Genomic DNA, 57671 nt, shown 5'->3' with positions numbered 1-57671 from the left:
ACAGAATTCGATGATGGATTTTGTAAAATCGGCTTTTGAAGACGCCGATGTGTTGGTGTATATGGTAGAAGTAGGGGAAAAGGAACTGAAAGACGAAGCCTTTTTCAATAAAATCATCCATTCCAAAATCCCAGTGCTTTTATTGTTGAATAAAATCGATAAGTCTAATCAGGAACAATTGGAAGAACAGGTGAATCTGTGGAAAGAAAAAGTACCTAATGCAGAACTTTACCCGATTTCGGCATTGGAAAATTTTAATGTGAAAGAGGTTTTTAACCGCATATTGGAATTACTTCCAGAATCACCGGCCTATTATCCGAAAGATGCATTAACGGACAAACCGGAACGTTTCTTCGTAAACGAAACCATCCGTGAAAAAATTCTTTTGCATTACGACAAAGAAATCCCATATGCAGTAGAAATCGAAACCGAAGAATTTATCGAAGATGAGGATATCATTCGAATTAAATCGGTAATTATGGTGGAGCGCGATACACAGAAAGGAATTATCATCGGGCACAAAGGATCAGCGATAAAAAGAGTAGGGATAGAAGCCCGTCAGGACCTGGAGAAATTCTTTGGAAAACAGATTCACATCGAAATGTTCGTGAAAGTCAACAAAGACTGGAGAAGTAATGCGTATCAATTGCGTCGTTTCGGATACAATCAGAAATAAATTTTAAAAATAAAATAAAGGTAAAGCTTTTATTTTCAGAATAATAAACGCTGCGATTTTACATTTTAGTGACTTTGCCACTTTTTATATGTACTTTTGCGCAAAATTTAATAGAAAATGAACAATATCGTAGCCATAGTAGGAAGGCCAAACGTTGGAAAATCAACCTTTTTCAACAGGTTAATTCAAAGAAGAGAAGCTATCGTTGACTCGGTGAGCGGAGTAACCCGTGACCGTAATTACGGAAAAAGCGAATGGAACGGAAAAGAGTTTTCGGTCATAGATACAGGTGGATATGTTAAGGGTTCCGATGATATTTTTGAAGGTGAAATCCGTCGTCAGGTAGAATTGGCCATCGATGAAGCCGATGCTATCATTTTTATGGTGGATGTGGAAGAAGGAATTACGCCAATGGATGCCGAAGTGGCGAAATTGCTTCGTAAAGTTACCAAGCCAATCCTTATCGCAGTTAATAAAGTGGATAATGCGATGCGTGAAAAAGACGCCATCGAATTTTATAATTTAGGTTTAGGTGAATATTATACTATAGCCGGAATGAATGGTAGCGGAACCGGAGAACTTTTAGATAAGTTGGTGGAAGTGTTGCCGGAATTACCGGAAGCTGTGGAAGAAGAAAATCCGCTGCCTCGTTTTTGTGTGGTAGGTCGTCCTAATGCAGGTAAATCATCTTTTATCAATGCTTTGATTGGTGAAGACCGATTTGTGGTTACCGATATTGCCGGAACAACCCGTGATGCCATCGATACCAAATACAACCGTTTCGGATTTGAATTCAACTTAGTGGATACTGCGGGAATCCGTAGAAAAGCCAAAGTAAAAGAGGATTTGGAATTTTACTCCGTAATGCGTTCGGTTCGTGCCATTGAGCATTCGGATGTTTGTATCCTTATGATTGACGCCACACGTGGTTTCGAAGGTCAGGATCAGAATATTTTCTGGCTGGCTGAGAAAAACCGTAAAGGAGTTGTAATTCTTGTGAATAAATGGGATTTGGTAGAAAAAGATACCATGTCGGCCCGTGACTATGAGGCGAGAATCCGTAAAGCGCTTGAGCCGTTTACCGATGTGCCGATTCTTTTCGTATCTGCACTGACAAAACAACGTTTGCTGAAAGCTTTAGAAACAGCTGTTGAAGTTTTTGAAAACAGAAAACAGCGTATCTCGACTTCCAAATTCAATGAAACGATGCTGCCGATTATCGAACGTACACCGCCACCGGCATTGAAAGGAAAATACGTGAAAATCAAATACTGCATGCAGTTGCCAACACCAACACCTCAGTTCGTGTTTTTCTGTAATCTGCCACAATATGTGAAAGATCCTTACAAACGTTTTATAGAAAATCAATTGCGTCAAATCTATAATTTTGAAGGAGTGCCAATTGATATTTATTTCAGACAGAAATAATTTGTTAAAAAATACTTAATGAGTAAAATTCCTACATAATAAAAACTTTAATTTGCGGTTTTAATGAGTAATCATTTTTAACCGCAATTTTTTTATTGATGCCAAAACAACTTTTAATTTTCGTTCTTACACTGTTTTCAGTGTGTGCCTTTTCGCAGAATTCCTTTTATATCAAAGGGAAAATTATTGAAGAAGCCACCAAACTTCCTATGGAATCGGCTACGGTTTATCTGTCACTAGCCAAAGATTCTTCACTTGTGGATTATACCATTACCGACAAAAACGGGAATTTCTCGCTGCCGGTTAAGAAGATCACACAGCCTGTCTTCCTGAAAGTGTCGATGGAAGGTTTTGAGGCACATAAGCAAAGCTTAAACGAACTTTTAAAAGCTGCAGATTTTGGAGTCATCTCTTTGAAAGAACAGGCAAAAATGCTGAACGAGGTGATTGTTAAAGCGGAAGCGCCTCCCATCCGTATTAAAAAAGATACTTTAGAGTTTAATGCGGCTTCTTTTAAAGTCAGGCCCGATACGAATGTTGAAACACTGTTGAAGCAATTGCCCGGCGTAGAGATAGATCCGGAAGGCAAAATCACCGTAAACGGAAAAGAAGTGACCCAGATTATGGTAAACGGAAAGCCTTTTTTCGACAAAGACGGAAAAGTAGCGTTGCAGAATCTTCCCTCAGATATCATTAATAAAATACAGGTATCGGATCTCAAAACCAAAAAGGAAGAGCTTTCCGGTCAGGCCGCCAGTTCCGATAAGGCCACTATAAACTTAACCATAGACGAAGATAAGAATAAAGGACTTTTCGGTAAATTTATGGGAGGATATGGGACGGATGATCGCTACGAAGCCAGTGGATTGTTAAACTATTTTAAGAATAAAAGAAAGTTCAGTGTTCTGGCTTCTTCCAACAATATTAATTCCATTGGTTTTTCGATGGATGAAATCTTTGATAATATGGGGGGCGGACGCAGCCGTTCCATGTATTATAATGATAATGGTTCCTTTGGGGTAAATGGGATGCTTTTCGGTAGTGGCGTCGGAATTACGCAATCCGATATGATTGGGGTTAATTATTCTGATGAATGGGTGAAAGGTTTTGATTCAAACGGCAATTACCTTTTTTCTGATCAGCATACTAAAAATAACCGGAAGGTAAAACAAGCCAATTTCCTTCCGACCGGAGGGATTATAACGGATGGAACTTCACAGACCAGTTCGGATCGTTTCGGACATAATTTGAATTTTGAATTTGAGTACAAGATTGATTCGACTACAACTATAGGTATTACTCCCAGATTTTCTAAATCACATGGGAAGGACAGGGATAAATCGTTTCAATCGTCTACAGATGAAAATAACAATCTGTTAAATGAAAGTAATTCTGATATTTATAATGAAAGTGACGGAAACAGTTTTAAGAATTCACTTTATTTCAACAAGGCATTTAAACGTAAAGGTCGTTATGTGCATTTTACATTTGATAACGAAAATAATAAAGACGAAATTAATTCTACCAACACCTCGACTACCATTTTCTATCAAGGAACCAACCCAGATGATATTCGGGACCAACTTAAGAAGAATAAAAATTTAAAAGATAATTATCATTTTGATATCAGTTATTCTGAACCGGTAACCGATTCTTTAAGTGTAAGTGTAGGAGTAGGACAGGAGTGGAAAAAAAGTTCTGAAGATCGTGATGCTTTCGATTTTGATCCGACAACGCAGTCGTATTCAAACCCGAACGCGTTCCTAACGAATTATATGTCCTCATTTATCAGTACAACCCGACCGAATGCAGGATTTTCTATTGATAAGAAGAAGTTTAGTTTGAATGCATCGGGAGGTACAGCTGTTTCTCAGTTTGATGCTCACTCTTTTTATCTTGGGGTTACTACTGATTTGAATAAGAATTATGTGATGCCTTTCGCTAATATGTATTTTAATTACAAATTGGATAAATCAAAACAGATCTATTTGAATTATGATTTTGAATTCGATTTTCCGACCGCTAGCCAGATATTACCGGTTTTGGATCTCTCAAATCCGTTGAATACGTTTGTGGGAAATGCTAATTTGAATCTGAATAAAACCCATAACGCATATTTAGGTTTCAATAATTATGATTATGCCAGCCGTTCCGGCTTTTATTTATACGCGGGAGGAAATTATTATGAAGATCAAATCGTTTCGTCATCATTGTATGATGAGAACGGAAAACGAACCACTACGTACAGGAATGTGTCTGATACCTATTCGTCTTGGTCTGGGGCGAGTTGGAGTAAAAGCATTAAAAAAGAAGAGCACAAGTATAGATTTGGGGCTGGAGTTAATGTTAGTTTCGGACTTTCAAAAGGATTTACGAATACAGAAATGTATGAAGCGCAGGCTGTACGATTGATGCCAAGAGTGTTTTTTAACTATGATTATGGCGAATTGCTGACCATTGCCCCATCGTATAATTTTTCATATAACGAAACGAATTATACAAATTATACGATTAGTTCGACTCTTAACAGAATCCATAGGTTTAATATTCAAACCACAAATTACTGGCCAAAGAACTGGGTTTTCGGTAATGATTTCGGTTATACCTACAATTCAAATATTTCAGATGATTTTAAAAATGCTTTTTATCTGTGGAATACCAGTTTGTCCTATAGTTTTTACGATAAGAAGTTTACGGCGAAGGTTAAGGTTTATGATATGCTGAATCAAAACCAAAGTGCTACAAGAACAATATCCGCAACTACTATCAGAGACGAGGAAAATACGGTGTTGAAACGCTATGCGATGTTTTCCTTGACTTATAAGATTGAAAAGTTTGCTGGCAAGGAAAAGCCTTCCAGAAATTGGAATCACTAAAAAAAAGAGGCTGCTTGCGCGGCCTCTTTTAAAATGATTTTGTGGAATTTTAGTGTTTTATTTTATGTAAATGCTTTTTTTGCAAATGATGCTTCTCGGGTTTGTCGCTATACCAGTCTTTAAATTTCTTATCGGTTTTATAATCATCTGTAAGAACGGTGTAAACCATGTAAGGTACAAGAAAACTGCCAATAATAAACAAACTGCTTATTAGTGGGAACGGAACGTTTGTCTGACATAGCCCCGCAAAAATAAAGGCAAATATTGTGGTAAACCATACCAGCTTAATCGCATAATTTTTCATGACCTTAAACTTTACTTAAAGGTACGCTGATTAGTTGTTGTGAGGTGTTAACGATTGTACAATGAGTTCTTAAAAGGATTTAGTACGGTAAGTAGGATGAAATAAAAAAGAGATTGCTTTTTTTGCAATCTCTTTTTTTATCTGCAATCTGCTGTATGAAGCTACCAACTTCCGCTGGCACCGCCGCCGGAGAATCCTCCACCGCCAAAACCGCCTCCGAAGCCACCTCCTCCAAAACCGCCGCCGGAAGAACTTCCTCCTCCAAAACCGCCAAAGCCACCACGGCCCAAGCTGCTCAGAATGATGATGTCGCCCAGATCTGGTCCGGCAAAACGTCCTGTGTTACCACCGCCACCGCCACGTTTGTTTCTGGAAAGAATCGCAATGATGATGATAAACAAGATTATGAAGAAAATGATTTTTCCACCGCCAGGTGATTTTCCTCCTTTTCGTTCGCCTTTGTATTTGCCTTTTAAAGCTTCGAATATAGTATCGGCTCCTTTATCTAAGCCATTGAAATAGCTTCCGGCTTTAAATTCGGGAGTTATAACGTTTCGGATAATTTCTCCACAGGTACCTGCTGTCAGACGGTCTTCAACACCATAGCCTGGTCGGATACTTATTTTTCGGTCGTTTTTTGCAACTAAGATGGTAATGCCATTATCCTCGTCTTTCTGTCCGATTCCCCATTTATGTCCCCAGTTGGTTGCCAATACGCCAATGTCTTCGCCTTTCAGGTCTTCAATGGTAATTACAACGATTTGAGTAGTTGTCGAATCGGAATAACGAACCAGTTTCTCTTCCAGTTGTTTCTTTTCGGTTGCACTTAATACATTCGCATAGTCGTAAACACTCGTTTGAAAACTAGGCTTTTCAGGAATGGTGAATTGCGAAAAAGCAAAACCGCTGTTAAACAATAAGGAGATAATAAGGATGAATTTAAAAATCCCTTTTAAATTTGAAATTTTCATGATTTGGATTTTTTATTAATTATCCTTTGGATATTTCGTTAGATAATTCGTTGGCATCATCGTCTTTATATGGGAAGTGTTTTTTCAAACGCTCACCGGCTCTCAGGATCCCTTCAACCAGTCCTGTTTTGAACTGTTTGTTTTTAAAATGTTCGATTACCACATCTTTTGTGCAATCCCAAAAATCGTCTTCCACCAAATCGTCTATCCCCTTGTCGCCAATAATGGCAAAGGAATGATCCATTACGCCAACGTAAAATAAAACGCCGTTTTTGGCTTCGGTTTTGTCCATGCCTAATGCGTGAAAAACCTCCTTAGCTCTTTCGACAGGAGGTTTTTCTGCATGTGCTTCTATGTGAACTCTAATTTCTCCGGAAGTGTTTTTTTCGGCCAAAGAAATCGCATGTACAACTTCTTTTTCGTCTTCCGGACTTAGAAAATCTTCAGTTAAAGACATCGCTTGGGTTATTTATCAAAGTTAAATTCTACATCTACCGGTTTTTCTGCACCAGCTACTGCATCGAAGAATGGTTTCTCCTTGTATTCACCCAAGAACCAGTTGTTAGGGATTTTTAGGATATAGTTGTTGTAGCTCTGTACCGATTCGTTAAAACGGGTTCTTGCTGTTAAAATCTGATTTTCCGTGCTGGCCAATTCGTCCTGTAATTTTAAGAAGTTCGCGTTGGCTTTCAACTCAGGATATCGTTCTACAGTTACCAATAATCTTGATAAAGCCGAAGAAACGCCACCTTGTGCCTGTTGGAACTGCGCCAATTGCTCCGGAGTCACGTTTGTTGGGTCTACAGTAACCTGAGTAGCTTTTGCTCTTGCTTCGATAACGGCTGTTAAAGTTCCTTTTTCGAAATCGGCAGCGCCTTTTACGGTTTTAACCAAATTCCCGATAAGGTCATTTCTTCTTTGGTATGCGGTTTCCACGTTACCCCATTCTTTTCCTACCGCCTGATTTTCACGGATAGCCCCGTTTTTGATTCCAACGTACCAAAATCCGATAACGGCCAGAATAGCTACAATAATTAATATTGGTGCAAATTTTCTCATTTTTTTTAAATTTAAAGTTGATTTTCTTTGATAGTATTAGTCGTTGTTTAAGTATATTGTTACTTATAATTCATTTTTAATATTTGTCAGCTGTACTTTAATAGCTTCCAGTTTGTTGATGATTTCAAACTTGTCCAGTGTTTTTTTTTGGCCTTCTTTCAAATGTACTTTCGCGCCGTCTAAAGTGAATCCGCGTTCTTTTACCAAATGGTAGATCAGCTGAAGGTTTTTTACGTCCTCGGGAGTGAACATACGATTGCCTTTCGCATTCTTTTTTGGTTTTAATATGTCGAATTCCTTGTCCCAAAACCGGATGAGGGAAGCGTTTACGTCAAAAGCCTTGGCCAATTCGCCAATGCTGTAATATCTTTTCTCAGGTAAGTCTAAATGCATTTTTTTGTTTTGAGTTATAAGTTGAAAGGGATAAGGGATAAGTTGGTGTTTGCCATACTTTTATTTTCCTTTTTCTCACTTTCGTCTTTTTTTTTCTTTTTCCTTTTCCCTTTTTCCTAATCTAACGATTGGTTTTCCTGATTAGCAATTTGTGAAATTAAAACATATTCTTTTGCCGAAATCGAGCCGTAATAAAAATTCAACGGATTCACTACTTTTCCGTTCTGATACACTTCATAGTGCAAATGCGGAGCCTCGCTTCGTCCGGTGCTGCCAACATAGCCGATTACATCTCCGCGTTTAACATGTTGCCCCGGTCGAACTTTGTATTTGCTCAAATGGGCATACAAAGTTTCGTACCCAAAACCATGACGTATTTCAATATGATTTCCGTAACCCGAAAGCGATGCGTCTGCTTTTTCGACGACTCCGTCACCAGTGGCATATATCGGGGTTCCGGTTCGTGCCGAAAAATCCATCCCTTTGTGAAATTTCCTGACTTTCGTAAACGGATCGCTTCGGTAACCAAAACCGGAAGCCATTTGTTTCAATGCTTCATTTTTTATCGGCTGTATCGCCGGAATCGCAGCCATCAGTTTTTCTTTTCCTTTGGCTAATTTAATGATTTCATCGAGTGATTTCGACTGAAAAACCATCTGATTCGAAATAATATCCAAACGTTTTGTTGTGTTGATTACCAAATCGGAATTGTCAAAGCCTTCCAGTTGTTTGTAACTAAGTGCGCCTTCGCTTTCGCCCTTGCGTTTTTTTTCATCCACCGGCGAACTGTTGAAATAAGCGCGGTACACATTATTGTCCCTGTCTTCCAGATTGTTCATCGTTTCATTCATCTGGTCGACCCTTTTATTGAGAAGCGCATAACTGATTCGCATATTTTCAATTTCACGGGCTAGGATTCGGTCTTTCGGAGTTTCGAAATATGTAGTGTTCAAAAGTATCACAAAACACAAAAAACCAAACAATGCCGACGCCAGCAAAAACAAGGCAAAATAGCCTAGCTTTCGCCCTTTCTTCGGTTTGATTTTTAGAAAGGCTAATTTTTCGGAATCATAAATATATTTTACCTTCGACATGTTCTAAAATATACTATTTTTGCAGCTTGTAAAATGGTGTTGGTTAACCGGTTGTAGGGGTTATACGAACAAATTTAAAAAATGTTTCAAAGCAATTGATTTTTTAGAGCGAAACATTTGCTTATTTGTAAACCTTTTACCTGCTATCGCTTCTAGTCGCGATTGTAATCGCGAGCTAACCGCTCTATCAGGGCTAGGAGAGCAGTCATTTTACCTTTTGTAATCGAAATAGAAAATTAGTGCGAATCACAATCGCGGAAATAAATAAAAAAATGAAATCACAAGACATTCGTAAGGCTTACCTTGATTTTTTTGAAAGCAAAGGACACTTAATCGTGCCTTCTGCACCGATTGTTTTAAAAGACGATCCGACTTTGATGTTTAACAATTCCGGGATGGCTCAGTTCAAAGAGTTTTTCCTAGGGAACGGAACACCAAAATCGCCAAGAATAGCCGATACGCAAAAATGTCTTCGTGTATCCGGAAAGCACAACGATTTGGAGGATGTAGGTTTTGATACCTATCACCACACCATGTTCGAAATGTTGGGGAACTGGTCGTTTGGTGATTATTTCAAAAAAGAGGCATTGGCTTGGGCTTGGGAATTCCTGACCGAAGTATTGAAACTTGAAAAAGACCGTTTGTATGTTTCTGTGTTTGAGGGAAATCCTTCAGAAAATGTGCCATTCGATCAGGATGCTTTCGATATCTGGAAGCAATACGTTTCGGAAGACCGCATCATCTTAGGAAACAAAAAAGATAATTTCTGGGAAATGGGCGATCAGGGGCCATGCGGACCATGTTCTGAAATCCATATCGATTTGCGTACAGATGCTGAAAGAGCTGCAGTTTCAGGTCGTGATTTGGTAAACGCCGATCATCCACAAGTGGTGGAAATCTGGAACAACGTATTCATGGAATTCAACCGAAAAGCTGATGGTTCTTTGGAAAAATTACCGGCACAACACGTAGACACCGGAATGGGCTTCGAGCGTTTGTGTATGGCGATGCAGAGCGTTACATCTAATTACGATACCGATGTGTTCACGCCGCTAATCGAAAAAGTAGAACAAATTACAGGTAAAAAATATACGAGTAACGGAATAAAAAACATCAGCGAAGAGCAAAATAAAACCAACATTGCCATTCGTGTAATTGTTGACCACGTTCGTGCTGTGGCGTTCGCTATTGCAGATGGTCAGTTGCCTTCTAACACCGGAGCCGGTTATGTAATCCGTCGTATTTTGCGTCGTGCCATCCGTTACGGATTTACGTTCTTAAACACTAAAGAACCCTTCATCTATCAATTGGTAGAGGTATTAAGCAACCAAATGGGGGCTTTCTTCCCGGAGATTATTGCTCAGAAAGGTTTAGTTGCGAACGTAATTAAAGAGGAAGAAGCGTCTTTCTTAAGAACGTTAGACCAAGGATTGCAGTTGTTGGAAAATGTGGTTGCGGAAACCAAAGGGAAAGAAGTTTCGGGTGCTAAAGCATTTGAATTGTATGATACTTTTGGATTCCCGATCGATTTAACTGCTTTGATTTTAAGAGAAAGAGGATATAGCTTGGACGAGGCTGGTTTTGATGCTGCGATGTTGGAACAGAAAACACGTTCCAGGGCCGCTTCAGAAGTATCCACAGAGGATTGGACCGTCTTGGTTCCCGGAAACGTGGAAACTTTTGTAGGTTACGATCAAACAGAAAACGAAGTGAAAATCACTCGTTACCGTAAAGTGGATTCTAAAAAAGACGGTAAACTATACCAGATCGTATTAAATAACACGCCGTTCTATCCGGAAGGAGGAGGACAAGTTGGTGACAAAGGAACTTTGGTATCGGCAAACGAAACTATCGAAATCATCGATACGAAAAAGGAAAACAACTTAATTCTGCATTTCGCGAAAAGTTTACCTGAAAATGTAAACGGTACGTTTGTGGCAAAAGTAAACGCCGATTTAAGAAGTCATACAGCTAGCAATCACTCGGCAACACACTTATTGCATCAGGCATTGCGTTCGGTTTTAGGAACGCATGTGGAGCAAAAAGGATCGTTAGTGGCACCGAATTACCTGCGTTTTGACTTCTCACATTTTGCAAAAGTGACAGATGAAGAATTGCAAAAGGTGGAAGATTTCGTAAATGCAAGAATTCGGGAGCAGTTACCTTTAATTGAAAGAAGAAGTATTCCGTTTGCACAGGCAATTGAAGAAGGAGCTATGGCGTTATTCGGAGAAAAATACGGAGATAATGTTCGTGCTATCAAATTCGGAGAAAGCATGGAATTGTGCGGAGGAATCCACGTGAATAATACGGCAGACATCTGGCACTTCAAAATTACAAGCGAAGGAGCGGTAGCTGCAGGAATTCGTCGAATTGAAGCGATTACTAATGATGCGGTGAAAGAATTCTACGCATCACAGGAAAATACCCTGAAAGAAATCAAGGAAACATTGAAAAATCCGCAGGATGTTATCAAGTCTGTAGTTTCTTTACAGGACGAAAATGCGAAACTGAAAAAACAGATCGAACAGTTACTAAAAGAGAAAGCGAAAAACCTGAAAGGGGAATTAGCTTCTCAATTACAAAATATCAACGGAGTAGATTTCTTGGCGGTACAAGTGGATTTGGATGCCAACGGAGCTAAAGACTTGGCTTATGAATTAGGTCAGAACAAAGACAACTTGTTTCTGGTTTTAGCAACTGCTGCTGATGATAAACCGATGCTGACTTCTTATATCTCCAAAGAATTGGTGGAAAGTAAGGGCTTAAATGCTGGACAAGTGGTTCGTGAGCTTGGAAAATACATCCAAGGCGGAGGTGGAGGTCAACCGTTCTTCGCAACAGCGGGAGGTAAAAATCCAGGTGGAATTAAAGAAGCTTTGGAAAAAGCGGTTGAGTTCGTGAAGTAAGATTTTATTCTATAGTTATTTAAAGCCCAAATCGTTATCGATTTGGGCTTTTTTTGTAAAAAAAATCTTCATAAATTTTGGTTTGGGGATTGTTTTTATTAATCTTTGTTAAAAATCTAACAAAAAATAAAAATGAAAAAATTTTTCTGTTTATTCAGTGTTTTAGTATTGTTAATAAGTTCTTGTTCAGACAGTGATGGAGTTTCATCCGATTCAGGATTTAATGTAAATGGAACTAAATTAAAAAGAACGATAGCAAATTTAAATGGAGCTGCCGATGATTTTACTTATGATTATTTCTATAATGGAAACAGGATAACCAGAATAGTTTCGTCTGATGGGAGCTTTTTTAAATATACTTATACAGGTGAATTAATAACTAAGATTGAATTTTTCAAGAATAATGTTCTGAAATATGTCAATTTTCTTGAGTATGATGACAATAAGTTAATTACTCGAAAACAAATAAGGGATAATACAGGATATAAAGTTGTATATACTTATAATAATGATGGAACAATTTCAATTTCTGGTTATACCGGTGATTCGGTTAATCAAAACACACCTACCGATTTGAATAAAAAAGTTTTTTTTGTAAACGGATTGGTGAGTAAAATTGAAACTTATACGATTATTGACGGGAATTTAGAAACCCTCTTTACAAATTATACTTATGATACGGCAAACGATCCTACCAGTCTAATCTTGGGGTATGATAAATTAACTTTTTATGATGATGGGAATTTTCAAAATGGTCATAATTTAACTTCAATCACATATAGTAGTTCTGTTAATGATATTGTAGATGTAGATGATATAGTAAATGTTTACAATGCGGATAATTTTTTGTCAAAAAAGACAGCTGTAGATCTTTTGGATAATAATGGACCTCCTTTGATTTTTGAATATTTCTATGAGTAAGATTTTAGAATATTTTTTAAAAACCCAAAATCATTTCGATTTTGGGTTTTTGCTTTTAAAAATGTTGATAATCAATTATTTATAAATTCATTGTGATTTTACCACCTTTATAAGGTTATCTTTGGAGCCTTTCGGGAAAACATTTGAAATGATTAAGGCTGTTTTTAATAAGATTTTTACATAACTTACTGTGAATTAATCGATTAAAGTCAAAAAAAACCGTTAAAAAACATTTTTGTATATTTTTTTTTTCTTCTTTTGCTAAAGTTTAATCAAAAACTAGAAGATTTATGAAAAGACTTAGTGTTGTTTTGGGGATGGCTGCTATTGCGCTACTGGCATCGTGTTCTAACGATGAATTTGCTGATACTATAGATGATTCAAGTTCGGAAATGGATGGGAAATTAAATCCAAATGCAGTTTTGGTAAAGAGAATAGTTGCTACGACCAATAATGGAGGAAGTGTTACTACCGATAATTATTTTTATAGTGGGAGCAAACTGACTAAAGTTGTATCATCAGATGGGAGACAGGTCAGCTATATATATACAGGGAACCTAATTACGGAAAGAGATTATTATAATAGTAATGTTTTGAATTCTAAGGAACTGTATGAGTATAATGCAAACAACCAGCTTACTACTTATAAAAGAATAAATTCGTCTAACACGGTAACGTATAAAGCGGTATTCAGTTATAACAGCGACGGAACGGTTACTGTAAATGGCTATCGTGGAGATGTTGTCAGTTCGTCCAATCTAAAGGTAAACAGAAAGATTTTCTTATCAAACGGAAAAGTTTCCCGAATGGAGACCTACAGAACTGTTAACGGAAGCCCGGTTACAGAAGCTCATGATTATTCTTATGACGCTAAAAACTCACCTTTTAGAGGGATACTAGGGTTTGATAAACTGACATACCATGATGCTGCATTAAACGGCAATTTAAATAACGTTACTTCGATTGCCATCTCAGGAGTTTCTGCGGCAAATTCAGTTAACGATCAGATTCAGTACGCATATAACTCAAGTAATTATCCGGTAAGCGCAAGCAGAGGATCAGTAGTATTCCAATATTACTATTAATATAATTACTAAGTTTGTATAAATTAAACAAACTTAGCATGCACTTCAGAACCCAAATACCTATTCCGCAAAGTAATTTTCCAATAGATTATACTTCAAGGATAGTGTCTTTGGGTTCTTGTTTTGCTGAAAATATCGGAGATAAATTCAGTTATTTCAAATTTCAGCATACCGTTAATCCATTCGGGATTATTTTTAATCCGGTTTCTATTGAGAAAATAATCCGGAAAACGATTTCAGGCGAACGATTTTCCGAAGCAGATATTTTTTTTCATAACGACTTATGGCACTCTTTTGATGTGCATTCCGAGTTAAGCTCTTCTGATAAAGAAGCATTCCTGGAGCGACTCAATGCAACGGCCGAAGCATTCCGCAATCAGCTAATGCAGGCTACCCATGTTTCTCTTACTTTAGGGACGGCTTGGGTGTATCGCAATAACGATAGTGGTGAAATTGTGGCTAATTGCCACAAAGTACCTCAAAAGCAATTTGCAAAAGAGATTCTCTCCGTGGCTCAAATCGATGTAAGCCTACAAAACATAATTTCGTTGATTACTTCTGTCAACCCTAATTGTAAATTCATTTTTACTGTTTCGCCGGTAAGGCATATTAAAGATGGTTTTGTGGAAAATCAGCAGAGCAAATCGCATCTGATAACGGCTTTGCACACTGTCTTGCAAAAGGTGCAAAATCCGCAAAAGACTATTTATTTTCCCAGCTATGAAATCCTGATGGATGAACTTCGCGATTATCGTTTTTATGCTGATGACATGCTGCATCCCAATCAGGTGGGCATTGATTATATCTGGGAACGTTTTGTTCAGTCGATGGTTGCTGACTCATGCCGCCCAACAATGGACCAGGTGGATTCTATTCAAAAAGCATTGCAGCACAAGCCATTTAATCCGAATTCGGAACAACATCAGATTTTTTTAGAAAAACTCAATCAAAAGATTAGTAAATTAGTGGTTGAAAATCCGCTAATCCAATTTTAAAATGGCCAGTAATTCGTCTGAAGAAAACACTTTAAAAAATATGCTTGTGCCTTTGGGACAGATCATTGGCCGTGCCGGAAAACTTATCTGGCTGCTTATTTTTATTATTGTAGGTGTCGTGTTGTATAAATATTTCACTTCTGAAAAACCCACAGAAACCACCGAATACAATACTGATCTGATCGAACAGCAAATTAAAAATGTCGGGAAATTGGTTGTAACCGAAGGGCATTATTCTCAGGTGATGACCTATAAAGACCAACAGAAATACATGATGAATCTGCTTACTTTTGAGAAAAAAGCGCTCATCATAATCAATGCAGATGTGACAGTTGCCTATGATTTGAGCAAGGTGAAATATGACATCGATGAAAAAAACAAAACCATTACGATAGTAAGTATTCCGAAGGAGGAAATAAAAATCAGTCCGGACATTCAGTTTTATGATATCGATCAGAGTACGATGAACCCGTTTACCGGTGCTGATTACAATAAAATCAATAAAAAAGTGAAAGCAGATCTGGTTCGGAAAGTTGAAAAGTCAAAGCTGAAAAGCAATGCTGAAAACCGATTGGTAAGCGAACTGGCTAAAATTTTGATTCTGACCAATACGATGGGCTGGAAACTAGAGTATAAAAATCAGGTTATTCAAACGGAAAGTCAGTTGGGTAAAACCCTTAACTTATAATAGAAAATCCCTCATTGAGGGATTTTTTATTAATCGGCTGAAAGATTACAGCTTTCGTTGTAAACTTTCCCAGCCGCCACCATTTACAGCTTCAATGCCATTTTGTTTTAGAATGGAAGTCGCCTGCGCACTTCGCATCCCGGAACGACAACAGGCAATTACCGGTTTATTTAATTTTTTGATTTCTTCTATTTTTGATGCAAGTGTGTCGAGTGGAATATTTTTGGAACTTTGAATGTGTCCCGAAGCAAATTCACCCACAGTCCTCACATCGATAATCACGGCTCCTTTGGCAACAAATTCCTGAATAGAATCCGATTTGCTTCCTAATCCTAAAAATTCTAATAATCCCATATTGTATTAATTTTAAACAAATGTACGACCGGAAGCCGAATTAATTTGTAGCAAATGTTACCAAAGCTGAAATAAATTCTAATTTTACACCCGATGAAATCACACGACCGAAAAACCGAAATAATTGCCATTGCGGCCAAGCTTTTTAAAGAAAAAGGTTATAGCGCTGTGACCATGCGTGATATAGCACAAGCAATGGATATTAAAGCGGCCAGTTTGTACAATCATATTAAGTCCAAACAGGAAATTTTGGTGCTGATTATTATTGAAATTGCTGAGGAGTTTACCAAGGTGATGAATGAAATCATGTTGTCGACCGACACTTGTATTCAGAAAATTGAAAAAGTAATTCAACTGCATATCGATATTACGGTTCGTGATACTGACGCTCTGGCTTCCCTGAATTCTGACTGGATGCATTTGGCCGATGATGAGCTGGCATACTTCATCAAGATGCGTGAAGAATATGAAGAAAATTTCCGCAAAATAATACTGAAAGGAATTGCTGACGGTGAGTTGAAAGACCTGAATACCGAAGTAATTATTTTTTCACTACACTCCACTTTACGAACACTTTACCTTTGGTATGGCAGAAAAAAGGGCTTCAACGCGGCTGTTTTAAAATCAAATATGACGCAGGTCTTACTGCACGGGATTGTTTAGATATGATCCGTTTGTCGGTTTTGAATCCTACTTCTGTTAATATTTCCCATTAAATTCATTTTTTTAAATCATCGATGCGATATGTATCGAAATAATATTTAATTTTGCACTACAAACTAACATTTGTTAGTTAGAATTAACAGCTATTGCAATGAGTAAATTTCACAGTATAAAGGTTTCGGATATTTACAAAGAAACCAAAGATTGTTCAGTTATTGAGTTTGAAATTCCGGAAGAATTAAAACATGATTTTGTATTCAAACAAGGGCAACATCTTAATATAAGAACTTTGATTGACGGTGCTGAAGTGCGTCGTTCGTATTCCTTATGTTCCAGTCCGATAGAAAATAAATGGCAGGTGGCGGTTAAGCAAATGGACGGTGGATTGTTTTCAGGTTTTGTGAATGGCACTTTAAAAAAAGGAGATTTTCTTGAAGTAATGACGCCGAGCGGTGTGTTTTTCAAAGATGTTAATCCGAAAGTAGCGAAGAACTATGTTGTTTTTGCAGCCGGAAGCGGGATTACACCTATCCTTTCTATTATCAAAACACATTTGGCATTAGAGCCGGAAAGCACTTTTCAATTGTTTTATTTGAACAAAACGGTAAAATCAATTATCTTTAAGGAGGAAATTGAAGCATTGAAAAACAAGTACTTAGGTCGTTTTGAGCCGTTTTTCTTCCTAACCAAAGAACACCGCAATGTTGAGTTGTTCAATGGTCGTTTTTCGACAGAGAAATTACAAGTTCTTACTTCTAAAATCATTGATGTTCCATCGGTTGATGAATGTTTCATCTGCGGTCCTGAAGAAATGATTTTCCTGATTCGCGATGAAATGGTAGCTGCAGGTTTGCCAAAAGAAAAGATTCATTTTGAATTGTTCCATTCAGGAGGTTCTGAAGCAGACAAACAACGTACCAATCAGATTTTAGAGAAGAAAGTGGAAGGAACTGAAGTTACCATTATTGATGGTGGAAAAGAATTCCACTTCACTATGGAAGATGATTTCGACAATATACTTGACGGGGCATTGGCCGCTGGTGCCGATTTGCCGTTTGCCTGTAAAGGTGGTGTTTGCAGCACATGCAAATGTAAAGTCCTTGAAGGTACAGTGGAGATGAAAATCAACTATGCTTTGGATGAAAGCGAAGTGGCTAAAAATTATGTGTTAAGCTGTCAGGCTGTACCTACTTCCAAAAATGTAGTTGTTGATTTTGGTGTCTAACAGTAACGGAACGATATCAGTTTTTAACGATAAATAAAAATCTACTCCCGTTAGTTTCGGGACAAAAAGAATAAATGTTATGTCAGAACAGGAAATAAAAAACTTAGAGGAAATCTTCGATTTGCGCATTGCAAATGATGAGAAAATCGAGCCGAAAGACTGGATGCCGGAAAAATACCGTCAGACGCATATTCGTCAGATTTCACAGCACGCTCACTCTGAAATTGTGGGGATGTTGCCGGAAGGAAACTGGATTACACGAGCTCCTTCTTTGAGAAGAAAAGTGGCTTTGCTGGCAAAAGTTCAGGATGAAGCCGGACACGGTTTGTATTTGTACAGCGCCTGCGAAACCCTTGGTGTTTCCCGTGAAGAGTTGTATGAGCAATTGCATTCCGGTGCAGCAAAATATTCAAGTATTTTCAACTACCCAACAATAACTTGGGCTGATATGGGAGCTATCGGCTGGTTAGTGGATGGCGCAGCGATTATTAATCAGGTGCCATTGACAGCGACTTCTTACGGGCCTTATGCTCGTGCGATGGTACGTGTGTGTAAGGAAGAAAGTTTTCACCAGCGTCAGGGATTCGAAATCATGATGACGTTAGCCAACGGAACGCCGGAGCAGAAAGAAATGGCTCAGGACGCTCTAAACCGTTGGTGGTGGCCATCTTTGATGATGTTAGGTCCAACAGATGCAGCATCCGTTCACACCGAGCAGTCGATGAAATGGAAATTAAAGCGTAAAACAAACGACGAATTACGCCAGCAGTTTGTAGACCAGACTGTGCCACAAGCTGAATTAATCGGACTGACAATTCCTGATCCGGATCTGAAATGGAATGAAGAAACCAAACGTTACGACTTCGGTCCATTGGATTGGGATGAATTCTGGCAAGTGGTAAAAGGACACGGACCTTGTAACAAAAAACGAATTTCCGACAGAGTGAATGCCTGGGAAAACGGGAAATGGGTGCGTGATGCTGCCATGGCTTATGCCGAAAAACAAGAAGCAAAGAAATTAGAACAAGCAATATAAATCAGTTATAAGTTATGAGTTTTGAATTATTCAGAAACTCATAACTCATAACTCATAACTCATAATTATGAAAAATTGGCCACTTTGGGAAGTATTTATAAGAAGTAAAAACGGATTGGAACATCGTCATTGCGGAAGTCTTCACGCCAGTGATGCTACAATGGCTCTGGAAAACGCACGTGATGTTTATACAAGAAGAAACGAGGGTGTAAGTATCTGGGTTGTTCCTTCAGCTCAAATTACAGCTTCAGATCCGGATGACAGTTCTGAATTATTCGAACCGGCAAAAGACAAAGCTTACCGTCACCCTACTTTTTACGAACTGCCAGACGAACTAAAACATATGTAGCATATTGCCCTGCAAGGTTTTCAAAACTTTGTAGGTCTTAATAAATATTCAAATGAATAACAATTTAATTCAATACATATACGGGATTGCAGACAATGCTCTGATTTTAGGTCAGCGCCTTGGTGAACTTTGCGGTCACGGTCCGAGTTTGGAAACCGATATCGCAATGACCAACATGGCTTTGGATTTGTTGGGACAAACCCGTAGTTACTATCAGTACGCTGCCAAATTAGTTGGTGAAAACGCGACTGAAGACACCATTGCTTTTTTACGCAGAGAAAGAGAGTACAAGAATGTATTGTTGGTAGAGCAGCCTAACACGGATTTTGCTTATTCTATCGCCAGACAATTTTTGTTTGATATTTTCCATCTTTCGCTTTTGGAAGAATTGAAAAACAGCAAAGACGAAACATTGGCGGCAATTGCTGAAAAAGGAATCAAAGAAGTGAGTTATCATACTCGTTTTTCTTCCGATTGGATTCGTCGTTTAGGTGACGGAACTGCGGAAAGTCATGATAGAATCCAAGCTGCCATTAACGATTTATGGGTGTACACCGATGAATTGTTCCATCAGACAGATCCCGATAAAGCTATGGTTGCCGAAAATATCGGTGTGGATACAACCAAACTGAAAGAGGCTTATTATAAAAAAGTAAGCGCTGTTTTGGAAGAATCGACCTTAAATACTCCTGTTATGGAATATTTCCAAAAAGGAGGAAAACAAGGTATCCACAGCGAACATATGGGATATTTGTTAGCCGATATGCAATACATGCAGCGCGCTTATCCTAATATGAACTGGTAAAAGGATTTCCTTTTTTAGCTTACATTATGACGGAACAACTTCAACATATCGATAAAAAACTACTGGATATTCTGGCTTCGGTTTCGGATCCTGAAATTCCTGTGCTTTCTATTATGGATATGGGAGTGGTACGTGCTGTAAATATTGAAAATGACATCATTGAAATAGCAATTACGCCTACTTACAGCGGCTGCCCTGCCATGGATGCGATCGGTGATGATATCAAAAAAGCATTCAGGGAAAAAGGGATGGAAGCGAAAGTGAGCTTAGTACTTTCACCTGCCTGGACTACCGACTGGATCACTCCGAAAGGAAGGGCCGAGCTGGAGAAATACGGTATCGCTGCTCCGTTAAGTGCGGAAGCGGATAAGGAAGCATTGCTGGGCAATAAGAAGTTGGTTAAATGTCCGCAGTGCGGTTCGTTTAACACAAAACTAATTAGCCAATTTGGTTCGACGGCCTGCAAGGCACTGTTTCAGTGTCAGGACTGTCTGGAGCCGTTTGACTATTTTAAATGTTTAAAATAAAAACAACCCGCAGGGTTTTCCCTGTGGGTTTTTAAATAAAATTAGGTATGAGCTCAAACTCAATTGAGGTAAAGATTGAAAATAATGTTGCGTGGATTGCACTCAACAGACCTGAGGTATTCAACAGTTTCAACAGAGAAATGGCTTTGTCGGTTCAGGATACACTTGAAAATTGCGCTGCCGACTCAAATGTCCGCGCCATCGTACTTACCGGAAACGGAAAAGCATTCTGCGCCGGACAGGACTTAAAAGAAGTAACAACACCGGAGATCAATCCGGGATTCAGAAGAATACTTGAGGAACACTACAATCCGATTATCCAAAAAATCCGAAACATCGAAAAACCAATTGTGGCTGCCGTAAACGGTGTTGCTGCCGGTGCGGGAGCCAATATTGCTTTGGCTTGTGATATCGTTGTGGCGGTAGAATCGGCGAGTTTTATTCAGGCTTTCAGTAAAATCGGTTTGGTTCCGGACAGTGCTGGGACTTTTTTCCTACCACGATTAATCGGTTTTCAAAAAGCATCGGCTTTAATGATGTTGGGTGATAAAGTTTCTGCCGAAGAAGCCATGAGCCTTGGAATGGTTTACAAAGTTTTTTCTGCCGATTCTTTCGAAGCCGAGGTGAAGAAAATAGCCGAAAATTTAGCGCAGATGCCAACTAAAGCATTAGGTCTGACAAAAAGACTGCTAAATCAATCGATGACGAATTCACTGGAAGAACAATTGGCATTGGAAAGCGATTTGCAGATTGAAGCCAGCTCTTCAGACGATTACAGTGAAGGCGTAACCGCATTCGTAGAAAAAAGAAAACCGGAATTTAAAGGAAATTAATTCAGAACGTTAGACTTCTTAGATTGTTAGAATATTAGACATTTCGAAAAGTCTAAGAAAGTCTAAGAAAGTCTAAGAAGGTCTAAGAAGGTCTAAGAAAGTCTAAAAATATAAATGAAGAAAGTAGCAGTTATAGGCTCAGGAACGATGGGAAGCGGTATTGCACAAGTGGCGGCCACAGCCGGATGTTCCGTAAAATTATATGATACCAATCAGGAGGCGCTTTCCAAAAGCAAAGCCAGCCTTAAAAATACCTTATCCAAATTAGTGGAAAAAGGAAAAATTGACGACGCAGAGAAATCAAGAATTCTAAACGCAACTTCGTATGTAACCACATTACAGGATTTATCGGATTCTGATTTGGTTATCGAAGCTATCGTCGAAAATCTGGACATTAAGCGAAAATTATTTTCAGAATTGGAAACTTTAGTTTCTGCGGAAACGGTTTTGGCTTCCAACACTTCGTCATTATCTATCGCATCCATCGCCGCTTCATGCCAAAAGCCGGAACGCGTTATCGGAATTCACTTTTTCAACCCCGCAGCATTAATGCAACTGGTTGAGGTAATTCCTGCGGTTCAGACAAGTGCTGAGGTACTTCAGAAAACAACACAAACGATTTCCGACTGGAAAAAAGTAGTGGCAGTAGCTAAAGATACACCTGGATTTATCGTGAACCGCGTGGCTCGTCCATTCTACAGCGAGGCTTTACGCGTTTATGAAGAAGGGTATGCTGATTTTGCCACTATCGACTGGAGCATGAAAACAATAGGAGGTTTCCGTATGGGGCCTTTCGAACTGATGGATTTCATCGGACATGACGTGAATTACACCGTTACAGAAACGGTTTTCACTTCGTTCTATTTTGACCCGAGATACAAACCGTCATTCACACAGAAAAGATTGACCGAAGCCGGATTCTTAGGAAGAAAATCGGGTAGAGGTTTTTATAATTACAGCGTGGAAATGCCGCAGCCAACAGAAGATACAACGTTGGCCAAAACCATTTTCGACCGCGTAATCGTAATGTTGATTAATGAAGCCGCCGATGCGTTCTTCTTAAACATCGCTTCAGCCAAAGATATTGACAACGCCATGACCAAAGGAGTGAATTATCCAAAAGGATTATTGGCTTGGGCAAACGAATTGGGAATCCAGTGGTGTGTTGAAAAATTAGACGAACTGTACGGCGAATACCACGAAGACCGTTACCGCTGCAGTCCGGTTTTACGCAAAATGAACAGAGAAAACAAAGTATTTGAAGTGTAATGAAAACGGAAGAAATAGTAAATTCCAACTCGAAAATGCAAGGAGAAAAAATACCTTTTAAAATGCTTTCCCTGGATCCGTTCAGTCAGTGGCTCGGAATCGAAATTCTGGAATGCGAAATCGGGAATTGTAAAGTAGGTATGACCGTCCGCAAAGAAATGCTCAACAGTATGGGCAAGGCACATGGCGGAATAGCCTACTCGTTAGCAGATACCGCTTTCGGGTTTACCGCGAATACCAACGGAAGGTTTGCCGTTTCCATCGAGACCTCGATTAACCACATCGAAGCCCTGGAAGAAGGCGATTACATCGTTGCCGAAGCCAGTCTGGAAAGCTTAAAGAATAAACTGGCCTTCTACATCGTGGAGGTGAAAAAAGGAGACATTTTGGTGGCGCTTTTTAAAGGGGTTGCCTACCGTACTCCGAAAGAATGGGAAGAATAAATTTTTTCGGGAGCGAATGTCACGATAGCTATCGGGACGGCATTTGGAAACGAATTGAATAGAAATTAGAGTTTTAAAAGAACATAAAATATAATAGACGGTGGTTTTATCTGCTGTCTGCAATCTGAAAATGGAAGCATATATCATAGACGGAGTACGTACTCCAATCGGAAGTTATCAGGGAACCCTAGCGTCGGTGCGCCCGGATGATTTAGGGGCTTTGGTAATCAAAGCGGTAACAGAAAAAAATCCAAACATTCCAACCGACGCCTATGACGACGTTATCATGGGATGTGCCAACCAGGCAGGAGAAGACAACCGTAACGTAGCACGCATGTCTTTATTGTTGGCGGGATTGCCCTACACTGTTCCGGGAGAAACCGTAAACCGTTTGTGCAGTTCAGGTCTTTCGGCGATTATCGGCGCGAACCGTGCGATCAAAGCCGGAGACGGACACGTTTTTATCGCAGGTGGAATTGAAAACATGACTCGCGGACCTTTAGTGGTGTCAAAACCGTCTGCCGCTTTTGGAACCGACAGTAAAATGTACGACAGCAGCTTCGGATGGCGTTTTATCAACCCGAAAATGCATGCTATGTTCGGTACGGATGCCATGGGAGAAACAGCCGAAAACCTTGTTGAGAAATATGCTATTTCCAGAGAAGATCAGGACGCTTTTGCATTAAATAGCCAACAAAAAGCCACTGCAGCTCAAAATTCAGGGCGATTGGCAAAAGAAATCGTAACTGTTGAAATTCCGCAGCGAAAAGGAGATCCTATCCAGTTCTCCAAGGATGAGTTTGTTAAACCTTCTACTTCGATGGATGGCTTAGCAAAATTACGTCCGGCTTTCAAAAAAGACGGAAGCGTAACAGCCGGAAATGCATCAGGATTGAACGATGGTGCGGCTGCGACAATCATTGCTTCAGAAGAAGCGGTTAAGAAATACAACTTAAAACCGTTAGCCCGAATCGTAAGTTCAGCCGTAGTAGGTGTAGAACCGAGAATCATGGGTATCGGACCGGTGGATGCGACCAAAAAAGCGCTTGAAAAAGCGGGCCTTACTTTGGATCAAATCGACATTATAGAATTAAATGAGGCTTTCGCTTCGCAAAGTATCGCTTGCATCCGTGAATTGGGATTAAAGGACGATGATCCGAGAATCAATCCTAATGGAGGTGCTATCGCTATCGGGCATCCTCTGGGTGTAACCGGAGCAAGAATCGCTTATTCCGCGGCATTGGAATTACAGCTTACAGGAAAACGTTATGCTTTAATTACCATGTGTATTGGAGTAGGACAAGGGTACGCAGTAATTATTGAAAGAGTTTAAAAAAACAAACTTAGCGTCCCGATAGCTATCGGGATTGCGGTTAAACAAAATAGGTATGAGCAAAATAGAAAATTACATTTTAGGAAATTGGGCAACCGGTTCCGGAGAAGGTGTTCCGTTATTTGACTCGGTAACCGGGGAAATCATCGGTAATGCTTCTACTCAAGGGATAGATTTTGCCGAAGTGCTTCATTACGGAAGAACCAAAGGAGGCGAAAAACTTCGTAAAATGACCTTCCAGGAACGTGGAAACATGATAAAAAGCCTGGCGATGTATTTAAACAAACGTAAGGAGTATTTTTACGAAATAAGTTACAGAACCGGTGCAACCCGTGTGGACAGCTGGATTGACATTGAAGGAGGTTTCGGAAACTTGTTTGCGAATGCTTCATTACGAAAATTATTTCCAAACCAACCCTACCATGTAGAGGGAGATCCAATCGATTTGTCACGCGGCGGCCGATTCATGGCGCATCACATCCTTGTTCCGAAAAGAGGGGTGGCGGTACACATCAACGCTTTCAACTTCCCGATTTGGGGAATGCTGGAAAAATGTGCTGTTAACTGGATGGCGGGAGTCCCTGCAGTGGTAAAACCTGCGACGTCAACTTCGTATTTAACGGAAGCTGTTGTTCGCGAAATCATTAAATCCAATATTTTGCCTGAAGGTGCACTGCAATTAATTTGCGGATCGGCTCATACATTAATCGATTCCATTGAAAGTCAGGATGTCGTTACCTTTACGGGTTCTGCAACTACCGGACGCATGTTGAAATCGCATCCGAGAATTATCAGCGAAGCGGTTCCGTTCAATATGGAAGCCGACTCGTTAAATGCTTCCATCTTGGGAGAAGATGCGGTTCCGGGTACTCCTGAATTCGATTTGTTCATCAGTCAGGCACGAAGCGAAATTACCGTGAAGTGCGGACAAAAATGTACGGCTATCCGTCGTATGATCGTTCCTGAAAACTTAGTGGAGGATGTTCAGATCGCGCTTGGAAAAGCATTGGATAAAGTAACCATCGGAGATCCGAGACTTAAAGAGGTTCGCATGGGATCCTTGGTAAGCAAAGACCAGGTGGAGGAAGTGAAAAACAGGGTGAAAGAAATTGCCAGAACGGCTTCGGTCGTTTATGGTGATTTAGATAAATTAGACCTTATTGGCGCCGATGCTAAGGGTGCTTTCATTAGCCCGATGTTGCTTCGTGAGGATAACCCGTTTGAAAATCTTACGGTTCACGAAACAGAGGCTTTCGGTCCGGTTTCAACCATAATGCCATATAAGAATTTAGACGAAGCTATTGAATTGGCCCAAATGGGTAAAGGTTCCTTGGTTTCTTCTATCGTAACGAACTCTGATGAAATTGCGAAAGATTATGTAATCAATGCGGCTACTCACCACGGAAGAATCTTAGTGTTGAACAGAGAGAATGCGAAACAAAGCACCGGACACGGTTCGCCGCTGCCTTTATTGGTTCACGGTGGTCCTGGACGTGCAGGAGGAGGAGAAGAAATGGGAGGCGTACGCGGAATCAAGCATTACATGCAGCGTTGTGCCGTTCAGGGTTCTCCAACCACACTTACTGAAATCACAGGCATTTATCAGCCAAATTCAAAATATAAAGAGACGCCACAACATCCGTTCCAATATCATTGGGAGGATATTCAGCCTGGTATGTCGCTTAAAACACATAAACGTACGGTTACCGATACCGATATCATCAATTTCGCAAACTTAACGTGGGATCATTTCTATGCGCACACCGATATCACTTCTTTGAAAGGAAGTATTTTCGAAAAACGTACGGCGCACGGGTACTTCATCTTGGCGGCTGCAGCGGGATTGTTCGTATATCCGAACAAAGGACCGGTAGCGGCAAATTACGGTTTGGAAGAGTGCCGTTTCGTTCGTCCGATTTACCACAACGATACCATTTACGTTCGTTTAACGTGTAAGCAGAAAATAGAGCGCGACAGCGTAGGAAAAGAATTGCCTTGCGGAATCGTGAAATGGTTCGTGGAAGTGTTCGACCAAAACGACGAATTAGTGGCTATTGCTACGATCCTGACGATGGTTCAGAAGAAATCACCGTTCGTACAGATAAACAGAAGCAACATCGAAAACTACTTGGCAAAATTAAACGAAAACGCTACGGCGAAGTGGGGAATGATGAAGCCTCAGCACATGGTGGAGCACCTGGAGAAATCCTTGCGAATTGCCTCAGGTGAAATTCAGGATTTCGAAATCGCCACGCCTGCAGAACATTTGGCAAAAGTGAACGAAATGGTTTTCAATCATAAGCCGATGCCGAAAGATTTCAAACATCCGTTGATGGAAAAAGAAAGCACCGATGTTTTGATTCATGCTGATTTGGCTACTGCAAAGCAAAAATTGATCGAAGCTTACGATGCTTTTGAATTGTATTTCAAGGAAAATCCGGAAGCAACAACCAAAAACGCCGTATTCGGAATCATGGACAAATTCGAGTGGGATTTACTGAACGTAAAACATTTTAACCATCATTTTGAACAATTCGGAATTTTGTAAAAGTTATTAGAAGCTATTCCCGCTATCCGTTGCAATCTTTTCTTTGTTAAAGGAAAAAAGAAAAGGATTTCCACTTTTATCGGGGCTAAAAAAATAAACATTAATGGACGCATACGTAAAACACGACATACAAAACGGAATCGCTAGAATAGAGTTTTTCCACCCGGAACAGAATTCCTTGCCGGGAACTATTTTAGCACAATTGGCTGAAACCATTACCACTGTTGGAAATAAAGATGAGGTAAAAGTAATTATTCTAAAAAGTGGTGGCGACAGAACGTTCTGTGCCGGAGCCAGTTTTAAAGAATTAATCACCATTAACGATGAGCAGACCGGGAAAGTGTTTTTCTCAGGTTTTGCCAACGTAATCAACGCAATGCGCAAGTGTCCGAAATTCATCATCGGAAGAATTCAGGGCAAAACCGTAGGCGGGGGAGTAGGTATTGCCGCTTCAACTGACTACTGCATGGCGACTCAATTCGCAGCGGTAAAACTAAGCGAACTGAACGTTGGTATCGGTCCGTTTGTGGTTAGCCCTGCTATAGAAAGAAAAATGGGAGTTTCAGCCATGTCGCAAATCGCTATCGATGCGAATACTTTCTATGAGGCTTCATGGGCCAAAGAGAAGGGATTATATGCGAACGTATTTGAAAGTATTGAAGCAATGGATGAAGCGGTTCAGAAGTTTGCAGAGCATCTGTGTACGTACAATCCGGAAGCGATGATGGAAATGAAGAAAATCTTTTGGAGAGGTACAGACGACTGGGATACGTTATTGGCCGAAAGAGCGGCCATCAGCGGAAGATTGGTGTTGTCTGACTTTACGAAAGAAACGTTGAAGAAGTTTAAATAAAAGAAAATAGGGAATAGAGAAAAGATAATAGACAAAACCGAAAAGTCTTTTCTCCATGTTCTTACATCTATATTCTAAAAAATATGATTTACGAATTCAAAGGTTTTATACCGGTTGTCCACGAAAGCAGTTTTATCCATCCGCAGGCTGCGGTTACGGGTAACGTGATTATTGGAAAAGATGTATATGTTGGTCCTGGAGCTGCCATCCGTGGTGACTGGGGTGAGATTATAATCGAAGACGGTTGCAACATACAGGAGAACTGCACGATTCATATGTTTCCGGGCAAAAGCATGGTGCTGAAAGCCGGAGCGCATATTGGTCACGGAGCCATTATTCACGGCGCCAATATCGGCGCCAACTGTCTAATTGGAATGAATGCGGTGATTATGGATAATGTGGAATTGGGCGATGAATGTATCGTAGGTGCGTTGTCCTTTATCAAAGCCGATACGAAGATTCCTAACCGAAAAATGGTTGTTGGAAATCCCGCAACGATTATCAAAGACGTGAGCGATGAAATGATTGCGTGGAAAACAAAAGGGACGGCTTTGTACCAGCAACTTCCTGCCGAATGTCACGAGACGTTAAGAGCTGTAGAACCTTTGCGTGAAATTCCGGAGAATCGTCCAACTCAGGAAGCGTTTTATAAAACATTAAATGAATTTAAGAAAAAGTAAGCAGTATTCAGTCGCAGTATCCAGTATCTGTGCGACTGAAAACTGCGACTGAAAACTATAAAAAATGTCAATAGTAGAGTTCAAAATGCCCAAGATGGGTGAAAGTATTTCGGAAGCGACAATCATCAACTGGCTGAAAAATGTCGGTGATACGGTTGAAGCCGAAGAAACCCTGCTGGAAGTGGCTACCGACAAAGTGGATAGTGAAGTTCCTGCTCCTTGTTCGGGTGTTATTACCGAAATTCGTTATCAAAAAGATGATGTGGTGGCCGTAGGAGAAGTGCTGGCGTTGATTGCGTCGGACGGGGCATCGGAAGTGAAAACCCAAAAGACGGAAGCGGTAAAAGTAAATGCGCCAAAGCCGTCGGTTTCTCAAACTGAAAGTGCGCTAAAACCGGTACAATTAAAAAGCAATCCGGACGCATTTTTGTCTCCGCTTATCATCAGCATTGCACAGAAAGAAAATCTGTCATTGGAAGAAGTGCAAAGTATTCCGGGTTCGGGTGCAGAAGGAAGAATCCAGAAAAGTGATGTCTTCAACTATCTGAAAACTCGTAAATATCCGCTTCAGCGCAACCCGCAATTCACAGCTCCAAGCGCACCGGCTTCGACTTATCCGAAACCGGTAATCAATTATGTGGAGGGCAAAGATCGTATTGAGGAAATGGACCGCATGCGTAAGATGATTGCCGACCACATGGTATATTCGAAACAGACGTCGCCTCATGTAACGTCATATATCGAAGTGGATGTGACCAATCTGGTGAACTGGAGAAATGAAATGAAAGACAAATTCCAGGAAAAATACAACGAGAAGTTAACCTTCACGCCGATTTTCGTGGACGCGGTAGCGAAAGCGATTCAGGATTTCCCGATGATCAATGTTTCGGTTGACGAGAAAAAAATCATCGTTCACAATGATATCAATATTGGAATGGCGACGGCATTGCCAAGCGGCAACCTGATTGTTCCCGTGGTTAGAAATGCCAATGAGAAGAGCTTATCCGAATTGGCTTCGTCCGTAAATCATTTGGCGGAAAGTGCACGAAACAACAAACTGAAGCCGGATGAGGTGCAGGGAAGTACCTTCACCATTTCGAATGTGGGAACTTTCGGAAGTTTGATGGGAACTCCTATTATCAACCAACCTGAAGTTGCCATATTGGCGCTCGGAATCATTAAAAAACGTCCGGAAGTCATTACTACTTCTAAAGGTGATGAAATCGCCATCCGAAGCATGATGTACTTATCGCTGTCATTCGACCATCGAGTGGTAGACGGTTTCCTGGGAGGATCCTTCTTGAGAAGAGTCGGCGATTATTTAGAGAAATTTGACAGCAACACAGCAATATAAAACAAGAAAAAAACAGACTATGTCTTACAATATAAAAATCAATCAAGTTCAGTCCTCAAAAGTTAGCGAAGTGGATATCAACAACATCGCGATGGGGAATGCTTTTACGGATCACATGTTTATTTGTGACTATGAAAACGGAGCGTGGATTAATCCGAGAATCGAACCTTTAACATCGATTCCAACGCATCCTGCTGCTATGGCCTTGCATTACGGGCAAGCGATTTTCGAAGGAATGAAAGCGACTTTAGGTAAGGATAATGTGCCTTTGTTGTTCCGTCCGATCGAAAATGCAAAGCGTTTGAATTTCAGTGCGGACAGAATGGGAATGCCATCGTTTCCGGAAGATTTGTTCGTGGAATCGTTAAAGCAATTGGTAGCCCTTGAAAAAAACTGGATACCATCCGAAGAAGGAGCTGCTTTGTATCTGCGTCCTTTCATGTATGCTGACGAAGCGTTCATCGGAATGCGTGCTGCGACGAGATATAAGTTTATCGTAATTGCATCCCCTGCCGGACCGTTTTTCAGTAAACCAATCAAATTGTATGCGGAAACAAAATACATCCGTGCCGCAATAGGAGGAACAGGAGAAGCAAAAGCTGCCGGAAATTATGCGGGCGCAATCCGTCCGACGGAAATAGCGAAAGCAAAAGGATACGATCAGGTGCTTTGGTTGGATGCTAATGAATTCGAATACATCCAAGAAGTAGGCACGATGAATGTTTTCTTTAAAATAGGAGGAAAATTCATTACACCGGATTTAAGCGGTTCTATCTTGGCCGGAATTACGAGAATGTCTGTGATTGATGTACTTCGTTATAAAGGATTCGAGGTGACAGAAAGACCGATCAAAATCTCTGAAATTATTGAAGCATCTCAAAACGGTACGTTGGAAGAAGCTTTTGGAGCAGGAACAGCAGTAGGAATTGCGATGATTGAAGAAATCGGATATAAAGACATGAAAATAAATTTCCCGAAAGCGAATCCGGTTTCTCACGATGTAAATGATACGTTAAATGCGATCAAAACTCAGAAAACGGTAGATAAATTCGGTTGGATAGTACCGGCGGTTACAACTGCCCTTAGTAAATAATGCTGAAGAAAGAAACAATGAATACGATTGATATGCCAGTACTTGTAGATAAATCAACCCTTAAAAAAGCATTTTCAACCATGGCTGCTGCCAAAGCAATGGCCACTTTGTATGAAGATAATTTTAAGGTGGTTTCTAAATATGTTCACGCAACTTCCCGAGGTCATGAAGCGATTCAGATTGCGGTCGGGATGCAATTATTGCCACAGGATTACGCTTTTCCTTATTACCGTGACGATGCGATGATGTTGGGAATCGGGATGCAGCCTTATGATATGATGTTGCAGCTGATGGCAAAAAAAGATGATCCTTTTTCGGGAGGAAGAACCTATTACTGTCACCCGAGTTTGCGCGATGCGGACAAGCCTAAAATTCCACATCAGTCTTCTGCGACAGGGATGCAGGCGATTCCTGCAACGGGTGCGGCGATGGGATTTTGGTATAAAGAAAATGTAGGTCTTGACGATACGACTGTAAATGAAAAACCGGTTGTGGTTTGCTCACTTGGAGATGCATCGGTAACCGAAGGTGAAATTGCAGAAGCCTTCCAGATGGCGGCATTAAAGCAATTGCCTATTTTATATTTAGTACAGGATAACGGATGGGATATTTCAGCGAATGCAGCAGAAACCCGTGCGCAAAATGCATTTGAATATGCTAAAGGATTCCACGGCATTGAAGCAATTACAATTGACGGAGCTAATTTCACCGAAAGTTATTTGGCGATTCAAAAAGTGCTCAAAACGATACGTGAAGAACGCCGACCGTTTTTGGTTCATGCTAAAGTTCCATTGTTGAACCACCACACGTCGGGCGTTCGAATGGAATGGTACCGTGATGATTTGGAGGAAGCACATTCGAGAGATCCGTATCCGGTTTTATTGAAGCAGATGATCGATGCTGAATTCACATTGGATGAAATCGCAGAAATCGAACATGCGGCTACAGAGAAAGTTAAAAGAGATTACGAAAAAGCCTTAAAAGCAGAAGATCCGAAACCGGAAGATTTATTCACGCACGATTTTGCTCCGACTCCTATTACAGAGGAAGCAGGCGAAAGAAATCCGGAACGTGAAGACAAAGTGGTAATGGTGGATTGCGCTTTGTTTGCCGTTGAAGAACTGATGCGAAAACATAAGGAATGCCTTTTATACGGTCAAGACGTTGGAGGACGACTAGGCGGAGTTTTCAGAGAAGCGGCTACGTTGGCTCAAAAATTTGGGGACGAACGTGTGTTTAATACCCCGATTCAAGAAGCTTTCATTGTAGGTTCTACTGTGGGAATGTCGGCCGTTGGTTTAAAACCGATTGTTGAGGTTCAGTTTGCTGATTACATTTGGCCGGGACTGAATCAGTTGTTTACCGAGGTTAGCCGTTCATGTTATTTGTCTAACGGTAAATGGCCGGTGAGCATGATTTTGCGCGTGCCAATAGGTGCTTACGGAAGTGGCGGACCTTACCACTCTTCTTCAGTGGAAAGTGTATTGGCTAATATTCGCGGTATCAAAATCGCATATCCAAGTAATGGTGCCGATTTGAAAGGATTATTGAAAGCAGCATATTACGACCCGAATCCGGTAGTAATTTTAGAGCATAAAGGTTTGTATTGGTCAAAGGTGAAAGGAACCGATGAAGCGCGTACAAATGAGCCGAGCGAGGATTATGTTTTACCTTTCGGAAAAGCGAATGTCGTTCAGGAGATCTGGGAACAGGAAACCAAAGAAACTATTTCTGTGATTACTTACGGAATGGGAGTGCACTGGGCTTTGAATGCTTCTTCGAAAATCAAGGATCAGGTGGAAATTATCGATTTAAGAACGATAAATCCATTGGATGAAGAAACGATTCTTAAATCGGTTAAAAAGACCAAAAAATGTCTTGTAGTAACGGAAGAATCCATCAATAATTCTTTTGCAAGAAGCTTGGCCGGAATGATTCAGGAGAAATGTTTCAAATATCTTGATGCGCCGGTAATGACGATTGGTTCGGAAAATATGCCTGCCATTCCGTTAAACAGCGTTTTGGAGCAGACCATGATTCCTTCTGCCGAAAAAGTAAAAGCGAAAATAGAAGAGTTGTTAGCGTACTAATACTTTTCAACATAAATAAAAAAAGAACCGTAGTATTTCCTACGGTTCTTTTTTTTATTGGTTTTCTGCTACCAGCTGCTCTTTTTTAGCAATCCGGTCTTTCAGGATGTTGAGGTAGCGTAAAGCCAGTTTATCTCCATAGTCGCTGTAGGATTTTGAAGCCCAATTTACGGCTGCATCCAAATTTCCGTTTATTTCATTTATGATGGCCATGTTATAGCAGGCTCTTCCTGCAATGGTAGGATCGGGATTGTTGACTTCCTTTTCCCAAAGTTCTGCTGCGCCGTCCCAATTACCGGTTTGTGCCCGTCTTCTTCCGATTTCGAAGTTAGGGGTTCCCTTTACGTAGTAATCACGTGAAACCCTGATTTTGTATGGCAATGTTTTTAATGCGTAATCGACTCCCAAACGGTTGCTGATTTTCAAGACGTTTTGTTTTCTTCCCATCACAGCTTCCGCTGCTTTTACCGGATTGATTCCTCGACCGGACGAGTTAATTACATTGTTTGATGCTATTTCATCAAGAATTTCCTTGTTTTTGACATCATAAATACGCCATCCGTTTTTGATCATAGTGGCAATATTCACCTGATGTTCTATCATTGGGATTTTAATGCCGACTACGTTTGCTTTTTCTACTGTAGCAGTTTTATAATCCACTTTGGTGTCCGTATCATAAAACGAGAGTTCGAAAAGATAATCAACCTGATTTTTTTGGGCAATTTTTTCCACGTTTTCCCATTGAAGAGCGGCGGGAAAGACGCCCAAGCCAACACTTTTCAGATTGGCATCGTCAATCAATTTTACGGTGGCAAAACCATTGTTTTTTGTCAACTCGTTTTGAAGGCCTAAAACCGATTCATTGGCGCCGTCTTTATCTAAATCTTTTCCTTCCACCGACAAGATTTTGTCGATTACATCAAAAGGTTCGTTTTTTGAGTTGGGCAGACTTCGGTTAATGATACCTACCGATTTTCCTTGAGAAGGGACATAAACAGGAGCAGGTTCTGTTACGCTCAAGGTAAGAAGATTCGTAGAGCTGCACGAGAACAAAAAACCGGAAAGCAATATCCCTAAAGTGAGTTTAGAGTAGTTTTTTATCATGATTTGCAATTAGTTAGATTGATGTTTGAAAATAGCTAACTGCAAAATAGTCAAAAAAACAATGTAAAATACCTATGTAAGCGGTTTTTGATTGGCGTTTCTGAAATATTCAATTTTATAGTTGAACATTTCGGCCATTTTTCCTGCACGCCATTTGGCTTCATCTGCTATAGGACCGGCAAATTGCTCGTCTATGTTTTGAGTGAAAATAGTCATCCATCGGTCGAAATGTTCCTTCTGGATTGGAAGTCGGGCATGAGGTGGAAACGGACTGCCGGAGTAGGCATGAACATCCAACAAAACTGTTTGCCAGAATCCATACATTTTTTCTAAATGCATTTCCCAGCGATCTTGAATTTGTTCATCGAAAATCGGTCCGATAAACTCATCCTGTCTCACTTTGTCATAAAAGGAATTGACCATCTGTTTGATATCGTCGAGGTTTTGAATGTCTTGCATTGTAATTGAATTTAGGCAAATTTAAGTGTATTGCACCACTATAAATATGATAAATGTTGTCTTTCGTGAAAAAAGAAAAAAGCAGCCGTTACAGCTACTTTTTATCCTTTTTGTCTTTTTTGTCCTTTTTTACTTCAGGTGGAAACTGTAATAGAATCCTGTTGACAAATTCATTGATTCGTTGTTCTTTTTCGCTCATTCTCTCGGCTAAAAGACCTGAGCCAACACCTTGCCAAACAAGTTCTTTTCTCTTTGTATCGACCAGATCGATGTACAATGTGCCTTCGGTTGTGGTATAGGCGTAAGGGTAACCATAATAAGGATACCATCCCCAGCCATAACCCCAATAACCATAGTAGTTGCTTACGTTGACATAATCCATTTCTTTGGTAAAAAAGTTTACCATTAAATCGGGAGTTTCACTTTTTGTATAACCTTTTGCCTGCATTTCATTGTCAATAGCGTTGATAATTCTTTTTTTGTCCAAATCAGAAATCTCCACTTTGGCAATGCCGTCTTTCATGAAATTATAAGTCTTATACTGACTGAAATCGGTGGCTTTGTCATAATCGGCATCTACTTGTATCGGGCTACAGGCTCCTACTGTGATGAGCAGCAAAAGAAAAAATAGTTTCAACGTTTTCATAGTAGTACATATTTCAGGTTTAAAAACGTTTAGTTTTAAATCTCTGCTTATGTACTACCTGAAACTTAAAACTAATCGTTTAATAACGTATCATCCACTAAATTCGGAATTGTAACTTTCAATAGTGGTTGTGTTTCCATTGCGCGTTTTATTGCGAAAACAGCACCTTCATTTCTTGCCCAGCTTCTTCGGGAAATACCGTTGTTGACATCCCAGAAAAGCATTGATTCTAAGCGTCTTGAGGCATCTTTACTACCATCAAGAACCATACCAAATCCACCGTTGACAACTTCTCCCCAGCCAACACCGCCACCATTGTGGATGGATACCCAGGTAGCTCCTCGGAAACTGTCTCCAATTACGTTTTGGATAGCCATGTCAGACGTGAAACGAGAACCGTCATAGATGTTTGAGGTTTCTCTGTATGGTGAGTCAGTGCCGGAAACATCGTGGTGATCTCGGCCTAAAACCACATAGCCAATTTCTCCGCGGGCAATGGCCTGGTTGAAAGCTTCAGCGATTTTAGTCCTTCCCTCTGCATCGGCATATAAGATACGTGCCTGTGAACCTACAACCAATTTGTTTTCCTGTGCGCCTTTAATCCATTGTATGTTATCGGCCATTTGCTGTTGGATTTCAACCGGTGAGTTTTTCTTCATTTTTTCCAATACGTCACAGGCAATTTTGTCAGTTTTTGCCAGATCATCCGGGTTTCCTGAACAACAAACCCAGCGGAACGGACCGAAACCATAGTCAAAACACATTGGTCCCATAATGTCCTGAACGTATGAAGGGTATTTGAATTCTCTTCCCAAGGTTGGATTTTCTGCCATTACATCAGCACCAGCGCGGGAAGCTTCTAATAAGAAGGCATTTCCGTAGTCGAAGAAATAAGTTCCCTTTGCTGTGTGCTTGTTGATGGCAGCAGCATGACGGCGTAAAGTTTTCTGTACTTCAATTTTGAATTGCTCCGGATTGTTAGCCATCATTTCATTGGATTCCTCAAAAGTATATCCGGTTGGGTAGTAGCCTCCCGCCCAAGGGTTGTGTAATGATGTCTGATCGGAACCCAAGTCGATATATAAACCTTCTTCATCAAATCTTTCCCAAACATCAACAATATTTCCTAAATAAGCGATGGATACTACTTCTTTATTTTCTAATGCTTTTCGTACTCTGGCAACCAATAAGGTGATGTCTTCCACGATTTCATGAATCCAGCCTTGTTCGTGGCGTATTCTGGTGATTTTCGGATTTACTTCTGCACACACTGTTACGCATCCTGCAATGGTCCCCGCTTTTGGTTGAGCACCACTCATTCCGCCCAGACCAGAAGTTACGAATAAACCGCCACTTGGATTGGTTTTGATTTTACGGAAGCCGTTCAAAACAGTAATTGTAGTTCCGTGAACGATTCCCTGGGGGCCTATATACATGTAACTTCCGGCAGTCATTTGTCCGTATTGCGTTACGCCAAGTGCGTTGAATTTTTCCCAGTCATCCGGTCTGGAGTAGTTAGGAATCATCATTCCGTTGGTAACGACTACTCTTGGAGCATCCTTATGTGATGGGAATAATCCCATTGGGTGTCCGGAATACATTACCAATGTTTGTTCGTCTGTCATTTCAGACAAGTATTTCATTGTCAGAAGATATTGTGCCCAGTTACTGAAAACCGCCCCGTTTCCGCCGTAAGTAATCAATTCGTGCGGGTGTTGTGCCACAGCATAATCCAGATTGTTCTGGATCATTAACATAATGGCTTTTGCCTGCTCGCTTTTTCCAGGGTATTCCGAAATAGGACGAGCATACATTCTGTAATCCGGGCGCAGACGGTACATGTAGATACGTCCGTATTTTTCAAGTTCTTCCTTGAATTCCGGGATTAGTTCGGCATGATGTTTTGGTTCGAAGTAACGAAGTGCGTTGCGAAGTGCTAATTTCTTTTCTTCTTCCGATAGTATTTCTTTACGCTTTGGTGCGTGATTTATATTGGTTTCGTATGGTTTTGGTTGCGGTAAAACCGATGGGATTCCTTCTGCAATTTGTTCTTGAAATGTCATTTTTTAAGTTGCTAAGGTTCTGAGTCACTAAAATTCTGAGTTTTGAAACAGAAATCAGGGTAACTGAGAATCGTTTTTTTAAATTTAAGGTATTGAATATTGATTAATCTTTCGATAGGTTCAGTATGATACCTAGGGGTAACGGATGTCCGACCGGTGGTAGGACTTGTATATTCTGACTCTATAGTTTTGTAAATGGATATCCATTTTTTTATTGTTGACTTGTTATTTTGCAGTTATGCGTGAGGGGTAGAAGCAAAGTACCTTGTACTGCAGATAACCCGACCCGAAGGGGCACGCCCAACTATTTGTTCTTTTTATTGATCTGACCTGTTTTTTTGTCGAAGCCATAAGGGCAGTGGCGGCATCCGCTTTTGCAGCAATAACCTCGTTTCAGGTGGTATTTTTCCGTGAAACATTTGTAGCCTTCCGGTGTATAATAAAAATCTTCCCCCTCTTTTAAATTATTTGGGTCAATTTGGTTATTCATAAGGGCAAATTTAGGAACTTTACCGCTAATGATAATACTTGTAATCAAAAAATTAACGCCAAGAGGTTTTCGTGGAATCACCATTTTTCCTTTTATTCTTCTGACGCATAAAAAGGATCGTGAGGATAAGGTGATTATCAACCATGAAATGATTCACATCCGACAGCAGTTGGAATTGTTGGTACTGCCTTTTTTTCTTTGGTATGGTGTTGAATTTCTTATTCGGTGGCTACAATGTAACAACCGGCACATCGCCTACAGAAACATCAGTTTTGAAAGGGAAGCTTATGCTAACGAAAAAAACCTTTACTATTTGAAGCAAAGGTCTTTTTTGAGGTTTTTAAAGTATGTTTGATTTATCTGTACCAGTTTATGCCATCCGACCAAAATTGAATATTTAAGCCAGCACCAGATGCTGAATGTGATGGTATTGAAATCGTGTTTCCAATAGATCCGTCAAGACTTTGGATATTGTTATTCCCTGCCGTGTCTATAACTATTGGTTTTGATCCAATTCCTCTTGAGATACTTATTAATCGTCCTTTGCATGTAGTAGGGTCGGGTAAGAGCACAGTCAGGGTGTTTGATCCGGTCGCATCGATGATTAGTTTGCTGATGTCATCTGGGACAGTATAACTCTGATTTCCGGTTCCATAAGTTATTCTACTGACTCCAACCGCTACTGAACCATTTACCTGCAAGGTTGATGTTGGTAGAGTTGTTCCTACCCCTACTTGAGACCAAACGGACTCGTATGAACATAACGAGATTATTAGTACTACTAATGCGTATATTTTTTTCATAGTCACTTGTTTTTTATTTGAAATTAGAGAAAGGAGGTGAGGTTGTGAAAAAAATCGGTTACGGGTCTTTTTTTTTCGTCTAAAAGCCTTTACTTGCGAAAAAGATTACTTTTTTAAAGTTGTATTTTTCAAAAGTTAGTAGTATTCTGATGAAAACGAATTTTTAGTTTTGATAAAAAAGGTAAGTGTTGCAGAAAGTTTGTGTTTTTTGTATGGTTTTTTGTTTTGTTTTCAAGAGAAAACTCTCCTAACTTTTCAAGGCTGCTTTTTTTGTGGAATGGACCTCGTTTTTGATTCAAAGGATGAAATACAAGAGTAGTTGTACCCTCTCGAATATCGGTTTAGAAAGGGAGGTTTATAACAACGAAAAGGACTTCCGCTACTTTGAAACGAAGGTCTTTTTGGGTTTTTTTGAGATGTGTTTAATACCTTAAAACGGATACCCTGAATTGGCCTGCAGGAGGGTTTAAAGAGTCTGAGAGATCGGCGTCATTGTTGGAAGCTACTGAAAATCTAATGGTTATGGTGTCTGTTGCGCTGACCCAAGCTTGATATGTTCCTCGAACTAACATTGCATTGTTAGGAACTCCTAATACAACAACGTCCCCAAGAGCAGCGCCAATAACTGTGATTGTCAAATCTGAATTTTCGCCTTCAGCAGTGTTCGGAAAGTTAAGACCCTGTCTGTTGGTAAGTGTTCTGGCCAAGGTATATCGTGTTCCTCCCGATGTTACAAAATAATTGGTCCCGTTGTATTCTACCGTTCCGTTTTCTGGTGTTGTCAAGTTGATTCCGCTTGTGAATTTTAAAGGTGCATTACTGGCAGCTGCAGCACCCGCTGCCAATGTTAATTTTGCAGATGGATTGGTAATGCCTATACCTACGTTACCATTTGATAAAACTCTTACTTTTTCTAATCCGTTTGTTGAAATAGCTAAACTATTAGCTGCAGGACTGAAAATGCCTGTATTCGGATCATTTTGATAGGAATAGTTTGGCAAGGCTGCCGTTCCTAATGAGTAAGATTGAAGTTGTCCATTATTGGTATTCGAAATGTTCCAGCGATTGTTGTTGCCAGTTTTGATTCGAAAGTCTTGTGCATCTGTTGTTCCTATAAAATTGGTGCCTGCCGTCGTTCCGGAATTTCCTGTAAGCGACCAATCCGAATTGTTTCCCGTGGATAAGGCTACCCATAAACTACCGTTCCAATAATAATATCCGGGACTCACTCCATTTGCTCCTCCTACTGTGGCTGTGTTGTAAATTAATTCGGAAACGGTGGGGGCTGTCAGTGGCGCAGCGTTGTTGCGAGCTATTAATGCTATTCTTGGGATTAATAAACCGTCGTTTGTAGAGGCAACATCTAAAGCGCCCGCAGGAGAAGTTGTTCCTATACCTACTTGAGACCATACAGACACCTGTGAACATAACACAATTATTAGTATTACTAACGTGTAAATCTTTTTCATGGCTGCTTTTTCTGTTAAAGGTACAGGAAGCAATTGAGAAGGTAAAAAAAAACCGTTAGTCGTCTTTTTTTGTCGTTTAAGGGCTTTTGTTTGTGAAAAAGATTACTTTTTAGTGATCCTTATTTTTGAATGCCTAAAAAAAAATATGCGTTGTTTTAATTAAGGGTGGGGCTGTCGAGATAAAGTCTATACTAATGAAAAAGACCTTTGCTATTTGAAGCAAAGGTCTATTTTGGAATTTTGAAGTATTTGTAGTTTATTTTTTTGGAGTTACTTTTTTAGAATATTGAATAAGACTTTCCGGGATTCTTTCAAAGCGAATATTCTGACCGTCAAAATAAATAGGTTTTCCTTCTTTTCCGGATCCATCAGTGGTCATTACTCCATCCATGTTTTTATCGAAATCCTGTGCAAGGATTGTTTTCGAAATTTCGATACCGTTTTCATAGCCGGCTTTAGTTCCGATGGCAACCCAGTTAAATGTAGCATTACTGGTGCCTCTTTGATTTTCCTTAATGTAAAAACCGTCAGATGAGACTCTGCTAACATAAACCCCGTTTGTTTCACTAGTCGGAGTTACGGTTACATTGATTCCTTCATTTTTGGAAACCAGTTTTTTAAAAGCATCTTTAAAAGTAATGTAAGCTTCGCCGTTTGTTAGTTTTCCGGTTCCTCTAGTTGTCACATCAACGGTTGTAGATGCTGCGGTATAAGATATTGTTCTTTCTGAATTTCCATTTTCGGTAAGTTGCACGACCGGTTTGTTTATAATGGTGTTTCCTTGAACGTACATTCCGAATTCTTCTCCTTTAGATATTACTCCATATTGGTTTCCTTTGATATATCCGCCCATAAATCCGCCATTGATACCCAATCCAATCCTATTGTTGGGTTTCGAATCATTTACGGATCTGCCAGTGCCATTATTGTTCCCGTTGATATCTCCGCCTTTACCACCTCCATAAACGCTATATTGTGTTCCGTTTAAGCTGTTGTAGCCCAGCATTCCGAATTGTCCTGCACCACCCGAACCAAAAACACCACCGGAACCGTCCGGGATAAACGCTGTACCGATTTTCAGGATGTCGCCACTAACACCGAATACATAGGCATCTGTGCCGGAATTGGGGAATTTTGAGGCGTAATTACCGTACACTCCTGAAGCTACTCCATTTGCAGCGTAAGATCCTCCTGAAAAACCACTGCCGGCTGACAGATTGTTGTTTTCTCCGGTTACTCCATTTGCTTTCCAGTTTCCGGCAGTTGATTCGTCAATTATCCCGTGAACACCAATTGGAATTGTAGGACCTCCTGTAGCACCGTCTGATTGTCCTAAAACACCTTCTCCTGTTTGAATGTAGCTGGACAATAGATTTGCCTTGGTTAAACCGACTACTCCATATCCGGTTCTGTTTGAGAATCCAAATACGCCCATGCCATTTGTGTCAGCGTATCCGGAAATAGCTCTTCCGGATGTGGTATTTGGATAACCAGTAACGTTGCTATAGGCGGATGTAGATGTATGTGCAGAAAATTTATCTCTTGAATCTTCTCCGGAACTTTTGCCTATTACGGTGTGCCCTTCAACTCTTAAACCGTTGGACGGTGCTGTATTAGTGGGTGCATACGTGGCTCCGATTGTTGCATTGGCAGCTACAGATAACGTACTAGCAGGCGTTGTGGTTCCAAAACCTGTATTTCCGGTTTTCAAAACTCTGAAACGTTCTGTGTTATTTGTTTTTCCAACAAAATCCACGTCATCTGAAGTTCCGATAAAATTGGTTCCGGCAGTAGTTCCTGAATTACCTGTTAAAGCCCAATAGGACGAGTTAGTTCCGGTATTCAAACGCACCCATTTTGTGCTATCCCAATAATAAAAACCAGGAGTCACATCGCCTGAGGTTGCTGTATTGTATACCAGCTCTGATGTTGTAGGTGTTGTTACTGTTGCAACATTGGTAGCAGTTAGGGAAATTCTTGGGATTACAAGTCCATCTGTGGAAGATGTTATATCTAATGCTCCTGTAGGTGAAGTTGTTCCTATTCCGACCTGTGCGTTTATGCCGTCAGACGTTAGCGGTATTGTTATAAGAATCAATAATCTGATAAAATTCCTCATGATTTAACAATTTAACTTTTTTTTGTTTTTTAAAGCGGAGCAAAATTATATGTTTTTGTAACATATACAACGCTGAATGTGAAAATGTTAATAAAAATTAAAAAAAAGAGTAAAAAAAACTGCTTTTGGTTAAGGGACGGCTTTGTTGATAAGGATTAGTTGCTTTTTAGTTGATGACTTTTTTGTTAACAATTACATTGTTTTCCAGTCTAAATTTCACTATCAGCGTAGTTTGGGATGGACTTAAGGTTTCTGGCTTAAATGATTTGCCATTACTTTAGTGGGCTTTACCAAAATTCGGCCGAGTACATTGAATATGATAACTTCTTTAATTTGTTCTAAAGCGAATTTTACATTCAGTTTGTTGTCATTGTAAATAGTTGTCATTGTAAATAATAGTTGAGTTTTCAAAAACATTTGTACTAGTTTTTCCAAGTGAGTTGTTAGTATATCGAAGCGTAAAGTGATTCTCAAAAGTTTAAAAAGCTGTACTGAAGTTGTAAGATGCTGATTTTAAATAGTGAATTGTGTTTAATTGTTTTATCTTCCTAATAAAAATTTTGATTGATGAATTCCGAATCAAAATGGTCATTAGTGATTGTAGTTCCGCCAGAATATCGGTTGTGGCACCACCATCTTCTCCGTAAGTTGTTGGAACATAGTTTCCTCCGGATCCGAAGGTGCTAATTGTGATTGTATAGGAAGTTCCGATGGTTACAGGAACAAAACTGCTAGCGGTGTAAGCTCCCTCACCAGCTCCTCCCGCTCCATAGAGTCCGCTTTTATCGAGGTAATTCTTGTAGGGTTGCTTAATTGCATGAGGTCGTGAATAGTACGATTGTATTTTGGAAGAAATCGATTGGACTGTCAATGCAAGAATTAGAGTAAAGATAATTTGTCTTAATGTTTTCTTATCGCAAGTGTTTTTTTATCACAAGGCATTTTGTAGTTTTATTCTTAAATTTAGTTTAGCTTGTACAAGTTTTTGAAATTTGTTTCTAGAGTAGTTTTGTTCGCAATTTATTGTGTTTGTATTGGAAAATGGTTTTCGGATATATAATAAAAATTTAGTAAAGGGCGGGATTTTTAGTTAGTTAATGATATAAATTTTTATAAATTTTAAAAAAAAAAACAAAAAAAACACGTTTTTAAATGTAGTTTTGTGATTTTAAAAAACGTAATTTGTTATACTTTTAATTATATGTTATTTGTGTAACAACGATTTTTTGTAATATAAGACAATGTTATTTGTATGATTATTTTCGGTAATTGTGTGTTTAAATTAGAGGTCGTTTTAAAAGAAATTGCCTATATATTAATATTTTCAAAGTAGAATGTTGGGTCTTAGTTTATAAATCCAAAATCGGTGCATTTGCTTTTTTCTGTTTTGATCAAATTGTAGTTTTCGAAAATATGATGGCGATTAAAATATTGTAGTGGTATTTTGATTTGTATTTTTTATGGTTGCGTGAATTTGAGAAAAAAAAATTCCAAATAGGTTATTTTATTTGAAAATACACTAAAACCTCTTTTTTCTAGTCTGTTGTATTTTTAGAATAGCTAAAAACTGTCTTTATGTAACATAATTAAAATAATAGCATCTTTTATATAACAAAAAATGAAAGAATAAACCGATAAATATAGTGTGTTTAAGCAGGTGTTAAAAAAAAAAATTAGAGTTTTTTACTTTTTTGCATCTATTGTGTATCTTATGTTTGATGGTGAAGTTGTAAATTGACTTAGGGTTTTGGGGTAATTTTTCGTACATTTGTTGAATTAGGGGTGTTTTTTAAAAAAAGTTGAATAAAATTAAATTAACTTTGTAAATCAGTAGAATATAGTAATACAGAAAGTCTATGGAGTCAAAATTGCTTAAAGGAACATTGTTACTGGCAGTGGCAATGTTTAATCAATCGGAGCTTTTCGCTCAAATGTATGTTAGTCCTAATAGCTATGTGTTCGTAAATAATGAACAGTTGTTTATTAAGGGCGATCTTGAGTTGAACTCTGCCACAAGTAATATGTATCTGAGAAATGATGCGCAGTTACTTCAAGGGGCTACGGCTGCTGGAGCGAATAAAGGTGTAGGGACTTTGTCAGTCTACCAAGAAGGTACAGCAGATGGTTTTGATTATAACTGTTGGAGTTCGCCTGTAGGAAATGTGCTTTCTTCTACTGCTGTTAATAATCTTTTTGGGATTTCTCAATTAAAAGACGTGAGTGGACTTACTACCTCAGTTGATCCTATATTGACATCGAATCTTAATGGTTTGGCTTCTCCGCTGACTATTTCAACCCGATGGATACATAAATTTATAGTCTCCAATGTATATGCGGATTGGGTTTATGTTGGAGGTGCTAATACAATTAAGCCAGGGGAGGGTTTTACAATGAAAGGAACTGACGGGACAAGTGCTAATAATACCGGGGCCAAACAGCGATATGATTTCAGGGGAAAACCTAATGACGGGACTATTGATATAACAGTTGCGCCTGGAATGAACACTTTAACGGGTAATCCATACCCATCTGCAATCAATCTTAATCTTTTTTTAAATGATCCAGCGAATAAAGCAGTTTTAAATGGTCAGGCTCTTTTTTGGGAACATAATGATGCTGTCAATTCTCATTATTTAGTAGATTATCAAGGGGGATATGGAATATATGTGGCAAACGGAATTGATCCGGATTATTCGCCAGGAACCTATACTGCTGCTACATGGGACACTTATAATGGTGACGGAACTATAAATACTTCTGGAGGTTCTACAGGGGCTACGTATAAAAGAATGTTTACTCCAATTGGGCAAGGTTTTATGGTTGAGGGTATTGCAGCAGGGACTGTTCAGATGAAAAACAGTTACCGTGTTTTTGTGAAAGAAGGTCTGGCCAACAATTCTGAATTTGAAAGAAATACAAACGATGAGAACAATACTTCTAGATGGGGAGAAATACAAAATGTGGCAAATGTTGATTATACGCAATATTCTAATAAAGAATTGCCTCAAATAAAGATTCACACGGTTTTAAACAATAAATATTCAAGAGAGGCGGTATTGGCATTTAACAATCGAGCAACTGATGCTTTTGATTTGGGAATGGATGCTAAAACTGCTGAAAACTCATTGCCGAATGATGCTTATTTTCCAATTGATGCGACAAGTCAATACGTAATTTCAACACTTCCTTTTGATATCAATAAAAAGATTCCATTTGCTTTCAAAGTAGGAAGTCAAACTACTTTTAAAGTTACTGTTGGGAAATTGATTAATTTTACAGAGGCTGAGAATATCTATATGCATGATAAGGTTACAGGTCTGTATCACGATATTAAAAATAATTTCTTTGAAATTACGTTGCCAACCGGAATTGTGAAAGACAGATTCGAAATTACTTTCCGAAATGCTAATTTATCAACTGGTGAAAATGTATTGTCAGAAAGTTTAACGGTGTATCAGAATAATAATGATAAAACGTTGAATATCGCAAATCCTCAGATGATCGATTTGAAATCTTGTGCAATCTACGATGTTGCAGGTAAGTTGTTATTTACTAAAAACAAATTAGGGGCAAATGCGGAATATGAGTTTTCAACGTCTAATTTAAGTGATGGTGTTTATATTGTAAGGTTGAATACCAACGATAATAGAGAAATGGGAATTAAGGTAATGGTGAAAAACTAATTCCAATTCTTAAAAAGAATACGTAAAAAGTGCTGCTCGAAAGAGTTGCACTTTTTTGTTTATATGTTATCTTTGGACTATGCAATCATACAATCAGCTGGTTGAAAAAATTGAAGAAAAAGGTGTCTCTCTTTATTTGAAACGGGAAGATTTGCTCCATCCGGAAATTTCAGGGAATAAATTTCGGAAACTAAAGTATAATCTGATTGAGGCAAAATCAGAAGGAGTGGATGCCCTATTGACATTCGGCGGGGCTTTTTCAAATCATATCGCTGCTGTTTCGGCTGCGGGTAATAAATATGGTTTTAAAACCATCGGGATTATCAGAGGTGATGAGTTGATCGATAAAATTGACGAGAATCCGACTCTTTTGTTTGCCAGGGAAAATGGGATGAAGTTTGTCTTCGTTACGAGGGAGATGTTTCGTCAAAAAGACAATCTTGAATTTATTGAAACGTTGAGATCGGAATATGGCAATTTTTATCTTTTACCCGAGGGAGGAACAAATAATCTTGCTGTAAAAGGATGTGAAGAGATTTTGACAGACGAAGACGAAGATTTTGCATATATCTGTTGTGCGGTTGGTACCGGTGGAACCATTGCCGGTATAATCAATTCACTGCAGGAAAATCAAAAAGCAATTGGGTTTTCATCATTAAAGGGAGCGTTTTTGTGCGATGATATTCGTAGTTTTGCGAAAAATAATAATTGGGAATTAATTTCTGATTATCATTTTGGTGGATACGGTAAAGTGTCTGAAGAATTAATCTTTTTTTTAAATGAATTTTACAGGAAAACAGGAATTCCTTTGGATCCTGTTTATACAGGAAAGATGATGTTTGGGATTTATGATTTAATAAAGAAAGGGTATTTTAAGGAAGGTTCTAAAATATTGGCAATACATACCGGAGGTCTGCAGGGATGCAAAGGGATGAATCTTTTTTTGAAAAAGAAACATTTGCCAATTCTAAATTATATATGATGTTGAAAAGGATTTTTATTTTATTTGTTTTAGTGGTTTTTTATAGTTGTGGTTCGAGTCCTAAGGTTCGAATAACTTCGTCACGGACATACAAAACCAAGGTGAATCAGGCTAAGAAAAAGCCGGTGGTTAATACTAACCAAAGAGATAATTCCTCTTCATCTCAAACCAAATCTGAAGTTTTGGAAGCGACATCGAAGATTTCCGCTACTCCGGAATTGATTAAAGAATACATAGAGCAATACAAAGAGATTGCTAAAGATAACATGCGTAAACATGGGATTCCTTCGAGTATTACCCTGGCGCAAGGTGTTTTGGAATCAGGCGCAGGAACAGGAGTTTTAGCTCGGAAAGCAAATAATCATTTCGGTATAAAATGCCATAACGGATGGACTGGTGAAAGAGTTCATCATGACGATGATGCAGCCCAGGAATGTTTTAGGAAATATGAACATTCGGCAGAATCCTATCGCGATCATTCTTTGTTTTTAACAACCAGAAACAGATATGCTAATTTGTTTAAGCTTGATAAAGGAGATTATGAGGCATGGGCTAAGGGATTGCGCGCAGCGGGTTACGCTACAGATGTGAAATATCCTGAAAAACTCATTGGTTTAATTGAACGATATGAGTTGTATAAAATAGATGAAGAGGTGCTGGGATCTAATTACCGACCTGTTGTCAAAGTGTCTGAAATGCCAATGGATGATAAATCATATAGGGTATCGCAGGGTGATACATTGTATTCCATTTCAAGAAAATTTAGTGTTACCGTAGATGAACTGATGAAGATTAATCAGCTTTCAGATAATGCCATATCCATAGGTCAAATTCTAAAAATAAAATCATAATGTTATATCAAAGAAGCAGTCAGCTTTTTGTAGAGGCTGCAAAAGTAATCCCTGGCGGTGTTAATTCTCCGGTTAGAGCGTTTAAAGCCGTTGGTGGAACACCAATTTTTGCAAAAGAAGCCAAAGGGGCTTATTTGTACGACGAAGATGGTAACCGATTAATTGATTATATCAATTCCTGGGGGCCTATGCTTTTAGGACATGCTTTTGAACCGGTAGTGAGTGCGGTTATTGAAAAAGCAAAAAAAGGAACTTCTTTTGGAATGCCTACTGCTTTGGAAACGGAAATTGCGGCACTTGCAGTTTCGATGGTTCCGAATATTGATAAAATACGTTTTGTGAATTCAGGTACTGAAGCTTGTATGAGTGCCATTCGATTGGCTCGTGGTTTTACTAAAAGAGATAAGATTGTAAAATTCTCAGGATGTTATCACGGTCACTCCGATTCGTTTCTGATTCAGGCTGGAAGTGGAGCTATCACTTTTGGCTCTCCGAATAGTCCCGGTGTAACGTCTGGGACGGCAAAAGATACACTGTTGGCACGTTATAACGATTTGAATAGCGTAAAAGAATTGTTTGAAGCTAATAAAAATGAAATTGCCGCCATAATCATAGAGCCTGTAGCGGGTAATATGGGATGTATTCCTCCAAAAGGAGGCTTTTTAGAGGGTTTGCGTCAACTTTGTGATGAAAATGGCGCTTTGCTTATTTTTGATGAAGTAATGACAGGATTTCGCTTAGCAAAAGGTGGTGCTCAGGAGTTATTTGGAATAAAAGCTGATATTGCTTGTTTTGGTAAAGTTATAGGAGGAGGATTGCCGGTTGGAGCCTTTGCTGCAAGAAATGAGATTATGGATTATCTGGCGCCGGTAGGGCCGGTTTATCAGGCGGGAACCTTGTCCGGTAACCCATTGGCGATGGCAGCCGGATTAGCAATGTTGCAGGAAATTAATTCGGATGTAGAATTGTTTCAGCGTCTTGAAGAAAAAACGGCCTATTTGGAAAAAGGAATTGTCAAAGTGTTGACAGATAATAATATAGTGTTTACAATAAATCGCGTGGGTTCGATGATTTCTGCGCATTTTGATGCTAACCCAGTTTGTGATTTTCAAACGGCGGCAAATGGAGATAATGAAACATTTAAAAAGTTCTTCCACGGACTGTTGAGAGAAGGAGTTTATATTGCGCCTTCGGCTTATGAAACCTGGTTTATTACTGATGCCTTAACCTATGACGATTTAGATTTTACCATTAATGCCATAGATAAAGTTGCTAAAGAGCTATAACAATAAAAAAAACCACCATATGGTGGTTTTTTTATTACAAGTATTAATAATTATTTTTCCTTCTTGCTAGCGGCTGTTGCAGTAGATTGAGCAGCAGGGGCAGATCCAACTAACTGTGCGTAAATGTCTTTGTTTTTCTCTAACGTGGCAATTTGATCTTTTGTTAAAGCAGCTTTCAATCTGGTATCAATTATATGTGATATTTTGCTTCTTTTCGCGGTAGAGATGTCAGGAGAACTCAAATCACGGTGTTTTTTTTCAAATAGGTTGTAGAAAGCTGTTTGCATGTTGTTTTCAACAGGAATAACAGGCTTTAATAATTGCTTGACTATCGTTTTTTGTGATATCTTGTTTCTTTTCGTTCCTGCATTTGTTTCATTCTTTTTTCTCTTAATTCTTCCCATTTTTCCATCTGCTTTTCAGACAAGATTCTTTTCATTTCTGTTCTAAAAGCAATTTTTTCATCTAGCATTTTACTCTTGATAGCAAATAACTCATCACTGGTTGGCTTTTTATCGGAATCTTTCATTTCCCTACGCTTTGCCTTGGCTTCTTCTCTTTTTTTGTTCTGCTCTGTCAGAAGTTTTTTTAAGTCTTTTTGCTGTTTATTGTTAAGATCCAATTCTAGAGTCATTTTCTTTGCTTGTAATTCCGCTTTTTGTTCCGGAGTGAATTCGTCATGTCCCATTTTTCTGTCCTGTGCAAAAGTTGCCAATGAAATCATCATTACAACTGCAATAATTACATTTCTCATCGTTTATAATTTTTTGTGTTATGAGTATAGGACAGTTGAGGTAGGGAAAGGTTTAATTTGGAAATAAAAAAGGAGCTCATTTTGAGCTCCTTAAGTTATTGTAGTGAATTTTGTTACTTATTGTTCTTTTAAAGCGACGATTTTACGTTCTCCGCTTACGCTTACAGAAGTCAAGCCGTGCTGTGCCAATGTTTTCATGGCCTTGTCCCATTTTTTTCCGCTAAGTGCAGTGCGAATCTTCAGTTCCGATAATTCCATTTTGTTTTCGTGCTTCTGAAGTAATTCCACAATCAGTTTTTCTTCAGCTTCCAACTCAACGTGAATAGCTTTTTTTTCCGGACGCATTTGTGGGAAGAACAATACTTCCTGAATTGAAGCATTATTGGTTAGGAACATAATCAAACGGTCCATTCCGATTCCTAAACCGGATGTTGGGGGCATTCCGTATTCCAATGCTCTTAAGAAATCTTCATCAATAAATTGTCCTGCCTCGTCATCACCTCTTTCAGATAAAGCCAATTGTGCTTCAAAACGCTCTCTTTGGTCAATCGGGTCATTCAATTCCGAGTAAGCATTGGCGATTTCTTTTCCACATACCATTAATTCGAAACGTTCGGTCAATTCCGGGTTGTCGCGATGTGATTTACATAATGGTGACATTTCTTTCGGATAATCAGTGATAAAAGTCGGCTGAATGAAATTTCCTTCGCATTTTGCTCCGAAAATCTCGTCAATTAGTTTTCCTTTACCCATGGTTTCGTCCACTTCGATGCCCATTCCTTTGGCTGCTTCAAATATTTCAGCCTCCGATTTTCCTGAAATGTCAAAACCGGTGAATTGTTTGATGGCGTCGGTCATTGTAACTCTTGCATACGGTGCTTTGAAGCTCACTTTATGCTCTCCGAAAGTAGCGTCTGCAGTACCGTTCACCTGAAGCGCACAGTATTCCAAAAGGTTTTCGGTGAATTCCATCATCCAGTTGTAGTCTTTATAAGCTACATATATTTCCATCGCGGTAAATTCCGGATTGTGAGTACGATCCATTCCTTCATTACGGAAATTTTTCGAAAACTCATAAACTCCGTCAAAACCACCTACGATTAATCTTTTTAAATATAATTCATTGGCAATACGCATGTATAAAGGAATGTCCAATGAGTTGTGATGCGTGATAAAAGGACGTGCTGCAGCTCCTCCAGGAATCGACTGTAAAACCGGAGTTTCCACTTCCATGTAACCAGCATCGTTAAAGAAGGTTCTCATGGCGGTGAACAATTTGGTTCGTTTCATAAACACTTCTTTCACCTGCGGGTTAACCACTAAGTCCACATAACGCATGCGGTAACGCAATTCCGGATCGGTAAATGCGTCAAAAATGTTTCCTTCTTCGTCCATTTTTGGTAAAGGTAACGGACGTAACGTTTTGCTTAAAAAAGTGAAATTCGAAACACGGATACATTTAGCACCTACCTGCGTCGTGAATAACTCGCCTTCAATTCCGATAAAGTCACCTAAATCTGTTAGTTTTTTGAAAACTGTATTGTACAACGTTTTGTCTTCGTCTGGGCAAATCACATCACGGTTAAAATAAGCCTGAATTCTGCCTTCGCTGTCCTGAAGTTCTGCAAACGTGGCTTTCCCCTGATCGCGAACACTCATTAAACGTCCGGACACAACAACCTTCTTGCCTTCCTCAAAAGCGTCCTTTATCTGCTTCGATGTATGGTTTACTGGAAACAAATTTGCCGGATACGGATTGATGCCAAGTTCTCTCAACTTGCCCAATTTCTCTCTTCTGATGATTTCTTGTTCTGAAAGTTGCATAATTCTATGTTATTTTAAGGGTGCAAAGATAGATATAATTTGAAAATGAGGCAATTTGAAAATGAATCAATTTTTAATCGTAAAATAGGATTGTTGGAAGTTGTTAATTATTTGAAGCGGATTGGCCAGGGCTTTTTTGTAATCCCTTTTCCTGCTGTTCGCTATATCTTTTCAACCGGTTATTTCGAGAGCCTCAATAACAGCTTGAAAAGGATGCCGCTCCCATCAGGGCTACTTAGGAAACTATTTTGTACTTTTGGGAAAATTTCTAAAAAATGAAAAAAGGTAGGCTTTTGCTGCTTCTTGCTTTTGCCTTTTCGTTGACAAGTTGTGTAATGACGGAAAGTGTAGCTTTCAATGCTGATCAGTCGGGAAAAATCAATTACCGTTTTGATATGTCTAAAATGATGTCGATGCTTGGAAAAGAAATGGGGGGCATGGGGACAGGATTGACCGACGGTAAGTCAAAGGATATTGATACCACTTTTACTATGGCTTCTTTATATGAATTAAAGAAAGATAGTATTGCCAAGTTGTCAAAAGAAGAACAGGCAAAAATCAAAACGATGGAGAAGTTTACCTGTCATATGGTGATGAATGAAAAGGACGGAGCATTTGTTTTTGATATGTATGCCGATTTTAAAAACACTGCCGAATTAAGGCAGATGGTTTCGCCGGTAAATGCGATTTCAGATATTAATCCTATGGGGAAAGATGCTGCGTCAGGCACAATGCCGAAAAATGAGAGTATAACTCATTATGTTTTCGACGGGAAGAAATTCAGTAAGAAAGTTTCGGTGATGGAAAAAGAGCAAATCCAATCGGAATATAAAAAAGAAGCAAAAAAATTGGGGGCCAATGAAGAAGAGGTTGAGGAGCTTTCCAATACGATGAGTCAATCGATGGAAATGATTTGGCAGGAGTCTGATTATATAATGGTGGTGGAATTTCCGAAAAAAGTAAAAAAAGTGTCGGCGCCTAATGCAAAAATAAGTGACAATAAAAAATCGGTAACCCTGACGTGTTCTATGAAAGAGTATATGGAAGGGAAAGGTTTGAATTTTGATGTCGAATTAGAATAGTCTATAATATATATGAATAAGAAAGTACAGCTGCAGGATTTGGGTCAGAAAGATTATAAGGTTACCTGGGATTTTCAGGAAGAACTTTTTGCTGATATTGTTTCCCGAAAAATGGCCAAGCGGGAAAATCCCGAAATTGACACGCCAAACCATTTTTTGTTTGTTGAGCATCCGCATGTATATACGTTAGGGAAAAGTGGTGATTTGTCTAATTTGCTTCTGAATGAAAAGCAACTGGCGGAAAAAGGAGCGACTTTCTATAAAATAAACCGGGGAGGGGATATTACCTATCACGGTCCGGGTCAGATTGTAGGTTATCCTATTTTGGATCTGGAAAATTTCTTTACCGATATACATAAATACCTTCGCTTGTTGGAAGAAGCAATAATTCTTACTTTAGCTGAATACGGTCTTCAGTCTGAAAGAAGCCAAGGTGAAACTGGGGTATGGCTGGGTGTGGGGACACCGTTTGCCAGAAAAATTTGTGCAATGGGAGTTCGCGCTTCCCGTTGGGTGACCATGCATGGTTTTGCACTAAATGTTAATGCCGATTTGGGGTATTTCGATAATATTATTCCGTGTGGTATAAAAGGCAAGGCGGTAACTTCAATGCATGTGGAGCTGGGAAGGGCTGTTGATGAAAACGAGGTGAAACAGAAAATAGTGAAGCATTTTGCTGACTTATTCGAGGCGCAAATAGTTTAGTTGCTCCATAATTAATTAAAAAAAAATCAAAAGCAGTTTTTTGATTATATATATAGGTGGAAATTTTTTTGACTTTTTCTTCTTGTATCTTGTCTCTCTTTTTAAAAATCCAGTTTCAGCTGCTCCGGTAATAAACGGAACGATAGTCGGTGGTATTTGGTTACCCCGTATTTAAGAATGGCTTCTCTGTGTTCTGCAGTAGGATAGCCTTTGTTTTTTTTCCAATTGTACATCGGGAATTCTTCGTGGATTCTGTTCATGTATTCGTCTCTGTAAGTTTTTGCTAAAACAGAGGCGGCAGCAATGCTTAGATATTTGCTGTCTCCTTTGACAATACAGCTATGGGGTATGCTGTTAACGGCTTTGAACCGGTTGCCGTCTACAATAATATATTCCGGGGTTGGATTTAGGTTTACGATGCATTCCTGCATGGCTTTGATAGAAGCGTTCAGGATGTTGATCTTGTCAATGATCTCTGGCTCCAGATGTATAACCTTATAAGTAAGGGCTTCTTGTTCTATGATGGGTTTAAGCTTTTCTCTGTTTTTTTCTGAAAGTTGTTTCGAGTCGTTCAGTAGGTTTGAGGTAAAACCTTCGGGAAGAATTACTGCGGCAGCGGTTACCGGTCCGGCCAAACAACCTCGTCCTGCTTCATCAGTGCCGGCTTCAAATAAATAATCGGAAAAATTTTTGAGTAGCATTTTTTGTTTTTGCAAAAGTACAAAAATGTGGGCTGATTGTTGTAATGTTTGTATTCTAAGTATTAGTTTGTTGGCTATTTTGTTTTTATTTCATAAAATATTTAACAAGTGTTAAATAATATAATTCTGTAGTAATATTTGGTTATTTAAGAAATTATTAAGAAGTTTGCGAAATAACTAACTCAAATAAATTCAGTATGAGATCGAAGTTTAAATGGATTTTTGCGCTATTGCTGGCGTTTTCAATGCAGTTTTCCTTCGCACAGGAGAAAACTATCACTGGTACAGTAACCGAAGGAGGGTTGCCGTTGCCAGGTGTAAGCGTTGTTGTTAAAGGTACAACTCGCGGAACACAAACTGACATGGATGGTAATTATTCCATCAAGGCTAAAACTGGCGAAGTTTTAGTGTTTACTTTCATTGGTATGAAAGAATCTACGATGACAGTTGGGTCATCAAACAAAATGAATGTTGCTATGGCTGCAGAGTCTACAACATTAGAGAATGTTGTTGTTACTGCTGTTGGTATTAAAAAGAGAGTAGATGAAATTACTTCGTCTTCTCAGCAGGTAAAAGCAAAAGAGTTAACTCAGGCGGCTAACCCGAACGTTGTTCAGTCGTTAGCTGGTAAAGTTGCTGGTTTGCAAATTAATACTACAAACACTGGAGTGAATTCAACTACTCGTATCGTGTTGCGTGGTAACCGTTCAATTACAGGTAATAACCAAGCTTTGGTTGTAATTGATAACGTTATCTCTACTGCAGGTGTTTTGCAGTCAATTGCTCCGGATATTATTGAATCAACAAACATCTTAAAAGGAGCACAAGGTGCTGCTTTGTACGGAGAGCAAGGTGTTAATGGTGTAATCATTGTTACAACCAAAAAAGGAGCTAAAAGCGGTAAGTTAAATGTGGCAGTAAACTCTGCAATTGACTTCGAAGAAGTAGCGTATGTTCCACAAAGACAAAGACGTTATGGTCAGGGTTGGAATGGTCAGCATGTTACTTATGAGAACGGTGGTTGGGGAGCAGAATTTGATGGTATGATCAGATCTGTTGGTATGCAGCAGGCTGATGGTTCGTACATCATGGCCCCTTATTCATCAATTAAAGATAATATCAAAGAATTCTTTGAAACTGGTACTATCATGCAAAATGGTGTGTCTATCAGTGGAGGTACTTTGGAAGATGGATATGCTTTGATGTCGGCTAACAACCAGAAAACGGAATTCGTAGTTGATGGTGATGAGTTGAACAGAAGTACATTCTCATTCAAAGGAGGAAGAAAGTTTGGTAAATGGACAGTTGAAGGAAATGTTATTTATGTAACTCAAAGAACTGAGACTACTTCTTCAGGTTTGTTTACAGATTTATTACAAACGGCTTCTAACATTCCGGTAGAGCGTTTTGAGCATTCAGGAAATGCAGGTCACTGGACTTCTTACTACAACAACCCTTATTGGTTAAGAGATAATGTTCGTAATACTAACAGATCTGATTTTTGGACTGGAATTGCTACATTAAACTATGAATTTAATAAAAACATTAATGTTAACTATGTAGCTAACGTTCAGACTACAGCAGCTAACTCTATGTCGCATACTAATGGTTATGTTGACCAAATACAAGTTGGTGGAGGTAATCAGACTATTGTTTCTACTTTCGATTCAGCTAATTCAAACTCAAGAAGATATTATGGTGATTTGTTGATTAACTTTGACTATATGCTGACTGAGGATCTTAGTTTAAGAGCCAACATTGGTAACAATATTCAGGATGTTTACACTCAATCTACAAGTGTTGGAGGGGATAACTTGACTATTCCAGGTTTGTACAATATTTCAAACGTTACAGGTGAGGTTAGAAGAGGTAATGGTTTCTCTAGACAAAGAAGATTTGCATTTTTTGGTAACGTAGATTTAGGATATAAAGATTTCTTAAACCTTAACGTAACAGCAAGAAACGACTGGAACTCTACAATGACAGAGACTGAGAAAGATAATTATTTCTATCCATCTGTTGGGGTTTCGTTTATTCCTACAAAACTTGATGTCTTGAACAATAACAGTGTATTGAACTATGCTAAACTTTACGGTAACTATATCGTGGTTGGTAATACTTCAGCTGTAGATGCTTACGGAACAAATGATCTTTATGGTCCTTCTACAGGATATCCATTTGGAGCGTTGAACTCTTTTACTTATACTCAGACTCCGATTGCTAATGATATCAAACCTGAGTTTATGAAAACTTTTGAAATTGGTGGTAATTTTGGATTCCTTAAAGATAGAATTACTTTAGAAGCTGCATACTTTAATACGAAAACTGATGATTTGATCACTAGAAGAAGTGTTTCTGCTGCTTCAGGTATTTCAAGTGTATTGACAAATGTTGGTGAAATGACAACTGATGGTTTTGAAATCGAGTTAGGTTTTGCGCCTATCAGAAATGAAAACTTTGCTTGGGAAAACAGAATTTCTTATTCTCACTCTAAATCGGTTGTAGACAAAGCGGCTCCAGATGCAAAATCAATTGCATTGTTTAATGACTCTGGAAACGGTGTTGGTATCTTTGCTGAAGAAGGAGAAGAATTCCCTTTAATTAAAGGTATTGCTTACGAAAGAGATGGTCAAGGTAGAGTAAAGATTGATCCTACTACAGGTAACCCTATTAAAACTGGTGACTACAAAATCTTAGGAAAAGCTACTCCAGATTATATCATCAACTACAATGGTTCAGTGGAATACAAAGGAATTCGTTTATCTGCGGTAATGGATTACAGAACAGGACACCAATTCTGGTCAGGTACTAAAGACTGGTTGTCTTGGTCAGGTCACTTAGTAGAGTCTGCTGAAGGAGGTCGTACAGGATTTATCTTCCCTAATTCAGTTACAGATTTAGATAAAGACGGAGTTTATGATGATCCTAACAATACTGTAGTGACAGGAGGAAATACATATACTTCTTATTTGAACTATTTCTCTAACGAGTACAGTAATACACCTGAAAATATGGTTTTAGATGCTACTGCATTTAAAATTAGAGAGTTAGCTTTAAGCTACGCTTTACCGACTAAAATGATTGAAAGAGCTGGTTTGACTTCATTACGTTTCGGTGTTAATGCAAGAAATCCATTGACTGTATTACCTAAAGAGAACAGAGGATACAGTGATCCGGAGCAATCTAGAACAAGTGGAAATGATCAAGGTATTGCAGTTACAGGTCAATATCCTGCAACCAGAACTTTCGGTTTCAATGTTAACCTAACTTTTTAATTAAAGAAAAATGAAAAGAATTAAATTTATATTACCGTTAATAGCTGGTTTTATGCTATTTTCTTGTAGTGATTATTTGGATATAAATAAGTCTCCAAATAATGCTGACGGGAACGCAGTTACACCTGATTTATCTTTAGCTGCAGCGCAGTCTGATTCTTATAGAAATTTGACAAGACGTATGAATGAGTATGGTAACGTATTCATGAATAACTGGGGTGCAAACGTTAACTCTTTCACTGGTGGGTATGCTGAAGAATTTGGAATCTTCGTGAGTAACAATTTCTATGATGATGTTTGGGATGGTCTATACAGAGGTACTGGTTTATACTCTAAGATTATTAATCACCCTGCTCAAGGATTTGATAACCACAAAGCGATTGCAAAAATTTGTAAAGCTTTCTATTTTCAATATTTAGTTGACCTTTATGGGGACGTGCCTTATTCTGAGGCTCATAAGGGTATGGCCAATGTGACTCCTAAATATGATGATGACCAAGAGATTTACAAAGATTTAATTG

The 57671-nt window shown here is 39.1% G+C and carries 54 protein-coding genes (2 of these 54 cut by a window edge); 33 read left to right on the top strand and 21 right to left on the bottom strand.

Features of this window, described 5'->3' with window-relative positions; all coding sequences use genetic code 11:
• The 3 genes from era to LZF87_RS00505 form a co-directional block, all read left to right on the top strand.
• A protein-coding gene (gene era, locus LZF87_RS00515) for a GTPase Era (protein ID WP_244340212.1) crosses the window boundary here: on the top strand, positions 1-676 show its 3' portion. The gene continues 209 nt to the left of window position 1, outside the view; only the last 676 of its 885 coding nucleotides appear in the window; its start codon lies beyond the left edge, outside the window; it ends in the stop codon at positions 674-676.
• Between the two features lie 117 nt (positions 677-793).
• A complete protein-coding gene (gene der / locus LZF87_RS00510) occupies positions 794-2104 on the top strand; it encodes a ribosome biogenesis GTPase Der (protein WP_244340211.1) in 1311 nt (436 codons plus the stop codon).
• Between the two features lie 98 nt (positions 2105-2202).
• Positions 2203-4980, top strand: a complete 2778-nt coding sequence (locus LZF87_RS00505) for an outer membrane beta-barrel protein (protein WP_244340210.1) — start codon at positions 2203-2205, stop codon at positions 4978-4980.
• A 49-nt stretch (positions 4981-5029) separates the two neighbouring features.
• On the opposite strand, the gene LZF87_RS00500 is transcribed toward LZF87_RS00505, so the two are convergent.
• The 6 genes from LZF87_RS00500 to LZF87_RS00475 form a co-directional block, all read right to left on the bottom strand.
• Positions 5030-5284: a hypothetical protein gene (locus LZF87_RS00500; protein WP_244340209.1), complete on the bottom strand. Its 255-nt coding sequence runs from the start codon at positions 5282-5284 to the stop codon at positions 5030-5032.
• 161 nt (positions 5285-5445) lie between these two features.
• Positions 5446-6255: a TPM domain-containing protein gene (locus LZF87_RS00495; RefSeq protein WP_244340208.1), complete on the bottom strand. Its 810-nt coding sequence runs from the start codon at positions 6253-6255 to the stop codon at positions 5446-5448.
• Positions 6256-6274: 19 nt separating this feature from the next.
• Positions 6275-6712 (bottom strand): TPM domain-containing protein, encoded by a 438-nt coding sequence (locus tag LZF87_RS00490; protein ID WP_244340207.1) that lies wholly within the window; start codon positions 6710-6712, stop codon positions 6275-6277.
• A gap of 8 nt (positions 6713-6720) precedes the next feature.
• Positions 6721-7314 (bottom strand): LemA family protein, encoded by a 594-nt coding sequence (locus tag LZF87_RS00485; protein ID WP_023573565.1) that lies wholly within the window; start codon positions 7312-7314, stop codon positions 6721-6723.
• A gap of 63 nt (positions 7315-7377) precedes the next feature.
• Positions 7378-7707 carry a MerR family transcriptional regulator gene (locus tag LZF87_RS00480; RefSeq protein ID WP_244340206.1) on the bottom strand — a complete coding sequence of 110 codons (330 nt, stop codon included), beginning with the start codon at positions 7705-7707 and terminating at the stop codon, positions 7378-7380.
• Positions 7708-7823: 116 nt separating this feature from the next.
• A complete protein-coding gene (locus LZF87_RS00475; RefSeq protein ID WP_244340205.1) occupies positions 7824-8801 on the bottom strand; it encodes a M23 family metallopeptidase in 978 nt (325 codons plus the stop codon).
• 272 nt (positions 8802-9073) lie between these two features.
• Here LZF87_RS00475 and alaS point away from each other — a divergent pair, with 272 nt between their 5' ends.
• The 5 genes from alaS (at position 9074) to LZF87_RS00450 (ending at position 15399) form a co-directional block, all read left to right on the top strand.
• On the top strand, positions 9074-11710 hold the full coding sequence (alaS, locus tag LZF87_RS00470) for an alanine--tRNA ligase (protein ID WP_244340204.1): 2637 nt from the start codon (positions 9074-9076) through the stop codon (positions 11708-11710).
• A gap of 132 nt (positions 11711-11842) precedes the next feature.
• Complete coding sequence (locus LZF87_RS00465; RefSeq protein WP_244340203.1) at positions 11843-12631, top strand: hypothetical protein; 789 nt, start codon at positions 11843-11845, stop codon at positions 12629-12631.
• A 290-nt stretch (positions 12632-12921) separates the two neighbouring features.
• Complete coding sequence (locus LZF87_RS00460; protein WP_244340202.1) at positions 12922-13716, top strand: hypothetical protein; 795 nt, start codon at positions 12922-12924, stop codon at positions 13714-13716.
• A gap of 38 nt (positions 13717-13754) precedes the next feature.
• Entirely contained in the window at positions 13755-14711 is a 957-nt protein-coding gene (locus LZF87_RS00455) for a GSCFA domain-containing protein (protein ID WP_244340201.1), read from the top strand.
• Positions 14712-14751: 40 nt separating this feature from the next.
• Positions 14752-15399: a DUF4230 domain-containing protein gene (locus LZF87_RS00450; RefSeq protein ID WP_244343836.1), complete on the top strand. Its 648-nt coding sequence runs from the start codon at positions 14752-14754 to the stop codon at positions 15397-15399.
• A gap of 45 nt (positions 15400-15444) precedes the next feature.
• On the opposite strand, the gene LZF87_RS00445 is transcribed toward LZF87_RS00450, so the two are convergent.
• Entirely contained in the window at positions 15445-15753 is a 309-nt protein-coding gene (locus tag LZF87_RS00445; RefSeq protein WP_244340200.1) for a rhodanese-like domain-containing protein, read from the bottom strand.
• 93 nt (positions 15754-15846) lie between these two features.
• On the opposite strand from LZF87_RS00445, the gene LZF87_RS00440 reads away from it, so the two are divergent.
• From LZF87_RS00440 to LZF87_RS00365, 16 genes are all read left to right on the top strand, one after another.
• On the top strand, positions 15847-16416 hold the full coding sequence (locus LZF87_RS00440) for a TetR/AcrR family transcriptional regulator (RefSeq protein WP_244340199.1): 570 nt from the start codon (positions 15847-15849) through the stop codon (positions 16414-16416).
• Positions 16417-16567: 151 nt separating this feature from the next.
• Complete coding sequence (paaE, locus tag LZF87_RS00435) at positions 16568-17641, top strand: 1,2-phenylacetyl-CoA epoxidase subunit PaaE (RefSeq protein ID WP_244340198.1); 1074 nt, start codon at positions 16568-16570, stop codon at positions 17639-17641.
• A 79-nt stretch (positions 17642-17720) separates the two neighbouring features.
• Positions 17721-18677: a 1,2-phenylacetyl-CoA epoxidase subunit PaaA gene (gene paaA / locus LZF87_RS00430; protein WP_244340197.1), complete on the top strand. Its 957-nt coding sequence runs from the start codon at positions 17721-17723 to the stop codon at positions 18675-18677.
• 64 nt (positions 18678-18741) lie between these two features.
• Positions 18742-19026, top strand: a complete 285-nt coding sequence (paaB, locus tag LZF87_RS00425) for a 1,2-phenylacetyl-CoA epoxidase subunit PaaB (protein ID WP_244343835.1) — start codon at positions 18742-18744, stop codon at positions 19024-19026.
• A 52-nt stretch (positions 19027-19078) separates the two neighbouring features.
• Positions 19079-19831, top strand: a complete 753-nt coding sequence (gene paaC, locus LZF87_RS00420; protein WP_244340196.1) for a 1,2-phenylacetyl-CoA epoxidase subunit PaaC — start codon at positions 19079-19081, stop codon at positions 19829-19831.
• A 26-nt stretch (positions 19832-19857) separates the two neighbouring features.
• The gene (gene paaD, locus LZF87_RS00415) at positions 19858-20358 is read left to right on the top strand and encodes a 1,2-phenylacetyl-CoA epoxidase subunit PaaD (protein ID WP_244340195.1); all 501 of its coding nucleotides are present in this window, start codon (positions 19858-19860) and stop codon (positions 20356-20358) included.
• A 47-nt stretch (positions 20359-20405) separates the two neighbouring features.
• The gene (locus tag LZF87_RS00410; RefSeq protein ID WP_244340194.1) at positions 20406-21191 is read left to right on the top strand and encodes an enoyl-CoA hydratase-related protein; all 786 of its coding nucleotides are present in this window, start codon (positions 20406-20408) and stop codon (positions 21189-21191) included.
• A gap of 114 nt (positions 21192-21305) precedes the next feature.
• The gene (locus LZF87_RS00405; RefSeq protein ID WP_244340193.1) at positions 21306-22460 is read left to right on the top strand and encodes a 3-hydroxyacyl-CoA dehydrogenase NAD-binding domain-containing protein; all 1155 of its coding nucleotides are present in this window, start codon (positions 21306-21308) and stop codon (positions 22458-22460) included.
• A gap of 35 nt (positions 22461-22495) precedes the next feature.
• Entirely contained in the window at positions 22496-22903 is a 408-nt protein-coding gene (locus tag LZF87_RS00400; protein ID WP_244343834.1) for a PaaI family thioesterase, read from the top strand.
• Between the two features lie 130 nt (positions 22904-23033).
• Positions 23034-24236, top strand: coding sequence for a 3-oxoadipyl-CoA thiolase (gene pcaF, locus LZF87_RS00395; RefSeq protein ID WP_244340192.1), 1203 nt, complete (start codon positions 23034-23036; stop codon positions 24234-24236).
• Positions 24237-24291: 55 nt separating this feature from the next.
• A complete protein-coding gene (paaZ, locus tag LZF87_RS00390; RefSeq protein WP_244340191.1) occupies positions 24292-26784 on the top strand; it encodes a phenylacetic acid degradation bifunctional protein PaaZ in 2493 nt (830 codons plus the stop codon).
• Positions 26785-26887: 103 nt separating this feature from the next.
• Positions 26888-27637, top strand: a complete 750-nt coding sequence (locus LZF87_RS00385) for an enoyl-CoA hydratase/isomerase family protein (protein ID WP_244340190.1) — start codon at positions 26888-26890, stop codon at positions 27635-27637.
• 83 nt (positions 27638-27720) lie between these two features.
• A complete protein-coding gene (locus LZF87_RS00380; protein ID WP_244340189.1) occupies positions 27721-28317 on the top strand; it encodes a transferase hexapeptide repeat family protein in 597 nt (198 codons plus the stop codon).
• 64 nt (positions 28318-28381) lie between these two features.
• The gene (locus LZF87_RS00375) at positions 28382-29671 is read left to right on the top strand and encodes a dihydrolipoamide acetyltransferase family protein (protein WP_244340188.1); all 1290 of its coding nucleotides are present in this window, start codon (positions 28382-28384) and stop codon (positions 29669-29671) included.
• A gap of 19 nt (positions 29672-29690) precedes the next feature.
• Positions 29691-30764, top strand: coding sequence for a branched-chain amino acid aminotransferase (locus LZF87_RS00370; RefSeq protein WP_244340187.1), 1074 nt, complete (start codon positions 29691-29693; stop codon positions 30762-30764).
• A complete protein-coding gene (locus tag LZF87_RS00365; protein ID WP_413614292.1) occupies positions 30764-32854 on the top strand; it encodes an alpha-ketoacid dehydrogenase subunit alpha/beta in 2091 nt (696 codons plus the stop codon). Before LZF87_RS00370 ends, LZF87_RS00365 begins: the two co-directional genes overlap by 1 nt.
• Before the next feature lie 54 nt (positions 32855-32908).
• Here the strand turns inward: LZF87_RS00365 and LZF87_RS00360 are convergent, their stop codons facing one another.
• The 5 genes from LZF87_RS00360 to LZF87_RS00340 all read right to left on the bottom strand — a co-directional run bounded on the left by LZF87_RS00360 (position 32909) and on the right by LZF87_RS00340 (position 37616).
• Positions 32909-33958 (bottom strand): DUF6340 family protein, encoded by a 1050-nt coding sequence (locus LZF87_RS00360; protein ID WP_244340186.1) that lies wholly within the window; start codon positions 33956-33958, stop codon positions 32909-32911.
• 72 nt (positions 33959-34030) lie between these two features.
• Positions 34031-34417 carry a group III truncated hemoglobin gene (locus LZF87_RS00355; RefSeq protein WP_244340185.1) on the bottom strand — a complete coding sequence of 129 codons (387 nt, stop codon included), beginning with the start codon at positions 34415-34417 and terminating at the stop codon, positions 34031-34033.
• Between the two features lie 94 nt (positions 34418-34511).
• A complete protein-coding gene (locus LZF87_RS00350; RefSeq protein ID WP_244340184.1) occupies positions 34512-35063 on the bottom strand; it encodes a DUF4136 domain-containing protein in 552 nt (183 codons plus the stop codon).
• 71 nt (positions 35064-35134) lie between these two features.
• A complete protein-coding gene (locus tag LZF87_RS00345; protein WP_244340183.1) occupies positions 35135-37126 on the bottom strand; it encodes a urocanate hydratase in 1992 nt (663 codons plus the stop codon).
• Between the two features lie 304 nt (positions 37127-37430).
• Positions 37431-37616, bottom strand: coding sequence for a DUF5522 domain-containing protein (locus tag LZF87_RS00340; protein ID WP_023573595.1), 186 nt, complete (start codon positions 37614-37616; stop codon positions 37431-37433).
• Between the two features lie 28 nt (positions 37617-37644).
• On the opposite strand from LZF87_RS00340, the gene LZF87_RS00335 reads away from it, so the two are divergent.
• The gene (locus LZF87_RS00335) at positions 37645-37971 is read left to right on the top strand and encodes a hypothetical protein (protein WP_244340182.1); all 327 of its coding nucleotides are present in this window, start codon (positions 37645-37647) and stop codon (positions 37969-37971) included.
• A 1-nt stretch (position 37972) separates the two neighbouring features.
• Here the strand turns inward: LZF87_RS00335 and LZF87_RS00330 are convergent, their stop codons facing one another.
• The 5 genes from LZF87_RS00330 to LZF87_RS00310 form a co-directional block, all read right to left on the bottom strand.
• Positions 37973-38419, bottom strand: coding sequence for a hypothetical protein (locus LZF87_RS00330; protein ID WP_244340181.1), 447 nt, complete (start codon positions 38417-38419; stop codon positions 37973-37975).
• Between the two features lie 422 nt (positions 38420-38841).
• The gene (locus LZF87_RS00325) at positions 38842-39888 is read right to left on the bottom strand and encodes a hypothetical protein (protein WP_244340180.1); all 1047 of its coding nucleotides are present in this window, start codon (positions 39886-39888) and stop codon (positions 38842-38844) included.
• Between the two features lie 256 nt (positions 39889-40144).
• Complete coding sequence (locus LZF87_RS00320; RefSeq protein WP_244340179.1) at positions 40145-42007, bottom strand: hypothetical protein; 1863 nt, start codon at positions 42005-42007, stop codon at positions 40145-40147.
• A gap of 243 nt (positions 42008-42250) precedes the next feature.
• Positions 42251-42394: a hypothetical protein gene (locus LZF87_RS00315; RefSeq protein ID WP_244340178.1), complete on the bottom strand. Its 144-nt coding sequence runs from the start codon at positions 42392-42394 to the stop codon at positions 42251-42253.
• 91 nt (positions 42395-42485) lie between these two features.
• Positions 42486-42878 carry a hypothetical protein gene (locus LZF87_RS00310; protein WP_244340177.1) on the bottom strand — a complete coding sequence of 131 codons (393 nt, stop codon included), beginning with the start codon at positions 42876-42878 and terminating at the stop codon, positions 42486-42488.
• Between the two features lie 985 nt (positions 42879-43863).
• Here LZF87_RS00310 and LZF87_RS00305 point away from each other — a divergent pair.
• The 4 genes from LZF87_RS00305 (at position 43864) to hemL (ending at position 48809) form a co-directional block, all read left to right on the top strand.
• Positions 43864-45690 (top strand): T9SS type A sorting domain-containing protein, encoded by a 1827-nt coding sequence (locus tag LZF87_RS00305; RefSeq protein ID WP_244340176.1) that lies wholly within the window; start codon positions 43864-43866, stop codon positions 45688-45690.
• Positions 45691-45769: 79 nt separating this feature from the next.
• Positions 45770-46672 (top strand): 1-aminocyclopropane-1-carboxylate deaminase/D-cysteine desulfhydrase, encoded by a 903-nt coding sequence (locus LZF87_RS00300; RefSeq protein ID WP_244340175.1) that lies wholly within the window; start codon positions 45770-45772, stop codon positions 46670-46672.
• Positions 46673-46773: 101 nt separating this feature from the next.
• On the top strand, positions 46774-47523 hold the full coding sequence (locus LZF87_RS00295) for a glucosaminidase domain-containing protein (RefSeq protein ID WP_319800038.1): 750 nt from the start codon (positions 46774-46776) through the stop codon (positions 47521-47523).
• Entirely contained in the window at positions 47523-48809 is a 1287-nt protein-coding gene (gene hemL, locus LZF87_RS00290) for a glutamate-1-semialdehyde 2,1-aminomutase (protein ID WP_244340173.1), read from the top strand. Before LZF87_RS00295 ends, hemL begins: the two co-directional genes overlap by 1 nt.
• 50 nt (positions 48810-48859) lie before the next feature.
• Here the strand turns inward: hemL and LZF87_RS00285 are convergent, their stop codons facing one another.
• The 3 genes from LZF87_RS00285 to lysS form a co-directional block, all read right to left on the bottom strand.
• Positions 48860-49096 carry a hypothetical protein gene (locus LZF87_RS00285; RefSeq protein ID WP_244340172.1) on the bottom strand — a complete coding sequence of 79 codons (237 nt, stop codon included), beginning with the start codon at positions 49094-49096 and terminating at the stop codon, positions 48860-48862.
• A gap of 41 nt (positions 49097-49137) precedes the next feature.
• Positions 49138-49563: a hypothetical protein gene (locus tag LZF87_RS00280; RefSeq protein ID WP_244340171.1), complete on the bottom strand. Its 426-nt coding sequence runs from the start codon at positions 49561-49563 to the stop codon at positions 49138-49140.
• Positions 49564-49680: 117 nt separating this feature from the next.
• A complete protein-coding gene (gene lysS, locus LZF87_RS00275) occupies positions 49681-51387 on the bottom strand; it encodes a lysine--tRNA ligase (protein WP_244340170.1) in 1707 nt (568 codons plus the stop codon).
• Between the two features lie 275 nt (positions 51388-51662).
• On the opposite strand from lysS, the gene LZF87_RS00270 reads away from it, so the two are divergent.
• The gene (locus tag LZF87_RS00270; RefSeq protein WP_244340169.1) at positions 51663-52469 is read left to right on the top strand and encodes a hypothetical protein; all 807 of its coding nucleotides are present in this window, start codon (positions 51663-51665) and stop codon (positions 52467-52469) included.
• Between the two features lie 12 nt (positions 52470-52481).
• Positions 52482-53174, top strand: coding sequence for a lipoyl(octanoyl) transferase LipB (gene lipB, locus LZF87_RS00265; RefSeq protein ID WP_244340168.1), 693 nt, complete (start codon positions 52482-52484; stop codon positions 53172-53174).
• Positions 53175-53275: 101 nt separating this feature from the next.
• On the opposite strand, the gene LZF87_RS00260 is transcribed toward lipB, so the two are convergent.
• Positions 53276-53875 carry a ribonuclease HII gene (locus LZF87_RS00260; RefSeq protein ID WP_244340167.1) on the bottom strand — a complete coding sequence of 200 codons (600 nt, stop codon included), beginning with the start codon at positions 53873-53875 and terminating at the stop codon, positions 53276-53278.
• A gap of 197 nt (positions 53876-54072) precedes the next feature.
• Between LZF87_RS00260 and LZF87_RS00255 the strand changes: the two genes are divergently transcribed.
• Both LZF87_RS00255 and LZF87_RS00250 read left to right on the top strand, forming a co-directional pair.
• Complete coding sequence (locus LZF87_RS00255) at positions 54073-57150, top strand: SusC/RagA family TonB-linked outer membrane protein (RefSeq protein WP_244340166.1); 3078 nt, start codon at positions 54073-54075, stop codon at positions 57148-57150.
• A gap of 10 nt (positions 57151-57160) precedes the next feature.
• Positions 57161-57671, top strand: partial view of a SusD/RagB family nutrient-binding outer membrane lipoprotein gene (locus LZF87_RS00250; RefSeq protein WP_244340165.1) — the start only. The gene runs 1037 nt beyond the window's last position; only the first 511 of its 1548 coding nucleotides appear in the window; its start codon is at positions 57161-57163; its stop codon lies beyond the right edge, outside the window.

This window comes from Flavobacterium enshiense (assembly GCF_022836875.1).
In the GTDB taxonomy this organism is placed as follows: domain Bacteria; phylum Bacteroidota; class Bacteroidia; order Flavobacteriales; family Flavobacteriaceae; genus Flavobacterium; species Flavobacterium enshiense_A.
Note: the sequence above shows the minus strand (reverse complement) of the source record. Positions and strands in the feature narration are given on the sequence as shown.

Bases quoted from the DNA above. Each gene is read 5' to 3' on its own strand.
- LZF87_RS00500 (WP_244340209.1), bottom strand. From the start codon at position 5,284: ATGAAAAATTATGCGATTAAGCTGGTATGGTTTACCACAATATTTGCC.
- LZF87_RS00300 (WP_244340175.1), top strand. From the start codon at position 45,770: ATGCAATCATACAATCAGCTGGTTGAAAAAATTGAAGAAAAAGGTGTC.
- paaD (WP_244340195.1), top strand. From the start codon at position 19,858: ATGACGGAACAACTTCAACATATCGATAAAAAACTACTGGATATTCTG.
- LZF87_RS00285 (WP_244340172.1), bottom strand. From the start codon at position 49,096: ATGCAAACAGCTTTCTACAACCTATTTGAAAAAAAACACCGTGATTTG.
- LZF87_RS00405 (WP_244340193.1), top strand. From the start codon at position 21,306: ATGAAGAAAGTAGCAGTTATAGGCTCAGGAACGATGGGAAGCGGTATT.
- LZF87_RS00480 (WP_244340206.1), bottom strand. From the start codon at position 7,707: ATGCATTTAGACTTACCTGAGAAAAGATATTACAGCATTGGCGAATTG.
- LZF87_RS00370 (WP_244340187.1), top strand. From the start codon at position 29,691: ATGTCTTACAATATAAAAATCAATCAAGTTCAGTCCTCAAAAGTTAGC.
- LZF87_RS00455 (WP_244340201.1), top strand. From the start codon at position 13,755: ATGCACTTCAGAACCCAAATACCTATTCCGCAAAGTAATTTTCCAATA.
- LZF87_RS00465 (WP_244340203.1), top strand. From the start codon at position 11,843: ATGAAAAAATTTTTCTGTTTATTCAGTGTTTTAGTATTGTTAATAAGT.
- LZF87_RS00400 (WP_244343834.1), top strand. From the start codon at position 22,496: ATGCAAGGAGAAAAAATACCTTTTAAAATGCTTTCCCTGGATCCGTTC.
- LZF87_RS00270 (WP_244340169.1), top strand. From the start codon at position 51,663: ATGAAAAAAGGTAGGCTTTTGCTGCTTCTTGCTTTTGCCTTTTCGTTG.
- paaZ (WP_244340191.1), top strand. From the start codon at position 24,292: ATGAGCAAAATAGAAAATTACATTTTAGGAAATTGGGCAACCGGTTCC.
- LZF87_RS00490 (WP_244340207.1), bottom strand. From the start codon at position 6,712: ATGTCTTTAACTGAAGATTTTCTAAGTCCGGAAGACGAAAAAGAAGTT.
- LZF87_RS00345 (WP_244340183.1), bottom strand. From the start codon at position 37,126: ATGACATTTCAAGAACAAATTGCAGAAGGAATCCCATCGGTTTTACCG.
- der (WP_244340211.1), top strand. From the start codon at position 794: ATGAACAATATCGTAGCCATAGTAGGAAGGCCAAACGTTGGAAAATCA.
- paaE (WP_244340198.1), top strand. From the start codon at position 16,568: ATGAGTAAATTTCACAGTATAAAGGTTTCGGATATTTACAAAGAAACC.
- hemL (WP_244340173.1), top strand. From the start codon at position 47,523: ATGTTATATCAAAGAAGCAGTCAGCTTTTTGTAGAGGCTGCAAAAGTA.
- LZF87_RS00485 (WP_023573565.1), bottom strand. From the start codon at position 7,314: ATGAGAAAATTTGCACCAATATTAATTATTGTAGCTATTCTGGCCGTT.
- LZF87_RS00340 (WP_023573595.1), bottom strand. From the start codon at position 37,616: ATGAATAACCAAATTGACCCAAATAATTTAAAAGAGGGGGAAGATTTT.
- LZF87_RS00365 (WP_413614292.1), top strand. From the start codon at position 30,764: ATGCTGAAGAAAGAAACAATGAATACGATTGATATGCCAGTACTTGTA.
- LZF87_RS00360 (WP_244340186.1), bottom strand. From the start codon at position 33,958: ATGATAAAAAACTACTCTAAACTCACTTTAGGGATATTGCTTTCCGGT.
- LZF87_RS00410 (WP_244340194.1), top strand. From the start codon at position 20,406: ATGAGCTCAAACTCAATTGAGGTAAAGATTGAAAATAATGTTGCGTGG.
- alaS (WP_244340204.1), top strand. From the start codon at position 9,074: ATGAAATCACAAGACATTCGTAAGGCTTACCTTGATTTTTTTGAAAGC.
- LZF87_RS00335 (WP_244340182.1), top strand. From the start codon at position 37,645: ATGATAATACTTGTAATCAAAAAATTAACGCCAAGAGGTTTTCGTGGA.
- LZF87_RS00385 (WP_244340190.1), top strand. From the start codon at position 26,888: ATGGACGCATACGTAAAACACGACATACAAAACGGAATCGCTAGAATA.
- LZF87_RS00505 (WP_244340210.1), top strand. From the start codon at position 2,203: ATGCCAAAACAACTTTTAATTTTCGTTCTTACACTGTTTTCAGTGTGT.
- LZF87_RS00460 (WP_244340202.1), top strand. From the start codon at position 12,922: ATGAAAAGACTTAGTGTTGTTTTGGGGATGGCTGCTATTGCGCTACTG.
- LZF87_RS00440 (WP_244340199.1), top strand. From the start codon at position 15,847: ATGAAATCACACGACCGAAAAACCGAAATAATTGCCATTGCGGCCAAG.
- LZF87_RS00330 (WP_244340181.1), bottom strand. From the start codon at position 38,419: ATGAAAAAAATATACGCATTAGTAGTACTAATAATCTCGTTATGTTCA.
- LZF87_RS00380 (WP_244340189.1), top strand. From the start codon at position 27,721: ATGATTTACGAATTCAAAGGTTTTATACCGGTTGTCCACGAAAGCAGT.
- LZF87_RS00315 (WP_244340178.1), bottom strand. From the start codon at position 42,394: ATGACAACTATTTACAATGACAACAAACTGAATGTAAAATTCGCTTTA.
- LZF87_RS00320 (WP_244340179.1), bottom strand. From the start codon at position 42,007: ATGAGGAATTTTATCAGATTATTGATTCTTATAACAATACCGCTAACG.
- LZF87_RS00255 (WP_244340166.1), top strand. From the start codon at position 54,073: ATGAGATCGAAGTTTAAATGGATTTTTGCGCTATTGCTGGCGTTTTCA.
- paaA (WP_244340197.1), top strand. From the start codon at position 17,721: ATGTCAGAACAGGAAATAAAAAACTTAGAGGAAATCTTCGATTTGCGC.
- LZF87_RS00475 (WP_244340205.1), bottom strand. From the start codon at position 8,801: ATGTCGAAGGTAAAATATATTTATGATTCCGAAAAATTAGCCTTTCTA.
- lysS (WP_244340170.1), bottom strand. From the start codon at position 51,387: ATGCAACTTTCAGAACAAGAAATCATCAGAAGAGAGAAATTGGGCAAG.
- LZF87_RS00280 (WP_244340171.1), bottom strand. From the start codon at position 49,563: ATGAGAAATGTAATTATTGCAGTTGTAATGATGATTTCATTGGCAACT.
- LZF87_RS00305 (WP_244340176.1), top strand. From the start codon at position 43,864: ATGGAGTCAAAATTGCTTAAAGGAACATTGTTACTGGCAGTGGCAATG.
- LZF87_RS00325 (WP_244340180.1), bottom strand. From the start codon at position 39,888: ATGAAAAAGATTTACACGTTAGTAATACTAATAATTGTGTTATGTTCA.
- LZF87_RS00350 (WP_244340184.1), bottom strand. From the start codon at position 35,063: ATGAAAACGTTGAAACTATTTTTTCTTTTGCTGCTCATCACAGTAGGA.
- LZF87_RS00495 (WP_244340208.1), bottom strand. From the start codon at position 6,255: ATGAAAATTTCAAATTTAAAAGGGATTTTTAAATTCATCCTTATTATC.
- LZF87_RS00355 (WP_244340185.1), bottom strand. From the start codon at position 34,417: ATGCAAGACATTCAAAACCTCGACGATATCAAACAGATGGTCAATTCC.
- lipB (WP_244340168.1), top strand. From the start codon at position 52,482: ATGAATAAGAAAGTACAGCTGCAGGATTTGGGTCAGAAAGATTATAAG.
- pcaF (WP_244340192.1), top strand. From the start codon at position 23,034: ATGGAAGCATATATCATAGACGGAGTACGTACTCCAATCGGAAGTTAT.
- LZF87_RS00260 (WP_244340167.1), bottom strand. From the start codon at position 53,875: ATGCTACTCAAAAATTTTTCCGATTATTTATTTGAAGCCGGCACTGAT.
- LZF87_RS00375 (WP_244340188.1), top strand. From the start codon at position 28,382: ATGTCAATAGTAGAGTTCAAAATGCCCAAGATGGGTGAAAGTATTTCG.
- paaC (WP_244340196.1), top strand. From the start codon at position 19,079: ATGAATAACAATTTAATTCAATACATATACGGGATTGCAGACAATGCT.
- LZF87_RS00445 (WP_244340200.1), bottom strand. From the start codon at position 15,753: ATGGGATTATTAGAATTTTTAGGATTAGGAAGCAAATCGGATTCTATT.
- LZF87_RS00450 (WP_244343836.1), top strand. From the start codon at position 14,752: ATGCTTGTGCCTTTGGGACAGATCATTGGCCGTGCCGGAAAACTTATC.